Source organism: Photobacterium sp., from assembly GCF_057456235.1.
Window position 1 is genome coordinate 57,672 of record NZ_JBVCPH010000006.1, and the last position, 57,671, is coordinate 115,342.

At 46.3% G+C, this 57,671-nt stretch carries 58 protein-coding genes and 2 tRNA genes (2 of these 60 cut by a window edge); 15 read left to right on the forward strand and 45 right to left on the reverse strand.

Annotation, left to right across the window (positions count from 1 at the left end):
- The 31 genes from fliM to AC2204_RS08640 all read right to left on the reverse strand — a co-directional run.
- Positions 1-936, reverse strand: the 5' portion of a protein-coding gene (gene fliM / locus AC2204_RS08490; protein WP_318925088.1) for a flagellar motor switch protein FliM. It extends 117 nt beyond the left edge of the window; the window shows 936 of its 1,053 coding nt (coding positions 1-936); the start codon lies at positions 934-936; its stop codon lies beyond the left edge, outside the window.
- A gap of 7 nt (positions 937-943) precedes the next feature.
- Positions 944-1,429, reverse strand: a complete 486-nt coding sequence (gene fliL, locus AC2204_RS08495) for a flagellar basal body-associated protein FliL (protein WP_318925089.1) — start codon at positions 1,427-1,429, stop codon at positions 944-946.
- A 118-nt stretch (positions 1,430-1,547) separates the two neighbouring features.
- Positions 1,548-3,347: a flagellar hook-length control protein FliK gene (locus AC2204_RS08500; RefSeq protein WP_318925090.1), complete on the reverse strand. Its 1,800-nt coding sequence runs from the start codon at positions 3,345-3,347 to the stop codon at positions 1,548-1,550.
- A gap of 101 nt (positions 3,348-3,448) precedes the next feature.
- Positions 3,449-3,886: a flagellar export protein FliJ gene (fliJ, locus tag AC2204_RS08505; protein ID WP_318925091.1), complete on the reverse strand. Its 438-nt coding sequence runs from the start codon at positions 3,884-3,886 to the stop codon at positions 3,449-3,451.
- A gap of 80 nt (positions 3,887-3,966) precedes the next feature.
- A complete protein-coding gene (fliI, locus tag AC2204_RS08510) occupies positions 3,967-5,289 on the reverse strand; it encodes a flagellar protein export ATPase FliI (RefSeq protein WP_318925092.1) in 1,323 nt (440 codons plus the stop codon).
- The gene (gene fliH / locus AC2204_RS08515; RefSeq protein WP_318925093.1) at positions 5,289-6,089 is read right to left on the reverse strand and encodes a flagellar assembly protein FliH; all 801 of its coding nucleotides are present in this window, start codon (positions 6,087-6,089) and stop codon (positions 5,289-5,291) included. The genes fliI and fliH overlap by 1 nt, the downstream gene beginning before the upstream one ends.
- 30 nt (positions 6,090-6,119) lie before the next feature.
- Positions 6,120-7,163, reverse strand: a complete 1,044-nt coding sequence (gene fliG / locus AC2204_RS08520) for a flagellar motor switch protein FliG (RefSeq protein WP_318925094.1) — start codon at positions 7,161-7,163, stop codon at positions 6,120-6,122.
- Positions 7,156-8,904, reverse strand: coding sequence for a flagellar basal-body MS-ring/collar protein FliF (fliF, locus tag AC2204_RS08525; RefSeq protein ID WP_318925095.1), 1,749 nt, complete (start codon positions 8,902-8,904; stop codon positions 7,156-7,158). Before fliF ends, fliG begins: the two co-directional genes overlap by 8 nt.
- Positions 8,905-8,919: 15 nt before the next feature.
- The gene (fliE, locus tag AC2204_RS08530) at positions 8,920-9,231 is read right to left on the reverse strand and encodes a flagellar hook-basal body complex protein FliE (RefSeq protein WP_318925096.1); all 312 of its coding nucleotides are present in this window, start codon (positions 9,229-9,231) and stop codon (positions 8,920-8,922) included.
- Between the two features lie 120 nt (positions 9,232-9,351).
- Positions 9,352-10,752: a sigma-54-dependent transcriptional regulator gene (locus AC2204_RS08535; protein ID WP_318925097.1), complete on the reverse strand. Its 1,401-nt coding sequence runs from the start codon at positions 10,750-10,752 to the stop codon at positions 9,352-9,354.
- The gene (locus AC2204_RS08540; RefSeq protein ID WP_318925098.1) at positions 10,749-11,837 is read right to left on the reverse strand and encodes a sensor histidine kinase; all 1,089 of its coding nucleotides are present in this window, start codon (positions 11,835-11,837) and stop codon (positions 10,749-10,751) included. The genes AC2204_RS08535 and AC2204_RS08540 overlap by 4 nt, the downstream gene beginning before the upstream one ends.
- Before the next feature lie 142 nt (positions 11,838-11,979).
- Positions 11,980-13,437 carry a sigma-54 dependent transcriptional regulator gene (locus AC2204_RS08545; protein ID WP_318925099.1) on the reverse strand — a complete coding sequence of 486 codons (1,458 nt, stop codon included), beginning with the start codon at positions 13,435-13,437 and terminating at the stop codon, positions 11,980-11,982.
- A 251-nt stretch (positions 13,438-13,688) separates the two neighbouring features.
- Positions 13,689-14,093 carry a flagellar export chaperone FliS gene (fliS, locus tag AC2204_RS08550; RefSeq protein WP_318925251.1) on the reverse strand — a complete coding sequence of 135 codons (405 nt, stop codon included), beginning with the start codon at positions 14,091-14,093 and terminating at the stop codon, positions 13,689-13,691.
- A 15-nt stretch (positions 14,094-14,108) separates the two neighbouring features.
- The gene (locus tag AC2204_RS08555; protein ID WP_318925100.1) at positions 14,109-14,393 is read right to left on the reverse strand and encodes a flagellar rod protein FlaI; all 285 of its coding nucleotides are present in this window, start codon (positions 14,391-14,393) and stop codon (positions 14,109-14,111) included.
- Between the two features lie 18 nt (positions 14,394-14,411).
- Positions 14,412-15,785 (reverse strand): flagellar filament capping protein FliD, encoded by a 1,374-nt coding sequence (gene fliD, locus AC2204_RS08560; RefSeq protein WP_318925101.1) that lies wholly within the window; start codon positions 15,783-15,785, stop codon positions 14,412-14,414.
- A gap of 24 nt (positions 15,786-15,809) precedes the next feature.
- Positions 15,810-16,244 carry a flagellar protein FlaG gene (locus tag AC2204_RS08565; protein WP_318925102.1) on the reverse strand — a complete coding sequence of 145 codons (435 nt, stop codon included), beginning with the start codon at positions 16,242-16,244 and terminating at the stop codon, positions 15,810-15,812.
- 81 nt (positions 16,245-16,325) lie between these two features.
- Entirely contained in the window at positions 16,326-17,474 is a 1,149-nt protein-coding gene (locus tag AC2204_RS08570; RefSeq protein ID WP_318925103.1) for a flagellin, read from the reverse strand.
- A 268-nt stretch (positions 17,475-17,742) separates the two neighbouring features.
- The gene (locus tag AC2204_RS08575) at positions 17,743-18,888 is read right to left on the reverse strand and encodes a flagellin (protein ID WP_318925104.1); all 1,146 of its coding nucleotides are present in this window, start codon (positions 18,886-18,888) and stop codon (positions 17,743-17,745) included.
- A gap of 349 nt (positions 18,889-19,237) precedes the next feature.
- A complete protein-coding gene (gene flgL / locus AC2204_RS08580; protein WP_318925105.1) occupies positions 19,238-20,428 on the reverse strand; it encodes a flagellar hook-associated protein FlgL in 1,191 nt (396 codons plus the stop codon).
- A 15-nt stretch (positions 20,429-20,443) separates the two neighbouring features.
- Positions 20,444-22,327, reverse strand: coding sequence for a flagellar hook-associated protein FlgK (gene flgK / locus AC2204_RS08585; protein ID WP_318925106.1), 1,884 nt, complete (start codon positions 22,325-22,327; stop codon positions 20,444-20,446).
- Positions 22,328-22,520: 193 nt separating this feature from the next.
- Complete coding sequence (flgJ, locus tag AC2204_RS08590; protein ID WP_318925107.1) at positions 22,521-23,480, reverse strand: flagellar assembly peptidoglycan hydrolase FlgJ; 960 nt, start codon at positions 23,478-23,480, stop codon at positions 22,521-22,523.
- A gap of 48 nt (positions 23,481-23,528) precedes the next feature.
- Positions 23,529-24,599 carry a flagellar basal body P-ring protein FlgI gene (locus AC2204_RS08595; RefSeq protein WP_318925252.1) on the reverse strand — a complete coding sequence of 357 codons (1,071 nt, stop codon included), beginning with the start codon at positions 24,597-24,599 and terminating at the stop codon, positions 23,529-23,531.
- 90 nt (positions 24,600-24,689) lie between these two features.
- Entirely contained in the window at positions 24,690-25,460 is a 771-nt protein-coding gene (gene flgH, locus AC2204_RS08600; protein ID WP_318925108.1) for a flagellar basal body L-ring protein FlgH, read from the reverse strand.
- A gap of 17 nt (positions 25,461-25,477) precedes the next feature.
- Positions 25,478-26,266 (reverse strand): flagellar basal-body rod protein FlgG, encoded by a 789-nt coding sequence (gene flgG, locus AC2204_RS08605; protein WP_318925109.1) that lies wholly within the window; start codon positions 26,264-26,266, stop codon positions 25,478-25,480.
- Positions 26,267-26,286: 20 nt separating this feature from the next.
- Positions 26,287-27,036: a flagellar basal-body rod protein FlgF gene (gene flgF, locus AC2204_RS08610; RefSeq protein WP_318925110.1), complete on the reverse strand. Its 750-nt coding sequence runs from the start codon at positions 27,034-27,036 to the stop codon at positions 26,287-26,289.
- 246 nt (positions 27,037-27,282) lie between these two features.
- The gene (gene flgE, locus AC2204_RS08615) at positions 27,283-28,662 is read right to left on the reverse strand and encodes a flagellar hook protein FlgE (protein WP_318925111.1); all 1,380 of its coding nucleotides are present in this window, start codon (positions 28,660-28,662) and stop codon (positions 27,283-27,285) included.
- A 23-nt stretch (positions 28,663-28,685) separates the two neighbouring features.
- The gene (flgD, locus tag AC2204_RS08620; RefSeq protein WP_318925112.1) at positions 28,686-29,402 is read right to left on the reverse strand and encodes a flagellar hook assembly protein FlgD; all 717 of its coding nucleotides are present in this window, start codon (positions 29,400-29,402) and stop codon (positions 28,686-28,688) included.
- Between the two features lie 19 nt (positions 29,403-29,421).
- Positions 29,422-29,838 (reverse strand): flagellar basal body rod protein FlgC, encoded by a 417-nt coding sequence (gene flgC / locus AC2204_RS08625; protein ID WP_318925113.1) that lies wholly within the window; start codon positions 29,836-29,838, stop codon positions 29,422-29,424.
- A 3-nt stretch (positions 29,839-29,841) separates the two neighbouring features.
- The gene (gene flgB / locus AC2204_RS08630; RefSeq protein ID WP_318925114.1) at positions 29,842-30,237 is read right to left on the reverse strand and encodes a flagellar basal body rod protein FlgB; all 396 of its coding nucleotides are present in this window, start codon (positions 30,235-30,237) and stop codon (positions 29,842-29,844) included.
- A 226-nt stretch (positions 30,238-30,463) separates the two neighbouring features.
- A complete protein-coding gene (locus AC2204_RS08635) occupies positions 30,464-31,294 on the reverse strand; it encodes a protein-glutamate O-methyltransferase (RefSeq protein WP_318925115.1) in 831 nt (276 codons plus the stop codon).
- 23 nt (positions 31,295-31,317) lie between these two features.
- Positions 31,318-32,235 carry a chemotaxis protein CheV gene (locus AC2204_RS08640; protein ID WP_318925116.1) on the reverse strand — a complete coding sequence of 306 codons (918 nt, stop codon included), beginning with the start codon at positions 32,233-32,235 and terminating at the stop codon, positions 31,318-31,320.
- A gap of 129 nt (positions 32,236-32,364) precedes the next feature.
- Between AC2204_RS08640 and flgA the strand changes: the two genes are divergently transcribed.
- The 3 genes from flgA to AC2204_RS08655 all read left to right on the forward strand — a co-directional run bounded on the left by flgA (position 32,365) and on the right by AC2204_RS08655 (position 33,952).
- Complete coding sequence (flgA, locus tag AC2204_RS08645) at positions 32,365-33,072, forward strand: flagellar basal body P-ring formation chaperone FlgA (protein WP_318925117.1); 708 nt, start codon at positions 32,365-32,367, stop codon at positions 33,070-33,072.
- Positions 33,073-33,146: 74 nt separating this feature from the next.
- On the forward strand, positions 33,147-33,467 hold the full coding sequence (flgM, locus tag AC2204_RS08650; RefSeq protein WP_318925118.1) for a flagellar biosynthesis anti-sigma factor FlgM: 321 nt from the start codon (positions 33,147-33,149) through the stop codon (positions 33,465-33,467).
- A 56-nt stretch (positions 33,468-33,523) separates the two neighbouring features.
- Positions 33,524-33,952 carry a flagella synthesis protein FlgN gene (locus AC2204_RS08655; protein ID WP_318925119.1) on the forward strand — a complete coding sequence of 143 codons (429 nt, stop codon included), beginning with the start codon at positions 33,524-33,526 and terminating at the stop codon, positions 33,950-33,952.
- 121 nt (positions 33,953-34,073) lie between these two features.
- Here AC2204_RS08655 and AC2204_RS08660 read toward each other — a convergent pair whose 3' ends face one another.
- Positions 34,074-34,499 (reverse strand): LPP20 family lipoprotein, encoded by a 426-nt coding sequence (locus AC2204_RS08660; protein WP_318925120.1) that lies wholly within the window; start codon positions 34,497-34,499, stop codon positions 34,074-34,076.
- 8 nt (positions 34,500-34,507) lie between these two features.
- On the reverse strand, positions 34,508-35,143 hold the full coding sequence (locus AC2204_RS08665; protein WP_318925121.1) for a FlgO family outer membrane protein: 636 nt from the start codon (positions 35,141-35,143) through the stop codon (positions 34,508-34,510).
- Positions 35,144-35,408: 265 nt separating this feature from the next.
- On the opposite strand from AC2204_RS08665, the gene AC2204_RS08670 reads away from it, so the two are divergent.
- Complete coding sequence (locus AC2204_RS08670) at positions 35,409-36,545, forward strand: flagellar assembly protein FlgT (RefSeq protein WP_318925122.1); 1,137 nt, start codon at positions 35,409-35,411, stop codon at positions 36,543-36,545.
- A gap of 62 nt (positions 36,546-36,607) precedes the next feature.
- Positions 36,608-36,684: transfer RNA gene (locus AC2204_RS08675), tRNA-Arg, on the forward strand.
- 229 nt (positions 36,685-36,913) lie between these two features.
- On the opposite strand, the gene AC2204_RS08680 is transcribed toward AC2204_RS08675, so the two are convergent.
- Positions 36,914-36,989: transfer RNA gene (locus tag AC2204_RS08680), tRNA-Ala, on the reverse strand.
- 320 nt (positions 36,990-37,309) lie between these two features.
- On the opposite strand from AC2204_RS08680, the gene AC2204_RS08685 reads away from it, so the two are divergent.
- Positions 37,310-37,492 carry a hypothetical protein gene (locus AC2204_RS08685; protein ID WP_318925123.1) on the forward strand — a complete coding sequence of 61 codons (183 nt, stop codon included), beginning with the start codon at positions 37,310-37,312 and terminating at the stop codon, positions 37,490-37,492.
- Between the two features lie 56 nt (positions 37,493-37,548).
- Here the strand turns inward: AC2204_RS08685 and gltX are convergent, their stop codons facing one another.
- On the reverse strand, positions 37,549-38,973 hold the full coding sequence (gltX, locus tag AC2204_RS08690) for a glutamate--tRNA ligase (protein ID WP_318925124.1): 1,425 nt from the start codon (positions 38,971-38,973) through the stop codon (positions 37,549-37,551).
- A 536-nt stretch (positions 38,974-39,509) separates the two neighbouring features.
- Between gltX and AC2204_RS08695 the strand changes: the two genes are divergently transcribed.
- Positions 39,510-40,145: a DUF2057 domain-containing protein gene (locus tag AC2204_RS08695; protein WP_318925125.1), complete on the forward strand. Its 636-nt coding sequence runs from the start codon at positions 39,510-39,512 to the stop codon at positions 40,143-40,145.
- 229 nt (positions 40,146-40,374) lie between these two features.
- Here AC2204_RS08695 and AC2204_RS08700 read toward each other — a convergent pair whose 3' ends face one another.
- Positions 40,375-41,448: a porin gene (locus AC2204_RS08700; protein WP_318925126.1), complete on the reverse strand. Its 1,074-nt coding sequence runs from the start codon at positions 41,446-41,448 to the stop codon at positions 40,375-40,377.
- 736 nt (positions 41,449-42,184) lie between these two features.
- Here AC2204_RS08700 and AC2204_RS08705 point away from each other — a divergent pair.
- Entirely contained in the window at positions 42,185-42,856 is a 672-nt protein-coding gene (locus AC2204_RS08705; protein ID WP_318925127.1) for a YccT family protein, read from the forward strand.
- A 171-nt stretch (positions 42,857-43,027) separates the two neighbouring features.
- Here the strand turns inward: AC2204_RS08705 and AC2204_RS08710 are convergent, their stop codons facing one another.
- The 3 genes from AC2204_RS08710 to zipA form a co-directional block, all read right to left on the reverse strand.
- Complete coding sequence (locus AC2204_RS08710) at positions 43,028-44,095, reverse strand: porin (protein WP_318925128.1); 1,068 nt, start codon at positions 44,093-44,095, stop codon at positions 43,028-43,030.
- 532 nt (positions 44,096-44,627) lie between these two features.
- The gene (ligA, locus tag AC2204_RS08715) at positions 44,628-46,643 is read right to left on the reverse strand and encodes an NAD-dependent DNA ligase LigA (RefSeq protein WP_318925129.1); all 2,016 of its coding nucleotides are present in this window, start codon (positions 46,641-46,643) and stop codon (positions 44,628-44,630) included.
- A gap of 72 nt (positions 46,644-46,715) precedes the next feature.
- Positions 46,716-47,759, reverse strand: a complete 1,044-nt coding sequence (gene zipA, locus AC2204_RS08720; RefSeq protein ID WP_318925130.1) for a cell division protein ZipA — start codon at positions 47,757-47,759, stop codon at positions 46,716-46,718.
- Positions 47,760-48,122: 363 nt separating this feature from the next.
- Between zipA and cysZ the strand changes: the two genes are divergently transcribed.
- The 5 genes from cysZ to crr all read left to right on the forward strand — a co-directional run bounded on the left by cysZ (position 48,123) and on the right by crr (position 53,079).
- Positions 48,123-48,890, forward strand: coding sequence for a sulfate transporter CysZ (gene cysZ / locus AC2204_RS08725; RefSeq protein WP_318925131.1), 768 nt, complete (start codon positions 48,123-48,125; stop codon positions 48,888-48,890).
- A 312-nt stretch (positions 48,891-49,202) separates the two neighbouring features.
- The gene (gene cysK, locus AC2204_RS08730) at positions 49,203-50,171 is read left to right on the forward strand and encodes a cysteine synthase A (RefSeq protein WP_318925132.1); all 969 of its coding nucleotides are present in this window, start codon (positions 49,203-49,205) and stop codon (positions 50,169-50,171) included.
- Between the two features lie 315 nt (positions 50,172-50,486).
- Entirely contained in the window at positions 50,487-50,744 is a 258-nt protein-coding gene (locus tag AC2204_RS08735) for an HPr family phosphocarrier protein (RefSeq protein WP_107281790.1), read from the forward strand.
- A 54-nt stretch (positions 50,745-50,798) separates the two neighbouring features.
- Complete coding sequence (ptsI, locus tag AC2204_RS08740; protein ID WP_318925133.1) at positions 50,799-52,526, forward strand: phosphoenolpyruvate-protein phosphotransferase PtsI; 1,728 nt, start codon at positions 50,799-50,801, stop codon at positions 52,524-52,526.
- A 43-nt stretch (positions 52,527-52,569) separates the two neighbouring features.
- Positions 52,570-53,079, forward strand: a complete 510-nt coding sequence (crr, locus tag AC2204_RS08745) for a PTS glucose transporter subunit IIA (RefSeq protein ID WP_318925134.1) — start codon at positions 52,570-52,572, stop codon at positions 53,077-53,079.
- Between the two features lie 290 nt (positions 53,080-53,369).
- On the opposite strand, the gene AC2204_RS08750 is transcribed toward crr, so the two are convergent.
- The 3 genes from AC2204_RS08750 to AC2204_RS08760 form a co-directional block, all read right to left on the reverse strand.
- On the reverse strand, positions 53,370-54,266 hold the full coding sequence (locus AC2204_RS08750) for a Dyp-type peroxidase (protein WP_318925135.1): 897 nt from the start codon (positions 54,264-54,266) through the stop codon (positions 53,370-53,372).
- A gap of 115 nt (positions 54,267-54,381) precedes the next feature.
- A complete protein-coding gene (locus tag AC2204_RS08755) occupies positions 54,382-54,786 on the reverse strand; it encodes a hypothetical protein (protein ID WP_318925136.1) in 405 nt (134 codons plus the stop codon).
- A 5-nt stretch (positions 54,787-54,791) separates the two neighbouring features.
- The gene (locus AC2204_RS08760) at positions 54,792-55,253 is read right to left on the reverse strand and encodes a DUF2919 domain-containing protein (protein WP_318925137.1); all 462 of its coding nucleotides are present in this window, start codon (positions 55,251-55,253) and stop codon (positions 54,792-54,794) included.
- Between the two features lie 466 nt (positions 55,254-55,719).
- On the opposite strand from AC2204_RS08760, the gene AC2204_RS08765 reads away from it, so the two are divergent.
- Together AC2204_RS08765 and AC2204_RS08770 are read left to right on the forward strand one after the other, a co-directional pair.
- Positions 55,720-56,061, forward strand: a complete 342-nt coding sequence (locus AC2204_RS08765) for a DUF2956 domain-containing protein (RefSeq protein ID WP_318925138.1) — start codon at positions 55,720-55,722, stop codon at positions 56,059-56,061.
- Positions 56,062-56,113: 52 nt separating this feature from the next.
- The gene (locus AC2204_RS08770; protein ID WP_318925139.1) at positions 56,114-56,572 is read left to right on the forward strand and encodes a DUF1499 domain-containing protein; all 459 of its coding nucleotides are present in this window, start codon (positions 56,114-56,116) and stop codon (positions 56,570-56,572) included.
- Positions 56,573-56,671: 99 nt separating this feature from the next.
- Here AC2204_RS08770 and AC2204_RS08775 read toward each other — a convergent pair whose 3' ends face one another.
- The 3 genes in view from AC2204_RS08775 to AC2204_RS08785 are tightly spaced (at most 30 nt apart) and all read right to left on the reverse strand, a layout consistent with a single transcriptional unit that may run on beyond the window.
- Positions 56,672-56,806 (reverse strand): TIGR02808 family protein, encoded by a 135-nt coding sequence (locus tag AC2204_RS08775; protein WP_318925140.1) that lies wholly within the window; start codon positions 56,804-56,806, stop codon positions 56,672-56,674.
- 21 nt (positions 56,807-56,827) lie between these two features.
- The gene (locus tag AC2204_RS08780) at positions 56,828-57,400 is read right to left on the reverse strand and encodes a NapC/NirT family cytochrome c (protein ID WP_318925141.1); all 573 of its coding nucleotides are present in this window, start codon (positions 57,398-57,400) and stop codon (positions 56,828-56,830) included.
- Between the two features lie 30 nt (positions 57,401-57,430).
- Positions 57,431-57,671, reverse strand: partial view of a nitrate reductase cytochrome c-type subunit gene (locus AC2204_RS08785; protein ID WP_318925142.1) — the 3' portion only. 239 nt of this gene lie beyond the right edge of the window; 241 of the gene's 480 nt are visible here — the last part of the coding sequence; its start codon lies beyond the right edge, outside the window; it ends in the stop codon at positions 57,431-57,433.

Consider the following 57,671-nt stretch of genomic DNA (forward strand, 5'->3'; position numbering starts at 1 on the left):
CAAGGCGATGTTATCGCCAGATTTCCCCATTTTAGCACGGTAGGTTGGCAGATCTTCGACAAAAACAATCGCCGATTCCGGCAAATCAATCGGAATAATATCGCCCGCCTGCAGCTCCATCAAATCACGCAATGATAAATCAAGATCCAACAGGTTGGCGCGAATATTCACTGGCACATCCATGATTTCATCACGCAGGGCTTTGCTCCAGCGTACATCGGTATCCATCTTGTCGCTCTGCACACCGGCATCGAGCAGTTCCCGGATCGGTTCAACCATGGAGTACGGCATCACAACGTGGAAATCTCCCCCACCGCCATCCACTTCAATATGGAACGAACTGACGACAATCACTTCTGTTGGGCTAACAATGTTGGCCATGGTCGGGTTGACTTCTGAGTCAAGATATTCAAACTCAACGCCCATCACCGGCGACCAGGACTCACGGTAGTCTTCAAACACCAGTTTCAGCAGCATCTGGACTATGCGACGCTCTGTCGGGGTAAACTCTCGCCCTTCGATCTTGGCATGGAACCGGCCATCACCACCAAAGAAATTTTCCACCAGGATAAAGACCAGACGGGCTTCCATAGTAATTAATGCCGTACCTTTAAGCGGCCTGAAGCGCACCATGTTCAAACTGGTCGGAACGTACAGTGTATTCTGGTACTCACCAAATTTGATCATCTGCACGCCGTTAATTGATACTTCTGCCGTTTTACGCAGCATGTTAAACAAGCTGATACGCATATGGCGGGCAAAACGCTCGTTGATCAGTTCCAACGTTGGCATTCGGCCACGAACAATTCTGTCCTGAGATGAAAAGTCGTAATCGGCTACACGGTTGTCACCGGCAACCTCGCCCTCTTCATCTTCTACGTCATCAACACCATGTAACAGGGCATCGATTTCGTCTTGAGTTAGTAAGTCACTCACATTAAACCTATTGCATTACGAAACCAGTGAAGAGCACACGCTCGACGACTTGGTTACCGGAGACTTTCATCATCGCAGATTGTATCGCAGACAGTGCCTGCGTACGCAAGTCAATACGACCACTTGGGGTACGTAGCTGTTCTACCGTTGCCGCACCAAATGCTTGTAATAACGTACTTTCAATCAACGGGGTATGTTGCATGGCCACAGCTTCATTACTATCACCACGTACCATTAACTGTACTTTGACTTGTACCAGGCGATCGCGTTTATCGCCCGTGACATTAAAAATAAACGGTTGCGGAAGGATAACGTAATAAGCCGGCTCAACCTGAGTCGCTTGCTGTGTGGCGGCAGCGCTCTTTTCCGGCTCAGGGGACTCATCCCCCAGCAGTAACCATGCACCGACGCCGCCACCCAGTAGCACAACGACGAGTGCAATGATAATAATAAGCTTTTTTTTGCTTCCCGTATTTCCAGCGCCTTCGGCCATTCTTTCTCTTACCCTTTATTATTTATAATTTTATTTAAAATCAGAAGCTTAAATGTCAGCTTTTTATTCGACGCCTCTCAGCATCCGCATAGGGGACTAGTCTAAGTCTCGCTATTTCTTAAGCATAATAATCCACCCGATCATCAGCCTGCTTGACAAACATTTCTACCGCTTCTGAGCCTGAATGCCCCATTTCCGATTCGCCGCCTGTATGGTCGCTGCCGCCAGATTGTTGCTGGGTACCACCTTGCTGACCAGATTGGCCTAGTTGTTGACGCGATCCATCTTGTTGTACCGTGCTTTGTGCTAACTGTAATCCTTGCTGATGAAGCATCTCACGTAATCTTGGCATTGCCTGTTCAATCAGATCTCGGGTTTGCTGATTACCGACCGTAAACTGGACCGAGGCCTGATCCTGGTTGAGCGAGAGTTTAATCTGCAACTTACCTAACTCGGGTGGATCTAAACGGATATCAACATGTTTGAGGTTTTTCGACATCATCATGTTAACTCGCTCAGCCACTTGATCGCCGGCTTGTTCTTTAGACAACTGCAACGGAGTTTGTGCCTGCGCTAAGGCTTCACTTTTTGCCTGCCCGTTAATACTTTGTTGCCCGGACAATGAGCTGATCTGATGTGCAATATCAGCCGGTTTCGTCTCGGCATTGAGGTTAGCGCTCCCTTCGACCGTCGCGGCCAGAGCAGCACTGTTAACCGCCGAATCCACCAAAGCCGTATCACCTGTTGTCGGATCTGCCACTCCAGCGGTGGTCGTCACCATTGCGCCCGCCAGCACCGACGATGCCTGAGTGGTTGCCCAGGGTATCACCGTCGCGCCGTCTACCGGGGCTGCCATAACGGTACCATTGACGACGGTTGCGGGTGCAGCCGCTAACGTCGTTGCCAACGCCCCGCCAGATGTCGTCAGTGACAGCTTACTTAGGCCTCCGATATTGTCAGCTTCTACCTGCGACGGCATATCTGCCGGTAACAGTTGCGCAGACAACCTGACTTTGCCTGCGACCGCTTGCTCACCATCGGTTGTCACCGCCATCCCGGCCATCACTTGAGGATCTATCACCTGAGAAGCGATGTCTTCACGGTTCGGTAAAAGTTCACTCGCTTGGCTATCCGACCCAGCTACCTGTGCAGATGACGCGGCAAAAACATTCGCCAGTTGCTCAGGACTGAGATCCGATTTGCTCTGAACGTCCGCTTCAGAGAGAGGCAGCCCTGCAGGATCCTGCGTACCAGCCGCCATCGTAGCTGTTGCCGCCACACTGCCAGTGTCGCTCGACGCATCAGTTGTTGTGTCACCCGTTACCGAGCCCATCATTTGGCTCATCAAGGGCTTAGCCGTATCACTGGTTGCTGCATCTGGCGGCAACGTTTTGCCAGCAGCCGAATGGGACTCCGACAGTTGCTGATTGGCTGCCGACAAGCGGTTAAGTAATTCTTCAGCGTCCGCCATTATCTGATGCTTATCTTCCGGATCAAGCGCTGTTTCTTGTGAGTCGGCTTGCTTGCCCGAGATTTGTTCGCTCTCGGTAGCAGATGCGCTCAATTTGCTCACGTCGACGATCTGTTCTATCTCAGCAAGCTGAACATCATCGCTCACTACATCTGAATCAATTTCGGTACTCAGGGTTTGTGCGGAAACAAAACCAAGCACCTGATTTTCTGGGTCAATGTTATCTGAACTGACCTTTTTGGCCGCACTCGCTGGCATGTCTTGCTTATCGCTGATTACGTCGTTCAGCTCGCTGGCAAAACGGTCTGCTCCATTGCTAGCCGCAGATGGTTGCAGATCGCCCTTTACGCTTTCAGCCGTCGCTTTTCCCTCAACGGCGATTTTACCGCTCCCCGAGCGAGGTAATGATGCTGAAAAATCTGCTGACAATAGACTAGACGAATTCATTGCGACTCTTTACATTGAGAATACCGGTAAGAATTTCATGCAAAAAACGCACCAGATTATACATTTCAGAAAGCGAATAGCGCGTTTCAAACCTCTCGCCCCTAACGCCTGCGAGCAAACTGCAGGGTCGAAAATTCATCCATCATCTGTTGTTCTTGCCGATCGAGCTTTTGCTGCCGTTCCGTCTTTTTTTTGTCTAACAGCCATTCGATCGAACGACGCTTTTTTCTTACCTCGTGCCAATGTTCGCTGCACTGTTCCACCTGAAAGTCAAACTGATAGCCGGCTTCTTTTTGCTTAGCAAGCGTCTCATCAAGCTGAGTCAGGAATTTTTGTAAGTGACTATACGAACTGGCCGTTAATCCTTGCTGACCACGCACTGAAAACTGTTTACAGTAATCCAGCCGGTACTGTTCTATTTGCTGCAGCTGCTGAAGATAATTTCCCTGTTCTAACCGGGCCTGATTCAACGCAAGCGATGCCTGATGTTCTTCATCTTTGGTTTTATTTAAAATCAGTTCTAATGCACTGTCTGACATAGCCGTTCCAATTTGCTCAGGCCATTAGCCTTGGGGCGCTTGTTTATCTTTCAACATAATTGCGGTGTCTTTGTGTTTGATTAGCCACTTAAGGTTGAGCGCAACATATTGACGCACATATCGTATGGTACAGACTCTTTCATCTCCTGCTGCAGATAAGCGTCTAATTTTGGCTTGAAGATAAAGGCCTGGTCGATACTGGGATCCGTTCCGGGTTTATACGCACCGATTGAAACCAGATCCTGATTCTTGCGGCAAATGGACAATATCTGCCGCACGGCTTTTGACATCAACATGTGCTCGTCACTGACAATCGCAGGCATTACACGGCTAACCGAACGTTCAACATCGATGGCCGGATAATGTCCGGCATCGGCCATTTCTCGGGATAAGACAATGTGACCATCGAGGATCGCCCGCGAGGCATCGGCGATGGGATCTTGTAAATCATCTCCTTCGGTCAGCACAGTAAAGAAGGCTGTAATTGACCCCTGGCTCTCGCTGCCGTTCCCCGCCCGCTCTACCAGCGCCGGTAACTTGGCAAATACTGAGGGCGGATACCCTTTGGTCGCCGGAGGCTCGCCCACCGACAAGGCGATTTCACGCTGGGCCTGAGCAAATCGAGTCAGTGAATCCATCAATAACAGAACATCTTGCCCCTGATCTCGGAAATATTCCGCGATTGTCAGAGCAGTCTGACACCCTTTTAAACGCATTAAAGGTGACGCATCAGCAGGTGCCGCTATTACCACGGCACGCTGGCGTCCCTCTTCACCGAGGATCTCGTCAATAAACTCTTTTACTTCCCGGCCACGTTCGCCGATCAACCCGACTACAACAACCTGGGCTGTCGTGCCGCGGGTCATCATGCCGAGGGTCACCGACTTACCGACACCTGAGCCGGCAAACAATCCGATGCGCTGGCCTTTGCCAACCGAAAGCAAACCATTAATGGCTTTAATACCCACATCAAGCGGCTCTTTGATCGGCTTACGCGCTAATGGGTTGATCGGCGCGGCATTAAAAGGGGCGCGGGTGGCGGTAAATATCTCGCCCAGACCATCAAGTGGATTACCGACGCCGTCGATCACCCGGCCTAATAATTCCGGCCCGACAGGTAAGCCGCTGTCCTGTAATACCGGCGTCACTCGGGCGCCAGGCATCACTCCGGTCAGCTGTTCACTGGGCATCAGAAATAAGGTTTCACCCGAGAAGCCAACAACTTCAGCTTCCATCTCACCGTTTAAGGTTTCCACGCGGCACTGACTGCCAACAGGCGCACGGCAGCCAATGGCTTCTAACGTTAAACCGACAACGCGGACCAGTCGTCCGGAAGCAACAGGGCGACACGCTAAGCCTTCAGTCTGGTATTGAGAGAGTCGCATTGCCAATGACGAAGACATTACTGCCCTCCTGACGGCTGGCTGTTGGCTCCACTAAATTGTTGCAATAAATGGCGAATACGATCTTCAATAAAATAATCGACCGTGGAGTCCTGTGATTTCAACTGAAGATCACCACGACTGAGTGACGGCTCCGCCTGTAATGACCACTTTCGCTCGGTCAGATCCTCTTCGCCATATGCTTTGCGCACCACGTCAAGATCATCAGGGTGAAGACTTAACTTTGTCTGGCGCTCGGCTATCGGTAGAGTAGCAATCACTTCACGGATGGTATTGAGTATAACTTGAGGATTAGTCTGTACTTCCACCCGAATTAATTCACGGGTCAGGCTGGTTACCAGATTCAGAACCTGATTTTCCACATCGGTATCGATTTGTTGCAATGGCGTGGCAAGCTGCTCAATCAACTGCATAAGATGCGATACCTGCTCACTAATTTGGGTTTGCCCCTGCTCCAGCCCTTGTTCCAGCCCTTGCTCACGGCCTTCCACCAGCCCCGTTTCAAGTCCTTCGGCCTTGCCGGCCTCGAAACCTTCAGCGTGCCCGGCTGCTTTACCCTCAGCAACCCCTTCGTCATAGGCTGATTGACGGATATCTTCTAAGTCAGAAGCCGTTAACGGGGGAGGCCCTTGTTCTTCTTCCTCTTCAAGCTCCTCTGACTGCCAGCTCGGATCGTAGTTAAGGGCATTATCACTGGGTGCCTCTCGCTGCTGGCTGTAGTCAGGGTACGCCCAACGTTCAAGCTCCTGAGCCTGATGTTCAGATACGCGAAGAAAACCACGGCGGCGTTCATTCGTCATACTGATAACCTAGGACAAGATCTGATTAGCTTACAGGAATTCATCAGCACCACCGCCACCTCCGAGCATTAACTCACCGGCATCGGCCAGACGACGGGCGATAGAAAGAATTTCTTTCTGTGCCGCTTCCACATCGGCCACACGGATAGGACCCATTGCTTCCAGGTCGTCTTGCAGCATTTCTGCCGCACGTTTTGACATATTACGGAGAATTTTCTCACGCAGGGTATCATCAGCACCTTTAAGGGCTTTCTGCAGCAGATCTTGCGGTACGTCACGCAGTAACAACTGGATTCCGCGATCGTCCACCTCAACAAGATTTTCAAATACAAACATCAGATCTTGGATTTGTGTTGCCATATCCTCGTCATTTTCATGGATCTGATCCATCAACAAGCCTTCGACATTGTTATCGAGGTAGTTCATGATTTCAGCCGCTGCTTTCAAGCCGCCAATTTTGGCCGCCTGAGTACCAGCCTGACCGGCAAACTGTTTCTCCATGATGTCATTCAGTTCATGCAATGCTGCTGGCTGAACTTCTTCAAGATTGGCAATACGCATCATCAGATCAAGCCGGACACGCTCTGAGAACTGAGACATGATTTCGGCAGACTGCTCAGGCTCCAGGTATGACAGTACGATAGTCTGGATCTGCGGGTGCTCGTTAAGAATAATGCTGGCAACCTGCCGCGGATCCATCCACTTCAATGAATCCAGCCCGCGAGAACCACTGCCCATCAGGATCTGATCAACCAGGTTATTCGCTTTATCTTCACCTAACGCAGCAATCAGGGTATTACGGACAAAATCTTCGCTGCCCGTACCGATACTGCTGTACTTCTGAATATCTTCGAGGAAATGGCGATGTACTGCAGAGGCCTTCTCCTGACTCAAATCTGCCATACTTGCCATCGAGCTACCGACTCGCTGGACCTGTTTCGGTTCAAGATGACGAATAATACTGGCCGCGTCCTGTTCACTGAGGCTGAGCAATAAGATCGCTGCTTTCTCAGTGCCGCTTAAGGTCATGACATCAAATTTTTTATCTTCAGTGGTTGCAACTTCATTAGCCATCTTCGTTTAACCAACCTTTCACTACTTGCACTGCTAAATCTTGCTCATTTGCCACCAACGCTCTGACCGCTTTTAGCAGATCTTCATCTTTATGCAGGTTTGGCAAATCTATATTACTGCTACTCAATTCAAAACTTTCCATACCATCGAGCTCAGCACCAATCAAACCAACCCCCTCTTCGCCATTGGCAAGGATCGGTAAGCCATTTGCATCAAGCGGCGTACCATCTGAGGCCTGGTTCGGATACAACAATTTTTTCATCGCCGGACGAACCAGCACGATGATTACGACGATAATCACCAAAGCGGCAGCCAGCCAGCGTATCCAGTTATTGAAATTCGGATGCTCCCAAATAGGCAAATCAACCAATTGCATCTCTTCCGGTACCGCGAATGCAACTGAGATGACTTCCAGCAGATCACCCCGTGACTCAGCAAACCCAACCCCGCCCATTAACAACCTGCGGATTTTAACCAAATCAGCTTCACTGACCGGGACGCGGGTAATTTCACCGGTTTCAGGGTTAATCACTTGCTTGTAATTGATCGCCACAGATACGGTCTGACGACTGATCGTGCCTGATTGGGCCCGCTTATGACTAATCGTGGTATCTAGTTCGAAGTTACGGGTGGCTTCACGGTGAACAGAGCCGTTGTTTGACCCCTTGCCTGACTGCATATCAGCAATGTCTTGCGGGATAGATGAGTCTGCAGGAGGCTGATTACTTAATGCGCCGGGAATGCCTGCAACCACATTGCCGTTATTGTAATCTTCCAGCGTATATTCACTGCGGGTTGATGGCGTCGCAGGATCAAACTGTTTACGCGTTTCTTCAATCGCACTGAAATCCATCGAGATATCGACCTGAGAGGTATAATTTCCCAGCCCTAAAACAGGAATTAAAATTGCGTCAATTTTTTCACGCAAGGTTTTTTCCTGTTTACGCTCTAATTCATATTCTTTACGCTTCGCCGTCGCACTCGGATCTTCAGTGCCCGAACTCAACAGCCGACCATGTTGATCGGTCACCGTCACTCGGGTTGGTTTCAGGTTAGGAACAGCCGTTGCCACCATATCAACAATGGAGTCAACTTCTTGCTGACCCAGCATGCCATTTGATGACAAGGTCAGAAACACCGTTGCTGACGCTTCCTGATTATGACGTACAAACACGCTTTGCTTAGGCATCGCCAAAAGCACCTGGGCTTTGCGTACCTGACGGATCTGTTCAATGGCACGAGCAAGCTGACGTTCCCGACTAAGCTTTAACCGCTCACGTTCAAGACGCTGGGAAACACCAAAGCCCATGTCTTGCAGCAAAATATCATCGCCTTCGGACACCACCGAATTTAACCCCGTACGGGTTAAGTCCAGCTTAATTGCAGCAAAATCATCAGCCGGAACACGAATCGTGTTCCCTTCCAGTTTGTAGTTCACCTTCTTCTGATCAAAATGATCAAGGATCGGAATAAGTTCATCTGTGGAATAGGTGCCGAGCGGACGCATCTCGGGCTCTTTTATCCACATCACCACCATGACAATTAATGCCACACAGATAGCAACAGACAGCACAAGAATAACCTGGCGTAATAAGTCCAGGTTGCCTAACAGGCTATCAACACGAGTGGCGCTTTTTTCTTCTGCATCGGGGTTATGCAGATCGAGTTCACTGTCTGTGACAACAGGAGCCGGTGCATTTCCCGCTACAGCTAATTCGTGGTTTGGTGTTTGTTCCGACACTAACTATATCCTGGATTACACTGGCATATTCATTAATTGTTTATAAGCTTCCACCAGTTTATTGCGAACCTGTACGGTAGCTTCAAAAGCAACACTCGATTTATTTCTTGCAATCATCACATCGGATAACGATACACTGCGATCCCCTTGATCGAACCGGGTGCTGAGATCGCTCGATTGCCCCTGAAGCTGATTAACCGACTTAACCGCATCGTTAAGCAATGCACCAAAATCGGCACTGACCTGCTGTCCCGTTGCCGGGCGAGAGGTATTTTGCGCTTCCAGCTTCAGGCTTTGCATTTCTGTTTGTAGTCCATTGACGTTCATTGTCTTCCTCGCGCTGTCATTATATTGACGATGGTGTCGATTAGCACTGCTTTTGCTCATTAAATGGCAAACTTAACGCCAGTTTTATTAATAAGCCGTAATAAATCACGCTTAATCTTATCAGAGTGGGATCTCAATTCCGGCATCGCGCATTTTTGCTAACTTGTAGCGCAATGTTCGCGGGCTGATGCCCAATTGTTCAGCCACGTCTTTACGTCGGCCTTCACAGCTTTTAATGGTATCGAGAATAATGGTGAACTCCTGCTCGCGAAGTTCATTTCCTAGTCCGTCGCGTGACGCTGCAACCGAGACAGGTTCAACAGTGGGTCGTTCTGCAGGTAATTGCACTGTCGTATGCAATTGTACCGCGGATTGCAGGCTGTGCGCATCCAGCCAGTCCAGCCCTTCCAGTAAAATATGTCCGCTTTCAATACTGAGGCTGTCACATAAAATTAATGCACGCTGAATAACGTTATCAAGCTCACGTACATTGCCCGGCCACCCGTATTGCTGCAATTTCACTTGCGCACTCTGGCTCAGTACCGGTACCGGTAACCCTTGTTTCATACAATGGCGTTCAGTGAAATATTGTGCCAACGGCACGATATCACCTTTACGATCTGTCAGCGCCGGCCAGACTAACGGAAACACATTCAGACGATAATACAGATCTTCGCGGAAATGTCCTTGCGCCACATACTGTTTTAAATCGCGGTTGCTGGTTGCCAGAACACGGATATTCAGCTTGATACTTTTACGACTGCCCAAGCGTTCGACTTCACGCTCTTGCAACACCCGGAGCAATTTTGCTTGCAGGTTTAAATCCATCTCACTGATTTCATCCAGTAAAATAGTGCCGCCCTGGGCTTGCTCAAATTTTCCCGGACACGCTTGCACGGCCCCGGTAAATGCGCCTTTTTCATAGCCGAATAACGTGGCTTCCAGCATATTATCCGGGATCGCCGCACAGTTAATGGCAACAAATGGGCCTTCGCTGCGATTGGAGTGATCATGGATGTAGCGCGACATAACCTCTTTACCGCAACCGCTCGGGCCTAGCACCATTACATTGGCGTCCGTTTTCGCGACCTTATCAGCTAAAGCGAGTAGTTTGAGGCTCTTCTCATCAGCGACAATAGCATGGCTTGACTCACTCTTGACTGGCGCATAACGACTCACCATGTTGAGCAGTACTTCGGGGGCAAATGGCTTAGCCATATAATCAATCGCCCCTTCTTTCATTGCTGATACCGCATCTTCAATGTTGGCGTAAGCGGTCATTAACAAAACTGGTGTCTTCGGCCAGTGCAGTTTGATATTACGTAATAACCCCAAGCCATCCATACCGGCCATCTGCACATCAGAAACGACAATATCAACAGGTTCCGATTTCAATATCAGTAAAGCTTGTTCTGCACTGTCTGCTTCTATCCATTGGTACCCCGCCAGCGCTAATGTATCAATCAAGGCTTCACGCAAGCCTTCATCATCCTCTACGACTAATACACGGCTTTGATTCATCGAAATTCTCCTAGCGCTGCCTGCTTCAAGGCCTGTTGTTCACTGTCCGAGCAGGTATTAACCTGCAGCGGTGCCTGATTTTCCGCAAGGGGAACCTTTAAAGTAAAACACGCCCCGTGGCCTGGTTCTGACTTTAATAAAAGGTGACCTTTATGGGCATTTGCTACCATCTGTACCACCGCCAGCCCCAATCCGGTTCCTTGCTGACGAGTCGTGAAAAACGGCTCTAATATTTTCGCCTGCATATCAGCCGGGATACCCGGCCCGTTATCGGTTACCGACAGATAGACATCACTGTTATACCGGGTGCAACTTACCGCGACTTTACATTGTTTACCCGACATCTGAATCGCGTTGGTGATCACATTACTTAATGCACTGGCCAGTGCATTGGCATTGCCCAAAATCATTGCACTTTCATCATCGCAATCAATACTGAAGTCGACCTGGTTCGCCACCACCTGCGCCTCCACCATTGGTTCCAGCTCGTTAAGCAAGCTCTCGAGGTCAAAGCGGTTTACCACCTTGTTGTCTCCGCCCTTGGCAAACAGCAACATATCATTGACTTGCTTCTCCAGGTCGTGAAGGCGATCAACTAATTTCGTCTGAAAGCGCTGTCGGGTCTGGGTATTCAGGTTAGGTGCCGATAAATTAGAGGCATACAGCATCGCACTTGATAAAGGGGTACGCACTTGATGTGCCAGAGAAGCGACCATTCTCCCCAGAGATGATAGCCGTTGCATTTCACTGAAACGGGATTGCAGCAGACGAGTTTCGGTCATATCGGTGATCAGAATCAGCTGACCGGCATCAGAAGCAGAAATCGCTAATTTAACCTTACGTCCGCTACGTAAAGAGACTTCATGACCGTCATCCTCCTGAGGAGCAAAAGCACGCTGGATCACCGAGAACCAGCGCTCTCCCTCAAGCGGCTCTTCTAACAGCCGGTGAGCCTCTGGGTTTGCTTCACATACGCACCCCATCGGATCAAGTAGAATCACTCCCGCAGGCATGACATCCAGTACTTGTTTATAACGGCTGATTTGCTGAGTTAACGTTCCTAGCGGAGATTCGATTTCACCCATGCGATACCTAACAAAAGTACATAAAATGCTTAATTAAGCATTTTCCATGCCAAATTAAAACCAATAGTATCAACAGGTTGAGTAAGAGGAAAGGGCTTTGGCAGGGTCAATAAAATGACACCCGCCCTAAAAAAGTGACAATTTAACGTAATTCTTCTTTGTTTAAACCATACTTACGCATTTTCTCAACCAGAGTCGTTCGACGCATACCTAACATATCAGCGGCACGGGCAACAACCCCCGACTGAGCTTCAAGTGCCTGGCAGATCATCTCTACTTCAAGTTCAGCCAGCATCTCTTTCAGGTTTACCCCTTCCGACGGCAGATCATTTAAGCCTAAGATTTCTTCCTGTTCACTATATGAAGAGGCGAACATATCGGCTAATGCTGCACGTTCCTGATCTTCTGTCGACAGAAAATTCTCTTCTGGCTGGAAGTCAGGAATATGGCTATAGCGATATTTCACCGGCAAATGATTCACATCGACCATTTCCCCCGGATACAGGATAAGAAGGCGTTCAACCAGATTCGCCAGTTCGCGAACATTGCCTGGCCAGTCATGCTCCATCAATGAAGTAATCGCCCGCGGCGTAAAGTGGATTAACTTCGCGCCTTCCGCTTCCATTCTTGCCAGCAGTTCTTGCAGCAACAGCGGCGTATCTTCAATACGTTCACGTAACGCCGGCATTTCAATAGGGAACACATTCAAGCGATAGTATAAATCTTCACGGAAGGTATTCTCGAGGATCATTGCATCGAGATTACGGTGTGTCGCCGCAATAATGCGGACATTGGTTTTAATGGTCGCATTTCCCCCCACCCGCTCAAAACAACGCTCCTGAAGCACGCGCAGTAATTTCACCTGCATCGACATCGGCATATCACCGATCTCATCGAGAAATAACGTGCCTCCGTCAGCCAACTCAAAACGTCCCTTGCGCGAAGAAATCGCCCCGGTGAAGGCCCCTTTTTCATGGCCAAACAATTCACTTTCAAGCAGATCCGGTGGAATAGCACCGCAGTTAACTGGCACGAATGGGCCGTTGCCACGAGAAGAGTGATAATGAATATTGCGCGCAACAACTTCTTTACCGGTACCGGATTCCCCAAGGATCAAAACACTGGCATCTGTTGATGCAACTTGCTCTATAAGGTGTCGTACCTGGCTGATGCTTTCACTGCGCCCCACCATGCTGCGGAATAACACATTCTTGCGCCCGATCTGAGGCACCTGAAAAGTACGCTTACCAAGAAACTCCTGACAATGGCGTAATGCACCGGCTAACTGACCGTAATTTAGCGGTAACTCTAACTCACCCACATAGTTGGTCAGCCCTGCTAAGTCGCGGGCATGATCAGATAAGGCAATCACCGGGATATGATTATGAATGCGTAAGTAGTCCAGAATTTTCTTAAGTGATTTATTGGAACTAATTTTACCCAGTAAACAGGCACCCCATGCCCTTTCCCAAAGTGGGTTTTCTACTTCATCGGTTGATACTGCTTCATGCTGTTCACCAACAAAGTTAAGAATCACACTGAGGTCATGACGGTGCTGCAGATCGTCATCAATAACGAGGGTCTTTGCTATACCTTGCATAGGACTGATATTGCCTGCCTTTATAAGAATTTTATATTTTGTGGCGTATTCGAGAGGAACAGCAACCAAAAGTTATGGGCTGCTATTGTAATAAAAGCACAGGAGAAGGCAACCGGGGACGCATAAAAGCTGTGACCCCAGTACAAAGGAATAAATAAACTAAGACAGGTTTTGGCTAAAATTGGATCTATTCAGGGGATTTCTGTAACTATCTAGCAATCCCCATTGACTATAGACGATAAGAATAACGACTACACATCAAGCTGAGTCATGTTGTGATAATCCACCGGGATCTGTTCCCATGCTGATTTGATCTCACGTAGCATATCGATCACATCATCAATCGGCTCAGGCTTGTTTTCCTGGTTTGCCAGGTAAATTTGCTGGATCATGAAGTCGTACAATGCGTCAAGGTTGGCCGCAATCTCACCGCCGTCTTCCATCGACAGGCAGCTGCGTAAACTGATAATAATATCGAGTGCTTTACCCAAACGTTCGCCTTTGATAGCAATCGAACCTTGCTGCATCGCGGATTTACCCTGGATAAGGCGCTCTATTGCACCGCCCATTAACATCTGGATCACCCGATGAGGAGATGCCGACGTTAACTGACTGTCTACTGAGACTCGTTTGTAAGCCTGTAGCGATCCTCTCATTGCCATTTTATTACCTTACCGAAATTTATTATAAACCTGCATCGAGCGTTGCCCGTGCTGTAGTCGTTGTAGTTGGCTTGCTGACATATCTCTGTGGTGACGGATCCGCGCAAGCAAACACGTTGTCCGTTCAACCGCAGCCTGCCACTCCTCTTTATTTAAGCGTTCAGGCTCAGCCATCAACTGTTGTAAAAGAGACTCGCGTTGCTGCAATAACTGTTGCAACTCATCAGAAGCAACGTCACCTTCAACAGCTAAAATCGCCTCCAGTTCATTGTCTAACTGATTTAAACGTTGCATAAAGGCTCTCTTCAATCATTACATCTGGGGCATCATGCTCATCATAGAACCAAGCTGGCCCTGCATTTTACCCATTGCTGAATCCATCGCCGTAAACTGATCATGGGTGCGCTTTTGCACGCTGTCCATGCGACGATCTAACTTCGCCTGATCAGAATTTAAACGCGTTACCTGATCTGTTAAGCTGTTTTCCCGCCCTCTGATACTGCCAGTGATCCCGGTATGCGAGTGGATCAAATCTTCAACCCTGCGCGCAAAACCATTAGGACCACCAAAAAATTCGCCGACATCGGAAAAATTCTTATCAAGCTGTTTGTCCAGCAGATCATAATCGACCTCCAGCCGGCCGTTCATACTCGTGGTGATGCCCAGTTCCGTCAGGGTTTTAACCGACGCTGGTGCATCATCGACCGGCGTCGAAAAAGCGGCTCGCAGTTGGTTGGTGACAGCACGGATAATGGTGTCACCCATTAAAGGGCCTTTTTCCTGAGTTTGTGGATCAAACTTGCCAAGTTGCTGGCTGACATCAAAAAACTGGTTATAAGCATTCACAAACTGCTCAATGGCGCCACCGACCTGGTTACGATCATAACTCACATCCACGACAGCATGGGGCGTTTCCAGGCCATCGGTCAACTGAGCTAAGTTCAGATCAACCCCTTTAATCGCATCTTCAATCACGTTCGTACTGCTGGTGACAACCGCCAACCCATCAATCAGCACGCGGGCATCTTTCGCCGGCTGCATTTCAGTCATGGAATTAACGTCATGGTTGCTGTTGAAACCAAACTTTTGCAACGTACTGAATGAAGGCGCATCGACTTTAACCTTGATGCTATTTTCTTCACCAGGTTTATCAGACGCCAACACCAAACGCGCCCCGACATCATCTTTAATGATGGATGCCATCACTCCGGGGTTAGATGGATGTCGGTTTATCAGCCGAACAACATCGATAATTTTGCTTTCATCTTCCGGGATATCAACCGTAAACGGCGTACCTGCCAGGCCGATAGCAAGTTTTCCCGCTCCCAATTTCTCTTTTTCATCAAAAGAGCTTGAAACAATTTTGTGAGATTGGGCGAGTTGTTGAACGTTAACCGTATATTTACCGGGAATGGCTTCGGGTGAGGCTGAAGCGGTTAAAACATCAGTGTCGTTAGAACTCGCCGTTCGCGCAGATAATACATCATTGTGACGAAAATCCGCCATCAGGTTTTTCATGGTATCTAACGAACCTTTCAGCCGCCCGTAGGCACTGAGACTGACATCAACTTTATCTCGCTGCTGATTGATACGCGCTTCTTTTGGAGCCCGTTCAGATTCAACGATCTTATTAACCATGTTGTTAATATCAAGACCTGAAGCGGTGGCTGATGCGCCTATGTTCATTGACTACCTCAAATGATACCAGAGTTACACTTTTGTCGTTACCAGCCCCCCGGAATGCGATGCTAGCTGCCGGGAAAGTTCCAACATATCTTCATCAGGGATCTGCCTGACCACATCACCATTTCGTTTTTCATAGACAGTGACAACATCACGACCAGATTCTTCATCGATACGAAATGCCAGGCCTTTATTCAAGGTGCCGACAAACTCTTCGATTTTTTCAACCATTTTCTCAAGCTGTTCGCGTTGGATCTCACCATGCTTTTTCAGCTCCGTCGATTGCTCTACCCGACGGACGTCCGCTTTACCTTTATCACTGCTGTGATCAAGGTCTGCGGCATTAACGGGGTTAGATGCTGATGGCAAGCCCCGAGAATCGTCTGAAATACTAGCAACATTTGTGCCATTTCTTGATAGCGATGAGGGCTGAGATGAAGTTGACACGGGTTTTATATCCATAATCATTCACCTTCTTACTTTTCTGAAAGCTGCATATAGCAGAAAACGGCAAGGGAAGGCCCCTTGCCGTTTTTAATGGAATTAACCTAGTAGGCTAAGTGCAGCTTGTGGCGCTTGTTTTGCTTGCGCAAGAATTGACGTCGCAGCCTGAGAAAGGATCTGGTTCTTGGTCATATTCGTTGTTTCTTTCGCAAAATCAGTATCACGAATACGGCTGTTAGAAGCAGAAACGTTTTCGTTAACGTTGTCTAAGTTGTTGATGGTGTGGTTCAGACGGTTCTGAGACGCACCCAACTTCGCACGGTCAGAGTCAATTTGCTTCAGGGCGTTATCAAGAATGGCGACGGCCTGCTGTGAACCACCTACCGATTCAACGTTGATCTCCTGAACAGATGCACTGCCCGCACCGGCTGCAGCATCTGCCAGACCTAGCGCAGCCGTTGTTGCTCCGCCTTCAAATGTGATCGCGGTATCTGAATCAGAAACAACCTGTAGCGCTAACTTTTCAACATCGTTGCCATTGGCATCTTGTTCAATAATCGTTGCAACAGATGCATTCACACCATCAACACGACCATTGATCTTGGTCGCAAGCTCTTCAATGTCATCGCCTTCTTTCATCTGAACAGCTGTGCCATTGATTTTAAGATCTTCACCAGCCATCGCAGCAGACACTTGCCAGTCAGAACCAACGCCAGCCGTTCCTTTCACTGCGGTGCTACTCATCGCATCAGCACGAGTATCAGTCAGAGTAAGCTGTACCGCTTCACCTGAGTCGGCACCAACCTGAATAGAGCGACTGCCAAATGTACCGTTCATCAGCTTGGTACCACCGAAAGAGGTGGTTTCGGCGATACGGTTTATTTCATCTTTCAGTGCTGTCACTTCTTCCTGGATAGCAACACGGTCATCTTTAGAGTTAGAACCGTTAGCAGACTGTAGTGACAAGTCACGCATGCGCTGCAGAATGTTAGTCGTTTCCTGCATTGAACCTTCTGCGGTCTGTGCCATAGAGATACCGTCATTGGCGTTACGTACCGCAACATCCAGACCACGGCTCTGGGTCATCAAACGGTTAGATATTTGCAGACCTGCCGCATCATCTTTCGCACTGTTGATTTTGCTACCTGTCGCAAGACGCTCCATAGATTTGCCAGTTGCTTCAGTTGCCTGGCCTAAGTAACGCTGAGCGGTCATTGCAGAAACGTTAGTGTTTACTGTAACTGCCATAATGTATCTCCTTCAGTATTCAAAATGGCTTGACCAGCCCAGCCGGAAAAACCTTGTTATTCTTAGTACATGAGTTGTAACGGCATGCTCAGGAAAACCTTTAAGTTTTTTTTTAGAAAATTTTGAAAACCGTAAGAAGTGTGATCAAGTTAATAAAAATCAACCCGATAATGTACAAAATCGTTCTGGGGTTCGGGAGGCCAGGAACAGGCAACAAAAAACGGCAAGGGATTGCCCCTTTGCCGTTTTTTATTTCAATGCGGGAAGACTATTGCAGCAGCGTCAGTGCTGCCTGTGGTACCTGCTTGGCCTGAGCCAGAATCGAGGTGCTGGCTTGCTGCAAGATCTGATTTTTAGCCATCTGCGTCGATTCCTTGGCAAAGTCCGTATCACGAATACGACTGTTCGAGGTCGATACATTTTCGGCAGTATTGGCCAGGTTGTTGATGGTATGGCCGAGACGGTTCTGCTTCGCACCCAGATCCGCACGCTGAGTATCGATATACTTCAGTGCCGCATCAATCGTACCGACAGCCTCCTGGGCACCGCCAACCGTGCCTACATCAACTTTTTGTACCGTGATTGACTGACTTGCTGAACCACTAAACAGATCCACACTTGCGCCCGCCGCATCTTTGCCTTGCGCGAGCTTTGTTGTGCCATCAATGGTGACGGCTCCGTTTTCGGAAAAAAGCTGAAGCTCACCTTTTTCACTGACAGAGGCGACAACGGCGGTTTGTTGCCCATTGATTCGCGTCGCCACTTCTTCAATATCATCACCGGCAATCATGTTAACTGAGACAGGATCGGTAGAGCCCGCAACCTTAATGACCAGTTGATCACCTGCAGCCGCTTGCCAGTCAGCACCCGCCATCCCTTTGGCCTTGATGATATCGCCCCCCATGCGCGAGTCATCGGCACGGACGCTGGTCAGGCCCATGATGATCGCTTCACCGGAATCTGCACCAATCTGAAACGCCGCTTCGCCGAACTGACCATTCAACAGTTTACGACCACCAAACGCCGTCGTTTCCGCAATACGGTTCAGCTCGTCCTGCAACGCTGAGACTTCTTGCTGAATTGCCTCACGATCATCATCTGAGTTGGCGCCGTTGGAAGACTGGAGTGACAGATCACGCATACGCTGCAGAATACTGGTGGATTCTTGCAAGGCACCTTCTGCCGTCTGGGCAATCGAAATACCGTCATTGGCGTTGCGTATGGCAACATTCAGACCCCGAGTTTGCGCCACTAGACGATTGGAAATTTGCAGACCCGCGGCATCATCTTTTGCGCTGTTGATTTTGCTACCCGTGGATAGACGCTCCATCGATTGGCTAAGCTCACCAGATGCTTTATTCAGGTAACGCTGCGCAGTCATGGCAGACACGTTGGTGTTTACAGTTACACCCATTTTGCTCTCCTTTGACTTTCGCTTTCAAGCGAAACAGCCTACCCGCAACGAACAGTTCAAAAGACAGTGAAGCGGGGCCAGCTATAAATTAATTTTCATTGGCAATAAATTTGCCACCGACCAGAACAAAGCAAACAACGTGCCAACATTAAAATCGTTATATAACATAATGTTAATGATGGGTGGCAACGGCAATATATAAAGGCGGCAATAACGTGCCCTTTAAGTCTATCGGGTAATTCCAATCGGAATAACAGTCGAACCATGCAGCAAGAGTAGGGGGCAGAAAAAGAAAAAGCCTTTGCATCAACAAAGGCTTTTCTTTTTCCAGACAAACCATTCGAGACAATCAAATATAATTGAACAGGTTCAAGTCTTTGGTTTTAGCAAAGGCTTGCTGCGATGCCTGCAATGCCATCATATTTTCATTTAGTTCAATGACGGCACTGGCATAATCTAAATCTTCCAGTGTGCCGCGAGCCTGGCTCATTACGATTCTAAAATCCTGGTGCATATCTTCCTGACGATCTAAGGTTTGCAGGCGAGTACCCACCTCTGAGCGTGTTCGGTTTATATGCTTGAACGCTTGCGACATCTCTTCTGCGACCTGATGCAATTCTGCACTGGCTGAGGCATCAGACACATCTTTATCCGCCAGCTCAATACCCCGCTTAAAGGCATCGAAAACACTGATATGCTCCTGGCGATTTAATGTCAGACTATCACCATCTGTCACCTCGCCTTCCAGATCAATTTGCAGTGTTCCCCATTGGATTCCGGTTTGCGGATCAAAAGGAGCGCTATTAACTAACGTGCCATTTTGAAACAGTTCGTATGATGTTCCGGCTCCGGACGTTGAAAACGCCACCCGATATTCAGACTGATCAGTATCGTTAGTATTGCTGGCCTGTGATAACAGCAATAATGAACCGCTCTGCAGAGCGTAATCAGCCTGGTAGTCACCATATGGATTAGCGACTTCCATGAAGAGTTTATCACCGGCATCATTGACCGGAACATCGACCGAAGGGGCCACTTTTGCCATCCGCTGATAACTGTCACCAACATAGGTCACATGGCCACTGTTATCACGGAAAAAAGGCTGCTGGCTGTATTGGGTGCCGGCAAAAACAAAATTACCTGACTCATCTTTGCTGTTAACCAGATTCATAAATGAATCGTATAACCCCTGCATATCCTGTTTATGTGCAACACGGTCATCACCAGACAATGAACCATTCACCATCATCATGGATTTACGCTTTGCCTCATCCAACAAGTTTTCAACTTCAGCAACAGCGGTTTCTTCATTGTTCAGGCGATTTCTCGCCATGGTAATACTTTTAATCGACTGATCAATGACGGTATTCTGTTGATCGAAGTTCTGAATATAGATTGATGACACCGGGTCATCACCGGCCGTTAGCAGGCGTTTTCCCGATGCTAATTGCTGGTGATTTTCCTGAACCCTCACTTGCTGACGATTCATATCATTGGCCACTGAGCGATAATTATGGAAGCTGGCAACACGGCTGATCATGACTTATGTAACTCCTTATCGTGACGCATTGAGGAGGGTTTCAAAGGTTTCATTTGCCACCGTCATAATACGTGACGATGCCATATAGGCTTGCTGGAACTTCATCATATTGGCCGCTTCTTCATCCATGTTTACCCCTGCAATTTCTGCAACCCGGCTTTCAGCCGCATCTTTTTCAACTAATCCGACTTCCTTCAGGCGTGCCGCCGAGGCCTTTTGCACCCCTATCTCGGTATTGAGCCCTTCATACACATCAATCACCGTTGAACGGCCGTTATTCATGAGTTTTTGTGACTGTAATTCCTGCATTTTTATCAGGTTACCATTATCACCAGAAGCAGCGTTCAGGTTAACCGCAAAGAGATCGCCCCCGATTGCACCTCCGGTTAAGGTGAATCGGGTTCCTCCCACGTTTACCTCTGTGGCCGGCGGATAAGCTTGCGGGGCCTGCAGAATATTGCCTTTCATATCTAGCACCGCAAACTGGCTGGCATCCGGCGACACTGCAACCTGAAACTCATTCAGCGTGCCTGCCGCAATAATACCGAGATCAGCGTTGCCATTAATTTTCGTGGCGGAGCTTAAATAACTTTGTGCTGCAAGCTGGGCAGGATCGCCTAAAGTCACCCGTATTTCACCCGCCGCATTCCGGGTCGGCCGTAGCGCTATATGCTCGCCAGCCCCAATCGGTACATCCATCTCCACCCGGAAGCCATCCATCGAGAAAGTCGGTGGCGTACCGCTAGGGATCACGTTCTGGCGGGCACCGTCAGGAGAAATCAGCGTGTGCTGACTGCCATCAAAGGTTAAATCGTATTCACCGATTTTTAACGCATTAATATCTTCGATATAGACTTTTAAATCGGCACCAGAGCCGGTAGGTATTCTTGCTCGGGCAGCTGCCGAGCGGGGGTCATTGACATCATGAAACAGGTTGGCACCGATCTGGCCGTTGAGATCGAGACCTTGCGATTGCAGTTCATTAACGGAATCGGCAAAACCGATAGCAATGCGTCCCATCTCATCCATGCCCTGTGACAATGTTTCATCGCGATACTGAAACAGTGCCGCCAGCTTGCCACCAATGTCATCATTTCGGATGGTTTTTAAAGACTTACCCTCAACAACAGCCAACTGTGTTTGCTGTGGATCCGGCTTGCCGCTGACCATACGCAGCTCGCTGGACTCAATACCCGAAACCAGAGTATGACCGCTGCCAATCATAATATTGAAGACTTCATCGTTTTTGCGGGTCACGGTGACTTTGGTGTATTGCGACAATTCATTAACCAGGTTTTGATGGCGATCCATCAAGTCATTATCAGCGCCTGAAGCGGGTGTTTTCACTAAAGCTTTATGAATATCAACCAGTTCTTTTCCGATATCATTGACGCGATCCAGGGTACGCGCCAAGACGTCATTAGCGACTGTTTTTTGCTGTGCCAATATTGTGTGGTTATCGTTAAGCCCGGCGGCAACCAATTTCGCCTTTTCAAGCACGACTTTGCGTGAGCCCATATCATTAGGGCTGTCAGACAGGGCTTTTACCGCGTCATACCATTGATTCATATCTTCAGGGATTTTTTTTGCACTGTTTGCCAGCATATTATCTAAACGGCCTAACTGCCCTTCCCGCTCAGTGGCATAACTTAAGTTGGTGGTTGTCAGGTTAAGCTCATTGGTGGCAAATTGATCGTAACCGCGGCGAACTTCTGCCGCGTGCACCCCAGTACCGTACTGACTACCGCCCCACCATGTGGGATCATTGGTTTCCTGAACCACTGACTGACGGCTATACCCTTCGGTATTAACGTTGTTGATGTTATGGCTGGTAGTATTGAGCTGCCGCTGTGCAGTAAGCACACCTTGAGAGCCCAGACTGAGCAGATCAAAAGCCATAACGCCTCCCGTTAGTATAAGGTTTGGTAAATCAAATAATTACCTGATTGCAATGCAAAAATCATTCCAATATAGAACTTTAAAATTAAAGTATTGATTCTATTTGGTTTTAAAATAATCCATGACAGAGGGAAGCGGAAAGGGGCAAAGGATTGCCAGAGAGGGAGAAAGCATCGCTTTCTCCAAAACAGGTTTATTTCATCAATGATTTTACAGTATTCATGACACTGATAACTTTATCGGAGTAGTTGGGATCGGTCGCGTAACCGGCCTGGTGCAAGTTCCGAATAAAATGGGAGGGTTCGGCAGGTTGTTCTAACGCTTTCGAATAACGCGGGTTATCGTTCAGAAAACGAACGTAATCATTGAAACTGTCCTGATAATTATCATAGGAGCGAAACGCCGCTTTTTCTTGCACTGCAATACCTTGGTGAAACTCTAAGGTATTGGTCGCCACTTTGTTGCCAGACCAGCGTGGATCGGCTTTGATATTAAACAGGTTATTACTGGATCCTGCCGCATTTTTAATGACTTTCTTCCCCCAGCCTGTTTCAAGGGCTGCCTGAGCAATGAGCACGGAAGGATCGGTCCCTATCGCACGGGCCGCTTTTTCGGCATACGGGCGCATTTTGGTGACAAAATCTTGCGGTGTATCGAACGTTTGTTGCCTTTTGGCTGCCAACATTGGCGGTTGAGCGATGTTCATGGTGCTGGCCTGCATCGCTTTGAATACGTCATCCGCCGCTTGATCCACCATTGCCTGATCCGGTTTTTTACCCTGCCCGTCGACGGGCAGACGCAGTGGCCCATCATGCACCGCATTACGTAGCACTTTATCTGTCTGCTGAGCGTCTTCACCGCCCAGTTGCGCGACAATCATGTCGGCTAACCCCAGCGATCCCGTAGAACTTAATTCACTGGCCATCTGCTCATCATGCATCTGCTCAAAGAATTTCGTGTTCTGGCTACTCATCAGATCAGATTCAAACGCTTCGTTGGCCTGACGCATCGACTTAAATAACATCTGAGTAAAAATCGACTCAAACTGCTCGGCGGCAGCACGTAGTGAGCCTGCCTCGTCCCCGTTGATGCCTGCTCGTAACCTTTCTAAATTTGAAATGTCATGGACAAAGCCAGTGTCGATATTTTTCATTGATGTAATTTCAGTCCTGAGTATTAGGTTCTGTGGTCGGGCATGCCCTTAAATAATAATGAGTTGGCCTTCAATGGCTCCCGCCTGCTTTAATGCCTGCAAGATAGCCATTAAGTCTGAAGGGGCTGCTCCAACCTGATTCACAGCGCGCACCAGCTCGTCTAAAGTGACGCCCGGTTCAAACTTAAACATACGAGAATCTTCTTCTGTCACTTCAATATCGGAGTTAGGCACGACAACCGTTTCCCCGCCGGAAAAAGCATTGGGCTGACTAACCTGGTAGTTTTCCTTAATTGAAACGGTCATACCACCATGAGTAATCGCAGCCGGATTCAGCTTCACGTGCTGGCCTACCACAATGGTTCCGGTACGTGAATTTACTATAATTTTGGCCGCGCCGTCAGCAGGGTTGAACTCAATATTTTCAATCGTTGATAAGAATGCAACACGCTGGCTGACATCGCGAGGGGCACGAACGCGTACCGATGTGGCATCCACTGCGGCCGCCATTTGCGGGCCTAAAAACTGATTGATTGCATCAGACATGCGCTGCGCGGTTGTAAAATCCGAGTCGAACAGGTTAAAGGTAAGAAAGTCACCACGACCAAATGGGTTAGGCACTTCCTGTTCAACAATCGCACCATTCGAAATTCGTCCTACCGTCGGTATATTACCCACCACTTTCGAACCATCGGCTCCCGTTGCACTGAAGCCGCCAACCACCAAACTGCCCTGTGCCACTGCATACACTTTGCCATCCAGACCTTTTAGGAAGGTTTGCAGCAAGGTACCGCCACGCAAGCTCTTGGCGGAACCGAGTGATGACACCGTTATATCAATAGACTGGCCTTGCTTGGTAAAAGGCGGCAGTGAGGCGTTGACGGCAACCGCAGCAACATTTTTGGTCTTTGGCTTAGTACCGGCAGGTAACTGAATACCAAAATTTTGCAGCATCGCGTTAAAGCTCTGATCGGTAAAGGGGGTCGTTTCGCCTGTTCCCGGCAGACCGACAACCAGCCCATACCCCACCAATTGGTTACTACGTACCCCGGCGACTTCTGACACATCTTTAATGCGTGCAGCTTGCAGTGGCAATGCCAGCATCAGTGTCAGACTCATGCAAAAAGTACGTAATTTCACTTTGGCGCTCCGCAATTCACTATCGAATAATTTAAAATTTAAATAACCTTGCAGCGAGTGGAATTGCTGCTAGAGGCTGACGTTAAAAAAGCGCGCCAGCCATCCCTGTTCTTGGGTATCTTGCCTGTCACCGGTGCCTGAATACTGAATACGGGCATTTGAAATACGGGTTGAGGCAATGGTATTTTCCTGGCTGATATCATCCGGACGGATCGTACCACTGACTCGGATATATTCATCACCCGTATTAAGGGTTAGCCATTTCTCGCCTCGAACCATCAGGTTGCCATTCGCCAGTACGTCAATCACTTCTACCGAAATAGAGCCCTTGATACTGTTGCTTTGATCGGCAGAGGTACTGCCGGCAAACTTATTGGCGTTCGCCACTTCATAAGAGAGGTCGCGATCGCCAATTGTCAATGGCTTGCCACCTAAAACCAGAGGATCCATCGATAAATCCGTTGATTTATCAAGATCGGTACTGGCACTTTTTTTCGCCTGGGTTTTCTCTTCTAACAATACCGTGACGATATCACCAATACCGCGCGGCTTAGTGTCATCATACAGATCTTGTGCCTGTGCCAGGCTAAACAATGAACCCGTTGCCGTTGCATAGTGCTCGGGCTTAGGTTGCGGTCGAACCGTGTTCCAGGCCGGGTCGCCTGCCTGCGGATCCTCCCGACGCCGGAGCATATCAATTAAATCCGAACCTTGACCAGCCGAACCCTCGACGGCATCAACCGATGTTGTTGCTTGGGCAACATCGGACGCTTCCGGAACCTGCGGCATAATTTCACAACCGGAAAGCATGACCACCAGACATACCATTAACTTTTTCATGTTAATTTAGCTCCCCGTTACAACTGCTGGTTCACGTAGCTCAGCATCTGATCAACGGTAGAAATCACTTTCGAGTTCATTTCATAGACCCGCTGCGCTTCAATCATGTTAACCAGCTCTTCGGTTACATTCACGTTTGACGTTTCCAGCATCGACTGGCGGATAGCCCCCATTCCATCAAGACCCGGAACACCTTCCTGGGCATCACCGCTCGCCCCTGTCGGCAAAAACAGGTTCTGGCCAATAGGTTCAAGGCCACCTGGATTGATGAAATCAACCGTCGTGATTTGTCCTAATACCTGATTTTCCTGCTGGCCACGAATTCGCGCTGATACTTCACCATCATTACCAACAGTAACGCCCACCGCATCCTCTGGTACAACAATTTCAGGTTGCAGCACATAGCCGGATCCTGTGGTTACCATCTGACCTTCGCCATTGATGGTAAACTGACCATTACGGGTATAACCCATGTTGCCGTCTGGCAAGAGGATCTGAAAGAAGCCATCCCCTTCAATCATCATGTCCATGGCGTTATTGGTCGTTTGGGTATTCCCCTGGGTAAAGACCTTTTGTGTTGCCACCACTTTTGAACCCGCCCCCAGCATCAGGCCGGTAGGTAATTGGGTATCCTGCGATGATTGACCACCAGGCTGATTAATATTCTGGTAAAACAGATCTTCAAAAACCGCACGGCTTTTCTTGAAGCCCACGGTCGAGGCATTCGCCAGGTTATTTGAAATGGTCGAGATATTGGTTTGCTGGGCGTCAAGACCGGTTTTACTTACCCATAGAGCTGGATGCATATTCGTTTCCTTTTATCGGATTAGCCTAAACGCAGCAGGGAAGAAGACGCCTGGTCCATTTCTTCTGCGGTTTTCATTATCTTGACTTGCATTTCAAAATGACGCTGAAGATCGATCATACTGGTCATTTCCCCCACCGCATTAACATTGCTGCCTTCCAACGCCCCTTTCAGTAAGGTGACACCCGCATCAGCATCAAATACCTGATCCGGTGTTTTCGATTTGAACAGGCCATTGACGTCTTTATACAACTCACGATTATTCGGGCGTACTAACTTCAACCGATCGACGACTTCCATCGCTTCCGGTGGCGCACCCTGGGGTAATACCGAAATCGTACCGTCGTTACCGACTTCAATTTTGCTGATTGGGAGAGGGATAAAGATCGGGCCGCCATTTTCACCCAGCATCAGATTGCCGTTGCTGTTTTGCAGCATACCGGTTTGGTCTATTTTCAGGTGGCCTGCACGGGTATAGGCTTCCTGACCCGAGGCATCCAAAACCGCAAGCCAGCCATCACCTTCAACGGTAACATCAAGATCGCGCCCGGTTGTCATAACGGAGCCTTGCGAAAAATCTTGCCCGGGACGTTCTGTCATCGCAAAGACCCTAGATGGCAAACCTTCGCCGTATGCCTGCATACTACGCGCTTGCTCCAGATCAGCTCGAAAGCCCGTTGTTCTCACATTGGCAAGGTTGTTGGCATGTAACTGCATACCATACATATCTTGCTTGGCACCACTCATGGCTAAATACAGCGCACGATCCATTATGACTCTCCCATCTCAACTCTACAAAACAAAGCAATAAGTATGCCAATGATAATAATTGAATATTAATCAATATCTTGATGAGTTACAGGCGTGATGAATAAATCAGAAAGGGCAATTTTATGACGGATAGGAACAAACTTTGCCGCCTGATGGTCAGGCGGCAAACTGTTTTATGGTGCCAAGGCCGGTTTATCTTTCAACAGAATTGCTGCAATGTTGAAAAATAAACCGGTCCTCTGATTGTTATCGGATTTGCAGGATAGTCTGTTGTAGCTGGTTATCCACTTCCAAGGCACGGGAGTTGGCCTGGAAGTTACGCTGAGCGGTAATAAGATCAACCAGCTCCTGGGTCATATCAATATTAGACTGTTCCAGTGTGCCACTTTTCACGGCACCAAATGCGCCCTGACTGGCTTCTCCCCAGATAGCAGCGCCAGAGTCCTGGCTTGTTACCCACTGCGTGCCGCCTTTAGATACCAGCCCCTGCTCGTTAGGTACGCGTACCATACCCACTCGACCCAATGTCACGTTTTCACCATTACTGTAGGTAGCAACAATAGAGCCTTTAGAATCGATATCCACCTTCGCCAGATACCCGGTGGTAGCGCCATCTTCGCTGAAACGACGCATTTCAAACGGGGCGGCATACTGGGTTGGCTCATCAAAATTGATATTTAAGGTCTGGGTATCGTCGGCACCATTTAGCTCAAGTCCCGCCCCGCCGTCACCTTTCCCCAGACTCTGGGTCACGATTTTCTGGCCATTATTCACCGACTTGACAGACCCGTCGGTATTAAATTCAATATAGGTACCAATATGGCCACTGCTATCAGGTGCATTTGCAGCACCAGTTGCGACTTCACCATCACCTTCCGGTGCGGTATTAACACTCACTTGTTTCTCACCGGTGGCATCCGTTACGGTATAGAAAGCCGCCCAGCGGTTTGCAACACTATTCGCTGCGTCATCTGCCGCCGCAGAGCCAGCATCTTTAACGTAATAGGTCGTCATTTTATATGGCTGACCGAGTGAATCATACATGGTCACAGATGTTGATTTGTTATAGGTATCTGAATCATTAAAATCAAATTTCTGTGCATCTTTTGCTTCAGCCGCGGCAGGTAAATTAACCCCGATATCAATGTTTTTAGAAGCTCGTGGCTGACCAAACTGATCCGGTACCTTCAGCGCCTGTGATTCGTAAGACATCACCTGATCCGTTTCCTGATCAACGCCGTAACCCAGCAGGTACTGACCTTCGGAGTTAACGATCTGGTTCTCTTTGTTAAGGTGAAAAGCACCATTACGTGTCAGGCTATTATTCTGAGGTTGTAGCTTATCATCAGCCACCGCAAAGAAACCGCTACCAGAGATACGGAGATCCATCGGGTTGTTCGTGTAGATACTCGACCCTTCATGGAATTGCTGTGCGACAACAGACGTCTGCACACCACCGCCTGTCGTGGTCTTGGCATTTGAAAAGATTGAGCTGGAGTACACATCACCAAATTCAGCACGTGACTCTTTAAATCCATAGGTATTAGAGTTAGCAATGTTATTACTTGTGGTGTTCAGATCTTTCTGTGACGCACCAATACCGCTCAATGAAATATTAAATCCCATGTTCTGAATCTCCTAATACCTGTTTAGACCTTGCCGACTTCTAACACTTCAGCAAGTTTAAATGGCGAGTCAAAGCCCGCGAGGTTAAGCATGACATTGCCGTCACCATTACCAAGCAACACACTGTTGACATTCGCATAGGTAGACACATCAAATTCTTGGTTTTTACCGTTAACTAAACCAGCCACTTTCAATTTATAGCGGCCTTCCGGCAACTGATTGCCATTTTCATCGGTACCATCCCACTCAAGACGATGTTCACCAGGAGGCTTGGCACCAAGATCAAACGATTTAATCAACTGGCCCTGTGCATTTTCAACGCGGACCAGCGTGTTATTAAGCGCTTGGGGTAACTTAACCATGCCGGTAATACCACCGTCAGCTTGTTTCACGCCGGTGGTGCTTGGGATCAATACATCACGCCCGACCAATGAAGACGCTTGCAGCGCCTGATTAGACGTCATGGCGGAGTTCAAGCTGCCAAACTGTTCATTCATCTTGGTGATACCGTCTACCGTGGCAAATGATGCCATCTGGGCAATCATCTGATCATTACCCACCGGTTTAAACGGATCTTGCTGGGCAAGCTGCTTGGTCAGCAACGACAGAAAGTCTTCTTGTTTAAGCTCGTTCTGACCCGTTACTTTTGACTGCGATTCTTGCAGCTTTTTCTCTTGCATCCCCTTGAGTTGATCAAGGTAGGACAAGTTGCTTTGACCTGTGCCTGTAATACCGGTCATAACAGTGGCTCCTTAACCCTTATTTACCCATCTTCAGTGTACTCATCAGCATCTGCTTACTTGCATCTGCAACCTGAACATTGCTCTGATAAGAACGAGACGCCGAAATCATGTTAGCCATTTCTTCCATCACATTGACGTTAGGTTTGTAAATATAACCTTCAGCATTCGCCATTGGATGTTGCGGATTATATTCCGCACGAAGTGGTTTCTGGCTTTCAACAATACCTTTGACCTGTACCGGTACACTTTCCTGGCGCTGAGCACCTGCATTTTGCAGGGCGGCGGCAAAGATCGGATGACGCGCTTTATAGGTTTCTTCCGCAGAGCTACTGACACTATTAGCGTTAGCAAGGTTACTTGAAGTGGTGTTCAGACGAATTGATTCTGCGCTCATGGCAGATCCTGTCACATTAAACACATTAAACAGGCTCATCGATTACTCCCCCCTCAGTGCCTTGCTCAGATTCTGAAATTTAGAACCTAAAAAATCCAGTGATGCCTGATATTCTAGCGAATTTTGCATAAACAGATTTTGCTCTAATTGTGCATCAACCGTATTACCGTCACCTGTATCAGGTTGGGTCGGAACACGGTACATCTGCTCACCCATAATTTTTGTAGAGGCAGAGATATGCCGCCCATCGGTTCGGCTCAGGCCAATGTTTGCCCCTGATGTTGCCGCTTTTAATGCACGCTCAAAGTTCATATCTTTGGCTTTATACCCCGGGGTATTAGCATTCGCTATGTTGCTCGCCAAGGTTTCAGCACGCTTACCGCGTACGCCAACCGTATGCTGGTGAACACCTAGCGCTTTATCAAAAGAAATGGACATACTCGCCTCCAAAGTAACTTGATATATGTAAAGCAATTACAGTGCCAAGTTTTACTTCAAGAAAGGGTGAACAGAGTTCGGGGAGAGGTAGAGAGTAGAGAGTAGAGAGTAGAGAGTAGAGAGTAGAGAGTAGAGAGTAGAGAGTAGAGAGTAGAGAGTAGAGAGTAGAGAGTTTCGAGACGCTAGTGGGCTCTTTCCAGAACCTAGCACCTCGAAACTCGAATTTTTACTTCAACTTGTAGATAATCCCTGGATTACAACGGATCATCTCAAACTTATCGGTTAGCCCCGTCAGCGATTCAGATGCCCCTAAGAACAAATACCCTCCTGGGTTTAAACTGGCGGCCATTTGGTTAAGCACCTTAGCCTTCATATCAGGAGAGAAATAAATCAATACGTTACGGCAGAAGATAACATCAAACTTACCGAGTAACGCATAGCTATCCTTTAAATTTTGCGGACGGAAGCTAACCATCCGTTTCACTTTGTCATTTACCCGCATACGGCCATCGCCATTATCTTCAAAGAAAATACGACGACGCTCTGGTGACAGACCGCGACTCAGGGCCAGGTTGTCATATGCTCCAGCACGACAGGTATCTAACATGGTTTGAGAAATATCCGTCGCAGTGATCTGCACCCCTGTCGGCAACATTCCCGGACGACGGTTCTGAAGTTCCAGTGTTGTCATCGCAATGGAATAGGCTTCCTGGCCTGAAGAGCTCGCCGATGACCAAATCTTAATCGGACGCTTGTTAGCGGCTAACTCCGGCAGAATTTTGTCGCCCAGGACAGCGTATGGGTAGGAATCCCTAAACCATAACGTTTCATTGGTTGTCATGGCATCAACAGCGGCGATACGCAACTCTCGATTTCGACCACTTATCACTACTTGCAGTAATTCAGATAGAGATGATAGCGAAAATCGGCTGACTAATGGACTCAGGCGGCTACGCACTAAGTACTGTTTACTATCGCCAAGTACAATACCGCATTGAGCTTCCAGAAAACGGCAGAAGTCTCGGTATTCTTGGTCCTTTATTGTTATAGCTGTCATCTACTACTCTTTGCTTTGTAAGATTATTCCGGCATCGCAGCTTTAACCGCAGCCCCCAGCTCATCTGGGTTAAATTTAGGAATAAATGCGTTTGCACCGACACGCTCAACCATTGCCTGGTTAAATACTCCACTCAAGGAAGTGTGCAGGATAACATGTAAATCTTTTAAGTTGGCATCATTACGTATTTCAGCCGTCAGTGTATAGCCGTCCATTTCCGGCATTTCTATATCTGAAATCACCAGCGCAAGCTGCTCATAGATACTGCCTTCCTTTGCCATCTCCCTCAGTTTATTGATCGCTTCTTTACCATCTTTCACTAAGACACATTCACAGCCAATCGCTTCAATCGCTCGCTGCACCTGCTTACGCGCCACACTGGAATCGTCGGCAACCAAGACTCGGCGGATCTCAGGCGAATCACTGATTAACTCTTCAAGCACCGTACCGGTAATGTCAGTATTGACTGGCGAAATCTCATCAAGGATTTTTTCAACATCGAGAATTTCAACCAGTTCATTGTCGATTTCGGTTACCGCCGTCAGGTAGTTTGCTTTACCTGTTCCTTTTGGTGGCGGCAAAATTGCCTCCCAGTTCATGTTGACAATCCGCTCAACAGAAGTGACTAAGAAGCCCTGAATAGAGCGGTTAAACTCAGAGATGATCACAAAACAGTTATCAAGATCATCGATCGGACGACCACCTGTCGCCAGGCTCATATCTATCACAGAGATCGTCTGGCCGCGAATATGCGCAATCCCTTTCACCAATGGGTGTAAATTTGGTATGGATGTTAATTTCGGGCACGGGAGTACCTCTTTCACCTTGAATACGTTTATTCCGTAGCGCTGACGTCTGTTAAGCTTGAATGTCAGAAGCTCCAAACGATTTTGACCAACGAGTTGGGTGCGCTGATTAACCGAATCAAGTATCCCCGTCATAAGGTGACTCCATGTTATGTATTTTTATATTTAGGAAAGTGAAGACGAGAAATCTTATCTGTAATCACATACTATGAGCATTAAGACTACCCATAGTAGCCCCATAGACTGTTAATAAAGAGTAAAGTCGTGAGCCAAAGAACACATTTAAAACTCTTCAAATTGATCTTCGGCCTGTTACCGATTTTCTTTAGCACTATTCTTTTCGCAGCACCGCAAACTGTACTTGAGACGGTACGCAGTGCTGCAGAAGATCATGTCTCACAAATCATTCCAATACCAGCTAATGGACAACTCAAAATTACCGCTTCGCCATTAGACTCCCGGCTAAGACTATCACAATGCTCAGCCTTACTGGAAAGCTCTATTCCCGGTAAACAGTCACTCTCTGGCAATATCACGGTATTAGTCCGTTGCTCGCCGGAAAACTGGCAAGTTTATGTTCCTGTTAATGTACAACTATTACTGCCACGAGTGGTTGCCGCCAAACCTCTGCCACGCGGCTCTTTACTCACCGCATCACATTTGAACGTTATGTTGGTAGAAAGCCGTTTTCAGCGAGGAATCGTCTTTGAGCATCCTTATCAAATTATTGGTTCAACCGTAAAACGTGCCGTTAACATGGGCGAAGCTGTGCAAGGTGGGGATATCTGTCTGGTTTGTCGAAACGACACCGTGATGATAAAAGCAAATGGCGGGGGCTTAAATATTGTGACTAAGGGTAACGCTTTAACGGATGGCTCGCTGGGTGAACAAGTCCGGGTACAAAATAGTCAGTCGAAACGTATCATTGATGGTATTATTACCGGAGTTGGTGAAGTAACCGTAAATTTTTAAAAAAAGACTAAAGTTATTATACCCGCCAGCCGATATCATGGTTGTCTCTAGTTTATTGTTCAAAGGCTAAATTTATGGCAAGTATTGATCAACTACGTTCCGGTCAACCAATGACAACGGCACGCAGTCATCAGAACAATGTGTCAAATTCATCATCAGCGCCATCAGGGGCTAAGCCACCTGTAGCACCGAGAGGGCAACATGACGCCGTGTCATTAAGTTCTCAAGGTAAAGCGGTTGGGCAAATTCACCAGCAACTTGCTGCTGAACCAAGCTTTGACAGTGCAAAAGTCTCAGCAATAAAAAAAGCTATCGCTAGCGGTGCTTATGTTGTTGATGCTGACAAGCTGGCATCTAACATGATGAAATTTGAAGATGAGCTGCGTGGGCTGTAAATCCGCCCATTGCTCTCTTTTTCATTCGTTTGCCGACTGCAACCAGTGAGAACCGAATGTCCCAGAGCATAGAGCAATTACTAGAACTTCAGAACGCGACGCTAATCTCGCTCTCACGCCTGCTTGAACAAGAGAAAGGTGCCATTGTTAACCGCCAGTCAGTCGAGATTGATCGTCTGGCGAAAGACAAACTCGCACTGATTAATCAGATCCAACAGCAAGATCACCTCATTGCCAGCCATACCCATCGCCAACAATTAGTTGATAATCCAGAACTTGTGCAAAAAGTCGAACAGATAAAAGTGATTGTGGCACGCTGTAAAGAATACAATGCCGTTAATGGTGAAGCGCTGCAGCGCGCACAGCTCAGTTTCCACAAACTCAATAACTTATTTCAGCAAAGCCGTGGCAAGCAGCAGATGACCTACAACAGTGAAGGGGTTGCACAGAATATCCGCTCTTTAGGGACGAATATAAAGGCCTAGCCTAGGTGCTAAGTACTAGATATTCGATACTACAAGAAGACATCACTTCTTAATCAAAATAATGCCTTTTCTTTTCCTAGCCCTCTTAGACTCGATTCTCGGTCTTTCTCTACTCTGTAACTTAAAACATCGTCTCTTGATTGGACGGCAAATGGAATACTTCGCCATGCTGCTTCAGCTTCTCCATTTTACGTAAATCTAATTGCATTTCAGTTACATAGCTATCCCCTACCGGATAACTGCTAATGACCTCTGCGCCTCGAATAATACCATCAACGGCACCATCCGTACTTTCAAGACCCAACTGTTGATCATCCATTTCCGCACGCGCACTAATTCGCATGCCATAGACCTGTTCAGTCAGTTCACGGTAGGCATCAATTTTAGACGCACGCATCGCACGCATACGCTTTTCTTCATGAGTACGGCCTCGCTGCTCACTGATCGTTGCATATCCAACAGCGGTTATTTTTTCATCACTGCGCATTTCGGTTAAAGGCTGACAACCCGCTAACAGTAGAAAAATCACCATCATCCAGCAACGCATAACAACTCCTAAGGCTTCAGAACTATAGTATTACGATCAAATTGTGTGGTTTCAGAACGGATAATAACACCATTTTGGATTCGCATTTTATTCAAAGAGTCGAGATCACGTCCAATACGATCTGCAGGCAAAAAACCCTGGGCAGAAGCAATCACGACACGAGAACGCATACCTATAATACGGGCATTGACCAGGACACCTGCGCCCTGACGCAACATGGTACCGGTTAAGACATAGTCAACAGGCTGCTGAGCGGCAAGCTCTTTCCAGTTCCGACTAATAGAAAAATCACCATCAGGGGTCACTTTTATCGCTCCGGTCGCTTTATAATCAACAACGGTGTATCCCCGTTGCTGCATCTGAAACATAAAGCTTTCCGTCACCGAATTACCCAGCCAGTTTGTTTCCGTCATTTCTTGCAGATCAACAAATGAAGTCACGGCCAGCGGCGTTTTGGCGGTCAGGTACTGGTTCGAATTGATCAGCTGTTCGGTTAACCCTTCAACAAAAAAGTCCATCGTATGGCGAGGGGTTTCCGTTAACATAAAAGCACTCCCCGTATACGGTTCTTTGCCATTGTAAATCGGAGAGTAGGTACATGATACCGTCAGTAGTGACAGCAGCAAGACTATCCATTTTTTCATTCTAACCAGCTCCGGATGAAAAAAGACTTGTAGCCTGTTATCGCCCATTGAAAGAAAAACTTTATCCATAATTTCACTATTACCATAGAAAATGTTTTTAGGAACACTCTTTGCATACGCTCTTGCGTACTCGCAGTGTTGTCATGTTCAACGATTCACTTAAAATAGCCAGGCAAGCATGAACACTAACTTGAGATAGGAAACGGCAAGTTTTATCTTCTGCTAATCGACATACAAGCAAATTCCATACCTAAGTTGAGAAAATATGAAAAGAAACATAATAAGATGCTTAAGTAGTCTGTGTTTAATTGCTTCATTCTGCGTGAATGCTGCTTGGCTTGAGGTCACCGGTCAAGCGGCTATGCTTGAAAGTGAGAGTACGGCCCGAAGCAACGCCCTTGAAGATGCCATCTATCAGGCCATGCTATATTCCGGCGCTGATATATCAAGTTTCTCTCATATCAAGCCATATCTAGTATCAGAGCGTGAAGAATATCAGTTCAGCGGCAATGAAGTTCGCCATGTCATGGTGTTAAAAACCCAGAAAAAAAGCGGCAATCTTTATGTGACCGCGCGCATTGATATCTACCCATCGGCAAATACTTGCCACAAAATCCAATACAAAAAAGGAGTACTGCTCGGCCAGTTCGACATTGTCTCGCCTCAACATGCCGCTATGGGTGGGATTTATCAGCTGGGTGATGACTTCACCGCGATGCTTCAACGTCAGATTGAAAGAAAATCGCAGAGCTTTGTTGTCTCTGGGATCACTCGAGTACCAATTCGACCTGAACAGCCTGACGCAATGACCATGCTGGCGGAAGACAATGATGCCCAGTACATTATCAATGGCCAAATAACCGATCTCACCTCAACATTAGATCAAAAGCTCATAAGAAGTGATCAGGTAAACCGACAGTTTGCCGCAACAGTACAAGTGATGGACGGCAAAACCGGTGAACAACTCTTTCAGAATAATTATCGGGAGGTTGCCGAATGGCCTTTTTCACGAGTCAGTCAGGTTGATACTAAAAGTGCACGATTCTGGCAATCCAGTTACGGCCAGGCGGTACAACGAATTAGCCGTAACGTAATGCTCGATTTGGAATCTTCCCTGTCTTGCCGTACCAGCTTACCGGAAGTTGTGAATGTTAATGGTAATACCGTACAAGTTAATGTGGGCCGTATTCATGGGGTAACCCGAGGAGATCAGTTACAACTCTGGCATAGCGCCGGCTTTATTGATCAAATGGGGATCCCGCGTAACCGTATGGTTCAGACAGACATCACCCTAACCGTCGAACGTGTCTACGAGAAGTCAACCGAGTTGTCAGTTAACCAGACCGATCTGGCCGGCAGCATTCAAGCTGGTGATTTACTGACCAGGCAAATACTCCGATAGCAGTAATTACTTAAAATCAGAGAGAATTTAGGTATAATGGCCTTCAAGCACTTAGCTTGAAGGCTCCCTTAGCTCAGCTGGATAGAGCGTCCCCCTCCTAAGGGGAAGGCCGCAAGTTCGAATCTTGCAGGGAGCGCCATTTCAACGTAGCTAATCTCCAATTATCTTAACTACCCTCTACCTGCTTTCCTTCATTTATTGATAATGCCATCCAGTGCCAACTTGCCATGCACAAAAATCATAAAATAAAAACCAGGCAGAAATCGAACATAATGAACTGACAGACATAAAAAAACCTCACCGAGGTGAGGTTTATCATTCTGGCAATTATCGCTTTCTCATAATTAAGACAAAACGATAAAAAAATTTGGTGGAGCTAAGCGGGATCGAACCGCTGACCTCTTGCATGCCATGCAAGCGCTCTCCCAGCTGAGCTATAGCCCCAAATAACAAACCAATATTAAAAACATAATGAATTCATGTCAATACCTTCAATATTCACATCCTCACATATTCCACAATTCTGCCAACTTGATCAAATTTGTGCTGTTTTTGAAATTTTGGAAATTTTATAAGGTCTCTTTTTAAGCATAAGGAAGCCACTGCTTATTAAGATTTGAAAAATATGATCCTGTTCTATGCTCTCAAATGAATGGGATGTAAACATTCATTTTTATGCGATAAATGTAGGATTTTGTAGGTTCAATTATAACACCTGCAAATAACAATGAATTGAAACTTCAACGGTACATGGGAGATTGCGTATGAAAAAGTTAACGATTTTTGTTACAGCAGCATTACTATCAATGAGTTTTAACTCAATGGCATTTACTCTTGCTGGCACTCCACTGGTTATAGACCAAGATGCTTTCAGATACTGCGCTGGTGCAACCAACTTCAATGTTTGTATAGAACGTTATGAGTTAATACATAAATCGAAGAAATAATTTAAGTCTTTATCTAGCGATAACAAGCGGAATGAACAATCATTCCGCTTATTCGTTTATGCGTTAGCTTCACGCTCGGCAATATAAGCCAAGGCCATGTTAATTCGAGCAATCACGCGCTCTTTACCCACCATCATCATCACCGCATCAACAGATGGTGATTGCCCCTGGCCAGTAACAGCAACACGCAGTGGCATACCCACCTTGCCCATGCCGACTTCAAGCTCTTCGCAGGTTTCAGCAATCACTTTATGCAAATTTTCAGTTGTCCACTCAGCTAATGTTTCTACTTTGGCCAGTGCCAATGCCAATGCATCTTTTGCGACAGGTCGCAGGTGTTTCTTCGCTGCCCCTGCTTCAAACTCGCTGAAGTCTTGGTAGAAATAGCGAGATTGCTCCGCCAGTTCAATCAGCGTATTACAACGCTCGCCAACCAGTTTAATGACATCCGTAATCGCAGGACCATTCGCGGTATCAATTCCTTTTTGATCTAAATGCCATTGCAGGTATTTAGCCACGTACTCAGGCTCTGCTGTTTTAATGTAGTGATTGTTCAACCACAGTAACTTGTCGGTATTAAATGCAGATGGAGACTTACTGATTGAACCGAGGCTAAACAGCTTAATCATCTCTTCCATTGAGAAGATTTCCTGATCACCGTGTGACCAGCCCAGGCGTACCAGGTAATTCAATAGCGCTTGCGGCAGATAACCTTCATCACGATACTGCATAACACTTACTGCACCATGACGCTTAGAGAGTTTAGTGCCGTCATCACCTAAGATCATTGCACAGTGTGCGAACTCAGGTACCGGTGCACCCAAGGCTTCATAAATGTTGATCTGGCGGGGGGTGTTGTTAATGTGGTCTTCACCACGCACAACTTGGGTAATACCCATATCCCAGTCATCGACAACGACACAGAAATTGTACGTCGGGCTACCGTCGGTACGACGAATGATCAGATCATCGAGTTCACTGTTAGCAATTTCGATATGACCACGAACTTTGTCATCAAAAACCACCGTCCCTTCTTTCGGGTTACGGAAGCGAATAACAAAAGGAGAATCTTCCGTTGCGGCAGCATTGGCGGCAACAACCTTCGGGTGACTTGCATCGTAACGCGGCTTAAGGCCGGCTGCCATTTGTTCTTCACGAAGTTCTTCAAGCAGCAGTTTCGGGCAGTAACACTTATAAGCTTTATCTTCAGCCAGTAGCTGATCGATTAGCTGGTTATAACGATCAAAACGTTTAGTCTGATAGTAAGGACCTTCATCCCAATCCAGCCCCAGCCACTCCATACCTTCAAGAATGGCATCGATCGCTTCTTGTGTAGAGCGCTCAAGATCAGTATCTTCGATTCGAAGAACAAATTCGCCATCCATATGCTTAGCAAATAACCAAGAATAAAGTGCGGTACGGGCACCACCGACATGGAGAAAGCCTGTTGGACTTGGAGCGAAGCGAGTTTTAACCGTCATGAAAGAACCTTAAGTAAAAATGATGAGCCAAATAGTAGTGCAACCGCACCACCTTCATCGATATTGACGCATTTTACCACCAGCCCAGCAATCCACAATACAGTTATATGGCCAAACTACCTCAAAATGCGAGATTCATAGCGACTTCCGCTAACTCAATTCAAGCGATATGTGTGGGAATACCATTCACTTTAAACACATTTGTGAAGAGAAGGCTGAGTATACAGTGGGCTGTGTCACTAAAAAGTATGCGTCTTATTATATTTCAGCAATCAGAGTATCAGCTGAAATCCAAGAATTTAAAATGTTTAATATTTTCCATATCACTACCATCACAAAGAAGAACAAAATAACACCCTCTAAATTTCACGTCACGATGCTTAATAAAGTTAACTGACGACTTTTACTAAAAAATCATGTGAGCCAACTCTATTATGTTTGATAATTAATTAAAAACCAATCACAAACGTTTATCCTTACGTTATCATCTCTAATTAAACACACACCGATGACTATTTAAAAAAAGGTCTATTTCAATGAAAATTAAAAATATTGTTACTTGTAGTATGATTAGTCTATTTTCATTACCAATTGTAGCTGACGTTACATTAGCACTTCCAAAAGAAGTGACTGTTTTATCGGTCAATGGAAAAGAAGGGAAAAGTGGATTGCTTGAGTTTATTAACTCTTCTCCTGATCACATTAATCTACCTAATGGTAGCAATCAGATCGTTTATGATGTCAGAAAAGTTTACAACAAAGGGTCGAGTCAAGGTGAGAAATATCAATCCCCACTTATGGTATTGAGTTTCAACAGTATTGACTCTGCTGTATTAATGAGATTACCACAATTAAATACATTAGAATCTGCCCGTAAATTTGATAGGAACTTAACTATCAGCTTAACAGATGAGTCCGGGGACTTCATTGATCACAGGAACACTCAACTACCTTTAGATGGATTATCGATTAATAAAAATTATAGTCAGCTATTAGCAAGCTATAATAAAACTCAGACTCCAAAAGTTAAAAACGTGGCTAATATTGATAATAAAAAAATAAATAGAGAAAAATCATCATCTGAAATAACCATACTTCAAGATATTTTCACAAAAATGGGTCAAGAAGAAAAGCGAGATTTTCTTACTTGGGCCATCAAAAATATCGATTAACTCAGTAATCAGCCATAAAAACCAGGTCATTTAATGACCTGATAACAATTCTTCAAGAAATACACTTTGGTTTTAAATGTTATTATCTGAACCATACTTTTTTCTATCGTTTTAATTCTTACTACTTGATTGTATATCATAAATATCCATTTCATCTAAACAATTACAAATAGAAAGGCTTCGGTAAAAACGAAGCCTTTTAAACACATTGACACTTAAATCCAAAAAATTAGAAGTACCATTCAGTACCAATACGTACCATGGTATCACCTTCGCCATCGTTACTATGCTCTGCAACGCGTAGGAAAGTGTATACAGAGTTAAAGCTATAGCCAAATTCTGCCGTTAGTGTTTCACGATCTAAATATGCATCTGTTTTAGAGTCAGTCTCACCCGTTTGATTTGCATAACCCAGACGGAAATTTGCACTACCCATATAGTAGTTAGCTTGAAGTGAGTAAGCTTCGATTTCACGTTTGTCGTATGCAAAGCCACCCTTGTCTTTCGCATCATATTCACCCGTTTTATACGCACCGGCAATCATTACGCTGTCCATTGGACGTAACTCGAAACCAGCAAAGAAAGAGTCCGTATCGCCGACTGAATTAGCTTTAGCGGGCTTAGCACTTCCATCTGGTAATAATGATACATCTGAACCAGAGTCAAAGATGGTATCAGTTGCTGTTTCAAATGCGGCGTGAAGGGTTAGCATCTCAACCGGGGTAATAGAAACTTTAGCCCCGTAGAATGTAGAATCATCGGTCTTAGAGCTACCATTACCTACCGACACACTAAAGTTAACCATATCTGCATAGTTAATTGAGTCAAAACGTACTTGCTGACTCTTACGATCAAATAAGAAACGCTCACCGCTACGCCATCCGCGGTCAAACGTTGTACCCATGTTAGATGCACTGTAAGGCCAGTCAACCAGTTCATACATTGGTGTTAGCATGCGACCAAAGCGTACCGAACCCCAGTCATCACCACGCATACCGACGTAGGTATCACGGTTACCTAACTTGGCACCATCATCTAAAACCCAACCGGATTCAATCTGGACAAAAGCTTCTACACTGTCTGTCATCGCCTGTGAAGCACGAAAGCCAACACGGCTCTCGTTCTCTAATTCAAAAGTACCACCTTTCGCACCGTAATCTACCGCCGAAATAGAAACGATACCATAAACCTCAACCTTAGAATCATTCGACTCACCGATGGTATATGCATTGGCAGAAACTGAAGCCATCGCAGCTGATGCGATTGCCGCACCCAGCAATGTACGCTTGAATGTCTTATTCATGGAAAACTCCTAATAATCGAATAAATAGCTGTTTTATGTGGACTAACCTCAGTTGGCCGCCGAAGATCAGCACACATAATTATGTTTAAGTGTTTTGAACAAGGGCAAGACTACAAGCTTTTTTCGATACGTGAAGATAGTGAAAAACAAACTATGACGACCTTCAAACCAGTGAAACCTAAAAAAAAATAAAACAATTAAAAACAACAAGATAACAACAAAACATAAGAAAACACAAAACACAGAGTACATGCATTAATGTGCGCTCAATCGCAAGATTGCGTACGGTACGGATAAAATTAGGCTTCCAATGAGAGTTTATGAGAGGGCTATAGATTGATTCATGTTTATTTTGACCAGAATCGTGATCTTCATCCCGTTTACTTAACGGGCCAATGAGCTTACTTCCGATTATCCACTTGTTTTTACATCACAATAAATCATGTTGAGCCAATATTGCTTAATCACTTACTCCTAACTAAAAATTCGAAAACACAACTGATGAAAACCAAAACTTGCAGATAAATATATAAAAAACATATGAATTTAATTAAATAGCCAGAGGGTATATATAGTCTGGCAATTAATTTCATGGTTGTGACTGATCTCTGATTACGACCATAGAGAGAGTAAATAAGCTTTTTCACACCAGAGCAGCAAAGTAAAATCGTAATGTAAAATAACTTTCCACAGGACAGCCGCTAACAGGTTAAGCTGCCCCTTAAAGGAGTCTTTAATGAAGGTAAAACAACTTGCTCTAGTAACGATGTTACTACCGTTGGCATCAACAGCTGGGGCGCAGGTTACGCTGGAAATACCGAAGGGAATTCAACCTTTGGTAATTAACGGCCAAGATGCCGGTTATTCCATATTTGGCTTTGATCATAAGCCGGAAATTGAATTGCCAGATGGTACCAATCAGGTGGTTTTCCGTATTGCTAAAGTTGTCAGAGAAGCAGGCAGCTTAAAAACAAAATATAAATCCACCCCTGTCATTATTCGTTTTGATGGAAATAATACCCAGCTAAAACTCGAGATTCCGAACATCAAGACAATCGATGAAGGCCGCGACTTTGACAACACGCCTTCGTTTACGGTTACAGAATCTGGAAGTGATTACCCATTCGTATTCGACACAATGCCCATTGGCTTTGATCTTGCCCCTGATTTTACTCGTGAAGTTGAAAAGTATAATAAGAGTGGAGCAATCGCCAGTCTCATCGCTTCCGTTGCTCTGCCCGAGAAAGTGGCATCTAAAGCCGTTGTTGAATTGTCAACCGACACCGTAATACCAACCCAGCTCACAGAATCCAATAAGGCTGAAATGATGCTGCAGCACTGGTTCCACCAGGCCGATGATAAAACAAAGAAGAAATTTTTAAGCTGGGCTGTCACCAATATCAATTAACTCTTTAATCCCAATAGGGATAACAGCAAAAAGGCTCATTCATAATGAGCCTTTTTTAATGGATTTGGTTTTATACCAATTGTCACTTTTTATAAAAAAGTAAAAAGCCGACTGATAAACAGTCGGCTTTAACGTCATATTATGCCATGTTTCTGTTAGACAAAATGCCTATTAGAAGTAGTATTCTACACCGACACCAGCACCAAATTGGCTTTCACCATCGCGAGTGATCTGGTATGGACGTGCATACACAATAGCTGATGGGTCTAGGAAGTACGTCGCATCAAAAGAGACGATATCTTCAGCACCAGCAGTCGTTTTAACATTGCCTGTTTCTAAATCTTGCTGAGCGGCATAACCTAAGCGGAATAGCCAGTCTTCCATAGAATAAGAAACACCGACTGAGTAAGCAGTCTGATCCTGGTCGGCTGAATTGTCATCATATTCAGCACCCATAATTTTATAAGCGCCGTGAACGCCAAATGAACCGAATGTTGCCTCAAAACCTGCAATGATCAGCTGAGTATCAGAACCAACGCGAGCCACAGTCTCATCATTCGGTGTATCTTTGTCATCTTTTACAGCTTTAGTCACTTCGCGGTCAGTACCGAGTTCATAACCAAGATGGAATACCGCTGGACCGGCTTTAATATGTGCAGCCGCACCATAGAAATTATTTCCATCTTCAGTAACGTTACCTTTACCAGCCGCTAATGAGAAATTCACCGCACCAAACTGAGCAGAATCAAAGCGGATGCTGTCACCATGACGATCGTAGTTTACACCGCCCTTGACATCAGTTACCCAGTCAAAGACTTTACCACGTGCTTGACCTGAGTATGGCCAGTCAACAATCTCATATGCTGGTGTTAATACACGACCGACGCGTACTTTACCGGCATCAAATTCAAAGCCGATATAGGTATCACGGAAACCAAAGTTAGCTGTATCTACTGAATCATCCTTAATCTTGGCATCGCCATCACCTACGTTACCGCCTTCCATCTGCCAGAAGAGCTTAGGACCTTTTTCCAGATCTATACTACCACGTAAACCAAAACGTGATTCATTCACAACATTTAAAGTATCACCTTCAGCCTCGCCGCCCCATACTGAGACAGCAATCTGACCATACAGATCCACAGTATCGGTTGCAGGTTTTGCTTGAACCGCGACTGAAGCCATTGCTGCAGCTGCAACAGCCACACCTAAAACTGAACGCTTAAACATGTTTTTCATGGAATAACTCCTAAAAAATACTAGCTGTTTACTTGTGTCTTATTGGTTGGCCGCCGAAGACACCAAGTAACTCTCCCGATATGCCAGCCGAAATCTAAATTCGACTAAATCATATTTTTTTAGTTCTTTATGAACCGCTGTGAAACTTCAGGTACAAGACTACTTTCGCAGCGCAAAACATCAACCATAACTTAATTAATTCTTTAAAAAATATGACTCAGTGCAAATTTAACGCGCTACAGTGATCAAGATCAAATCTCACTCAAAGAACTTGTAAACAAACCTAAAAGTTGATTAAAAACAACAATATAAATAAAAACAAAAAACATAAAATGAGAAGTGTCACTAAAAAATAGCCCGCCATTTTTATATTTACAGCTTGAAGGCTGTCAAATTTCTAAAAATTTAATTGAACTATTTTAGCCACGTAAAATATCTAAGGGGAATAATTTGAAATGAGAAATAAAGGCAAGGGGAATAAGTGGGTATGTTCATTAATATGGAAATAAGAACATACCCGGGGAGAAGGCGGTTAACGATTCATGAAATCAACAAGCGTTTGTTCATCCCAAATTTCAATGTCAAGCTCTTGTGCTTTGGCTAACTTAGAGCCCGCCGCTTCACCGGCAACCAGTAAATCGGTCTTCTTGGAGACACTGCCCGTCACTTTAGCCCCCAAGCTCTGTAACGCCGCCTTGGCATCAGATCGGGTCAGTTGCGATAGGGTACCAGTTAAAACAACAACTTTTCCTTCGAGAGGCAACTCCATGTCTGTATCCGGCTTTTCTATCGCAGGCCAGTGAATACCGACAGCCAGTAAGTCAGCGATCACTTCCATGTTATGCGGTTCACGGAAGAAGTTGAACAGGTGCTCAGCAACAATATTGCCGACGTCCGGAACCGTAATTAACTGTTCTTTCGTTGCCTTAGCAACGGCCTCTAAAGTTTCAAAATGGTTAGCCAGATTTGCAGCAGTGGCTTCCCCCACCTCTCGAATACCGAGTGAATACAAGAAACGTGGTAGCGTGGTCAACTTTGATTTATTAAGGGAGTCAATCAGTTTTTGGGCAGATTTAGGCCCCATACGCTCAAGCACTGTCACCATACCAGCCGACAATTTAAACAGATCCGCAGGGGTCGATACCATTTCCCGATCGACCAGTTGCTCGATGACTTTTTCGCCACAACCATCAACATCCAGCGCTTTACGGGAAACGAAATGTTTAAGGGCTTCTTTACGTTGCGCCTGACAGAACAAGCCGCCAGAGCAACGCGCCACCACTTCGCCGTCAACACGTTCTATTTTCGATTGACACACCGGGCATTCTGTTGGGAAAACAATCGGCTCGGCCCCCTCTGGCCGACGTGACTCAACCACAGAAACGACTTGAGGGATCACGTCCCCCGCCCGGCGAATAATCACCGTATCGCCAACCATCACGCCTAAGCGGGCGATTTCATCGGCATTATGCAGTGACGCGTTACTGACAGTGACACCACCGACAAAAACGGGTTTTAACTTCGCCACCGGGGTTATCGCCCCTGTTCGCCCGACCTGAAACTCAACATTGTTAAGTACCGTCATCTCTTCTTGGGCCGGGAATTTATAGGCAATCGCCCAGCGAGGGGCTCGTGCTACGAACCCAAGTTGCTTTTGTGTCTCAACATCATCAACTTTAATTACGACACCGTCGATTTCGTAAGCCAGATCCTGGCGACGCAGGCCAATATCCTGATAGTAGGCAATCACATCATTCAGAGTCTCAAGCTGCCTGATTTCAGGGCACATCGGTATCCCCCAGCCTTTCAATTGTACCAGGCGATCATACTGGCTTGGAGCCAATTCAATACCATTGACAATGCCGACAGAATAGGCATAGAAACTTAACGGGCGGGTTGCGGTAACCTTCGAGTCTAGCTGGCGAAGGCTGCCTGCCGCTGCATTACGCGGATTAACAAAAGGTTTTTCACCTTTTTTTAGGGCACGTGCATTCAGCGCATCAAAGCCTTTCTTAGGCATGAATACTTCGCCGCGAACTTCCAGCCGAGCCGGCCAGCCTCCACCTTGCAACTTCAGGGGAATGGAACGAATGGTACGTACGTTGGCGGTTATGTTTTCCCCCGTACTGCCATCACCCCGCGTTGCCGCCTGAACCAGCACACCGTTTTCGTACATCAGACTTACCGCCAAGCCGTCCAGCTTTGGCTCACAGCAGTAACTCAATTTCCCCGCAGAGATCCGGCGATCCAGCATCCGTTTTTCGAAAGCCCGCAGATCTTCGTCATTAAACGCATTATCAAGCGATAACATAGGTAGTTCATGCTTTACCTGGGTAAAAACGTCAAGTGGAGTACCGCCAACTCGCTGGCTAGGAGAATCAACCGTCACCAATTCCGGATATTCGGCCTCTAGATCCAGTAACTGTTGCATCATCCGATCATATTCAGCATCAGGGATTTCTGGGTTATCTTCTACATAATAACGGTGACCGTGATATGCGAGTTGTTCACGCAACGCGGCAATTTGTTGCTGAATGTCGGTACTCATTACTCTTCCTACCTAAAAAATAAGGCTCCTCTGCAGGAGCCTAATAGAAACTATCTATCTTAACTATGGAGCTTAAATCTGGGTGTACAGCTTAGCTTTTTCACGATATTCATCGATTCGGTTCGGGGTGATCATCGTTCGCTCATGATCAAGCACATCGGCATTTAATTCATCGGCAATCTGCTGAACCGTTTGTAGCATCAAATTGAAATTCTGATCAGCACGACCATAACAAGGCAGCATCAGATAAAAAGAGACGCCCGGTGTTTCAAAGTCGTCTGCGCCTCCTTCAGGGAAGTTGCCCGGATGGACCATATTAGCGACAGAAAACAGTACCGGTTCAATACCAGCCAGATCGGCATGACGGTGATAAACCGCATTATCGCCAAAAATCAGATTGTGTTGCTCAAGGCAACCAAATAACCTTGCCCCTTGCAGCATCTCGCCATTACGGGCATGGACACTCAGGGCCAGATAGCTCGGTTCAAGTTCCGGCTCTGGTTCTTCAGGTTCAATAAGCTCTGCAACCTCTTCCGAGATATCGGCCACAACCGGTTGGGCTTCTACACTGCTGTTGGGTTCAGCGTCAGGTCTTGTAGACAGCGCTGTATCCGCTGTTGCTGGCTCAGCGTTGACGACTTGAACAGGCTCAGCCTGCCCTTGCGGTTCAACAGACATTCTCTCCGCTGATGGTTCAGCAACCGGCACCGCCTCAGGCTTTGATTGGTCTGTATCGATACTCGCTGGCGGTTCAATTTTTTCCGCGGTTACTGATATTGTGGGCACATCAGCCCCATCATCGACAAAAGGTGCATTATAGGCAGCATCAAGCAGCGGATCAGCTTGCAACTTTTCGCCAAAATGTAATTCAGGCTCGGTACGTTTATGGGCTTTTTTCTCAGCTTCTTCTGGTGCATTATTGACCACCCGAACGAAACCAACGCCATCTTGATCAAAACCATCGGTATCTACATTGTTAGTATCCCCTAACTTACCTAACGGTTTCTCACCAAATTTCGCGGGCTTTTCTTTTCTGCTGGTCCAAAGACCGTGTAAAAGAAGCGCAGAGATAGCCAGCGCACCAACAATAATAAGAACCAGACGCAATTCCTGCATTATGAATACTCTGAATTAACTCGTTATCCCTTACGGGGTAAATGATAGTAAAAATGTCACAGGTCTTACAAAAGCACCTGAGCTGATTAAAAGCTAACAGGTTTAAAGCCTACTATTAACTTAATGTACCAAAACTCAATTAATAATGAGAAGATGAATATCGGTATTCGTGCAAGATAGTGCTACCGAGCACAAATTTGCACAAATTTCAGACAAAATAACCACCAAACTTCCCTCTTATAGCTATGACAACAAATTGGGGATTTGATTCTATACCGTTCTCCCCGTTAACATGCCCGGTATCCCATAGAAGAAGATCAACGTCCGCCTCTCTGGATGAGAACTTTGTGTAAGGAGTATTTAATGTCAAAACCGCAAATCATCCAAGCCCCAATCAGTGGCGCAGGATACTTTTTCAAAGGCATGTCTTTAGCCATGCAACCGGGAACCCGGCGATTTGTCATTCTGCCTCTCTTAATTAATGTGCTGTTGTTTGGCAGTGCATTTGGTTTTGTCTTAAGTCAACTCAGTGATTGGATTAACAGCTGGTTAGCATCATTACCGTCATGGTTAGATTGGCTGTCTTATGTGCTATGGCCACTGCTTGCGATAGCAACGCTGGTCATATTTTCATATCTCTTCAGTACCATCGCCAATTGGATTGCTGCGCCGTTTAATGGCTTACTGGCAGAGCACCTCGAAGCAAAACTGACCAATAAGCCTGCACCAGATGCGGGGCTAAAAGAGATAATGAAAGATCTGCCGCGGATCATGAGCCGAGAATGGACAAAAATTAAGTACTATCTGCCAAAAGCTATTGGCTTGCTCATCCTGCTTTGGATTCCGGCTATCGGCCAAACCGTTGGGCCGGTATTGTGGTTCTTATTCAGCGCATGGATGATGACCATTCAATATGTCGATTACCCGTTCGATAACCATAAAATTCCTTTTGGATCGATGCGTGATGCCTTGAAACTCAAACGCGGTAAATCACTCAGCTTTGGCAGTTTAGTCATGCTCTTTACCATGACACCCATACTGAACTTATTTGTTATGCCAATCGCCGTATGCGGCGCAACGGCGATGTGGGTCGATCATTACCGAGAGCAGATGATAGGTACTAAACACTAAGCAAAAAGGAGAGGAAACTCTCCTCTTATTTACAATGCGGTGGGCAAGATCAGGCTTGCTAAGCCAATTAATGTTTCAAAAACAATCGACTTACTTATCCTACCGCATATAAAGCCCAAGAACCGTTTTCACCGGTTATATACCCAAGTGGCACTCTTTCCGTAACCGCACTTCTCTCTCGATCCTCAAAGCTAGAATTTAGGGTCTTCTTTTATAACAATAAGATATAACAATAAATTACTTTCCAAATACTAATGACGGTTTATGCTTACTCTATCTGAAATTAGAACGTGTCATGAAGGAACGACAAGCATGAGCAAGATTTACGAAGATAACTCCTTAACGATTGGTAATACTCCGCTAGTACGTCTGAACCGCGTAAGTAAAGGTAACGTTCTGGCGAAAGTCGAAGCCCGTAATCCGAGCTTCAGCGTTAAATGCCGAATTGGCGCTAATATGATTTGGGATGCCGAGAAAAAAGGCCTCTTAAAAGACGGCGTTGAACTGGTTGAACCGACTAGTGGTAACACCGGTATTGCCCTGGCTTTCGTTGCTGCAGCACGCGGTTATAAGCTAACCCTGACCATGCCTGAAAGTATGAGCCTCGAACGCCGTAAGCTGCTTAAGGCTTTGGGGGCGAATTTGGTGCTGACCGAAGCACCAAAAGGTATGAAAGGTGCGATAGATAAAGCAGAAGAGATTGTAGCATCAGACCCGGATAAGTATCTGCTACTGCAGCAATTTAACAACCCTGCCAACCCTGAAATTCACGAAAAGACAACAGGTCCGGAAATTTGGGATGCGACAGATGGTGACGTTGATGTCTTCGTCTCTGGTGTCGGAACCGGCGGTACGCTGACAGGCGTTAGCCGTTTCATCAAGCTGCATAAAGGCAAAGCCATTACCACAGTTGCCGTCGAACCTTCCGAGTCTCCGGTTATTACCCAGACCCTGAACGGTGAAGAAGTAAAACCGGCACCTCACAAAATTCAAGGGATCGGCGCAGGCTTCATTCCAGGCAACCTTGATCTGTCTCTGATTGATGAAGTTGAACGCGTCAGCTCTGAAGACTCTATTGCGATGGCGCGCCGCCTAATGGAAGAAGAAGGTATTCTGGCTGGTATCTCTTCCGGTGCCGCCGTGGTGGCTGCAAACCGGATTGCTGAACGCCCAGAGTTTGCCGGTAAAAATATTGTTGTTGTGCTGCCAAGTTCAAGTGAGCGTTACCTGTCCACGGCTCTGTTTGCAGGTATTTTCACCGACAAAGAAACCCAACAGTGATCACACTTTTAAGTAATCCATAACTAATTCTTGCCTTATAAAGCTCCTGCGGGGGCTTTTTTGTTGCATTTTCCCTTTACGTTTAATATAAACTTGCAACGCTTTAATTTAAGCATCGAATTAAAAGGTTAAATTTTGACCTTAAAGATGCAACCAAGACAAACAATCTCACGAAAACTTGACTTGGGTTAAGCTAAAACGACGAACTGTTGGGTAGTTTATACTAAGTATTGGCAAGCTAAGACTACACACGTTAAGCTTTCTTTCAGTTACATAAATATTAAATAAATATTATATCGATAATCGGGGTGAAAAATGTATCAGAAGCAAGTTGAAATTACTGCAGAAAACGGTCTACACACTCGTCCAGCGGCTCAGTTCGTTAAAGAAGCTAAAGGATTCGACGCCGACATTACTGTTACTTCTAACGGTAAGAGCGCAAGTGCAAAAAGTCTGTTCAAACTACAAACACTAGGTTTAGTTAAAGGTACTCACGTAACTATCTCTGCTGAAGGTGCTCAGGCACAAGCTGCAGTAGACCACCTGGTTGCTCTAATGGACACGCTGCACTAATCCGCCGTCTGTTTGTTACGTTCCCTAGTTTTTTAGTTAATTTAAGGTAAGGCTATGATTTCAGGTATCCTGGCATCTCCTGGTATTGCTTTTGGTAAAGCACTGCTACTACAAGAAGACGAGATTGTTATTAGCAAAACTCCAATCTCTGCAGACCAGATCGATAACGAAATTCAATGTTTCTTCGACGCTCGAAAAAAATCTTCTGAGCAACTAGAAGTAATCAAAGAAAAAGCACGTGTCACCTTCGGTGAAGAGAAGGAAGCGATCTTTGAAGGTCACATCATGTTGCTGGAAGATGAGGAGCTTGAAGAAGAAATCATAGCCTTCATTAAAGACAACAAAGCATCTGCAGCCCTGGCTATTCACTCTATTATCGAAGAGCAGGCAACAACGCTAGAATCTTTAGATGACGAATACCTGAAAGAACGTGCAACGGATATCCGCGATATCGGTAGCCGTTTCGTTAAAAACGCATTAGGTATCAGCATCGTTAACCTAAGTGCCATTAACGAAGAAGTGATTCTGGTTGCAAACGACCTGACGCCTTCTGAGACAGCACAAATCAATCTGGATTACGTACTGGGCTTCATTACTGATATCGGTGGCCGTACTTCGCACACCTCTATCATGGCACGTTCTCTTGAGCTACCTGCAATCGTGGGTACCAACGATATTACAACTCGTGTTCAAAATGGTGACATGCTGATTCTTGATGCAATCAATAATCAAATCGTGATCAACCCAACACAAGCCGAGTTAACCAAATTCAAAACGATCCGTGACGAGTATCAGGCTGAGAAAGATGAGCTTGCAAAACTGAAGGACCTACCTGCTATTACCCTTGACGGTCAGCAAGTAGAAGTTTGCGGTAACATCGGTACCGTTAAAGACTGTGACGGTATTAACCGTAACGGCGGTGAAGGTGTTGGCCTGTACCGTACCGAGTTCCTGTTCATGGACCGTGACTCTCTTCCAACCGAAGATGAGCAGTATCAGGCATATAAAGACGTTGCTGAAGCAATGCACGGCGAATCAGTAATTATCCGTACCATGGATATCGGTGGTGACAAGGATCTCCCGTATCTGGATCTGCCTAAAGAAATGAACCCGTTCCTGGGCTGGCGTGCAATTCGCATCAGCCTGGATCGTCGTGAAATTCTGCGTGACCAGTTGCGTGCAATTCTACGTGCATCGGCACACGGTAAGATCCGCATCATGTTCCCGATGATTATTTCTGTAGAAGAAATCCGTGAACTGAAAGCAGCTATTGAAGAATACAAAGCTGAACTGCGTACTGAAGGCCTTGCTTTTGACGAGGAAATCGAAATCGGCGTAATGGTGGAAACACCTGCAGCAGCCGCTATCGCACACCACCTTGCTAAAGAAGTATCCTTCTTTAGCATTGGTACAAACGACTTAACCCAGTATACTCTTGCAGTTGACCGCGGAAATGAGCTTATTTCTCATCTATATAACCCGCTATCACCTGCCGTACTGACTGTGATCAAGCAAGTTATCGATGCTTCTCATAAAGAAGGTAAGTGGACTGGCATGTGTGGCGAGCTAGCTGGTGACGAACGTGCTACCCTATTGCTATTAGGCATGGGTCTGGACGAGTTCAGCATGAGCGGGATTTCAATTCCACGCATTAAGAAAGTTATCCGTAACACTAACTTTGCTGATGTTAAAGCCATGGCAGAGCAAGCACTTGCTCTACCTACGGCGGCTGAAATCGAAGCACACGTAGAAAAATTCATCGCAGAAAAGACCATCTGCTAATAATATAGCTGCAGATAGAATAACAACGCTTAGGAGCAACGATATGGGTCTGTTTGACAAATTGAAGAAGCTGGTTTCTGACGACAGCAACGAAGCTGGTGCCATTGAAATTATCGCACCACTTTCTGGCGAAATCGTAAACATCGAAGATGTGCCAGATGTTGTTTTTGCAGAGAAGATCGTTGGTGACGGCATCGCTATCAAGCCTACTGGAAACAAGATGGTTGCACCAGTAAACGGTACAATCGGCAAGATCTTCGAAACCAACCACGCCTTCTCTATTGAGTCTGACGATGGTATTGAGCTTTTCGTTCACTTCGGTATTGATACTGTTGAGCTGAAAGGTGAAGGCTTCACTCGCATTGCAGAGGAAGGCCAAACTGTTAAAATCGGTGACACTGTTATCGAATTCGATCTTGCGCTACTGGAAGAGAAAGCAAAGTCAACTTTGACTCCTGTTGTTATCTCTAACATGGACGAGATCAAAGAACTGAACAAACTTTCTGGCGCGGTGACTGTGGGTGAAACTCCAGTTCTACGCATCAAGAAGTAAGATTGTCTCAGTCTTAACAAAAACGCCACCTTCGGGTGGCGTTTTTGTTTATGGGTGCAAAAAATAGAGACGAGTATCTAGTGTCGAGATATTAGAATCTATAGTCGTGTAAGCACGATTTCAAAAACCTAAATGAAGTGTCAAGTTCTTGATCTTCCCAGAGCCTGTTTTTCCTAGGCGCTTAAAGCGTCTTATCCTCGCCACTCTAAAATCGCACCTAGTTTACTCGAAACAGTTTATCTGCCGCTCCTCAGGGCCATAGAACCGCTTTAAACCGCGCTTACCGTTTATTACAAACTTTCCAACATCTCAACCGGCGGTGCAAAGAAGTATGCGCCAGTGACAGCCTTCGTAAAACGTAGCATCTGATCCGATTGACCATCGCTATCGCCGTACATACTCTTTAACATCGCATTGAAATTATGCTGAGTATGGCAATAGGCAATGAACAGCAAGCCATGATCGCCGGTTACCGTGCCGTACGGCAGGCTGTGGCGCACAATCTTAAGGCCTTTGCCTTCTTCTTTAAGATCAACACGGCCAACGTGAGAAGCTGCGGGAACATCTTCCAACTCAACCGAGCCCTGTTTAGTCCGACCAATTACTTTTTCTTGTGCCTGAATATTCAGACGATTCCAAGCAGGCAGATTATGCACAAATCGCTGAACCATCACGAAACTACCACCTGCGAACTCACCACCTTTGATCAAAGCAACATCACTACGGGCTTCTGTCGTTTTCGGATTTTCCGTGCCATCAATGAAATCAATCATGTCTCGAGAGTCTAGGTACTTAAAACCATAAGTCTCGTCTAACACTTCAATGTCTTTTGCAACAGGTTCAAGAAAGCAACGTAAGGTGTAGAAGTTCAAATCATGACGGCTTGAGTTTATATGAAGCAGAATATCACCTCCCGTTACAGGTGCCGTGATATCACCGCTACCAAGCGGAGTAAAATCTTCAAATTCTGCTGGACAGCCTTTATCTAAAGACAGCCAGAATGCTTTGCCAAAGGCCAGGCTGGCACGAAGATTGCCATCAGGCTGCTGCTCGTTCAGTGTTGCTAATGTATGATGCAGCGATTTACACTGAGCAATAACCGCGTCCTTGCCTCCGATAACCTTCATTACAACATAAAGGGCAAAAGGGCCGGCTTCTGGCAAAATTGCGGGTTGTGCGATAGCCATATGATTCTCCTGAATATTCTTCAACGTCAATCTAGAGAAATGATTATAACGTTTCCGGCCATAAAAAACGCTCCCGACAGGAGCGTTATATTATTCAATCTTAAGCCGGTGAACGTTATACCGAAGTCACTTCGACATGAAGTTTTACCTGTTCATGGGAACGGTCATCAACCGTTTCAAATGATGTAGGCGAATTCAAACCCGTTGAAAGTGTAGGTGAAATAATGGTACGCCACTCACCATCATCCAGACGCTCTTGTACCTTAAAGGCTATTATCACTTCTTCCGCTGATACTTGCAGCAACTCTGCACTGCCAACCAGCTCACGGGCACTGCTCCCCTCTTCTGATGTGCCGAAAAAAACCGTTTCTTCACCAGGTAGCAGAGACAGTGATGTATTTACCGTCTGCTTGGTATCTAAACCGGTCAGTTCAAAGTTAACGTCTAATAACCAGTCAGCCATGGCTAAAGGGCTTAACAGTGCACTAAAGAGCACTAAACCTTTACTCCATTCATTCATTTGCTTTACCTCTCTATAGGCCTATCTGCAAATGTATTCCTGACTCGGGTGCTTCTCATCAAATACAAACTGAACCACAGGGTAAGCAACATCGTCGTTGCGCGAGTCCAGCTGAATGCACCATGAGTGAGCGACAGGTGATACAGTTGCAGTAAACAATCGGTGATATAGGCAGCAAGTAATAATTTTTTGCCGTGCTGCCATAAAAAATTCATTAAGTTGTAGTTTTTATATCGCAGGCCGGATAACCACATCAATAGTAGTGCGGGTAACCCTATTGCCATTCCGACATACAAGCTTTCTCGTAATGGATAGAAAATTGTCAGTATTTGCGACCCCTGATCGCGGCTGGCTCCAGCCATTACAAAGACAATCCACGCTTTAGCGCTGAACGCCAAAACTAACCACAACATCATCGAAGGCTTTAGCAAGCCATGCTTGTCATAAGCATCCATTGGATAAAACAAAGTGTTTCCTCACACATTCTCTCTCTATGAGCAATGGTGGCAAACCATACCAAATTCAACCAGTTGAATATAATGTACATTGTATTTATTGTTTTAATAAGATAATTCATCTCGATGAAACAGTAACCTCGCCGTGGTTAATTCTGTGGTACACCGCACTTTTCAATTATTCATCTTGTAGCCAAGATCACGCTTTATCTTCAAATAACCACACAAATTCTGTTTTATTACGAAAGCCTCGGTGTCAGAACAATTTAGGAAATGTTATAAAAAACAACCATATCTGACAAACATCAACGACTTAAACACTTGCCAGCAGTAGGCGAACCGAGAAAATTTTATTCATTAGTTGAAATATTCCTACACATCTCACCATTATACTCTCTGGAACAGACTCCCCCCCAAGTTAGGGACAAGGTATAATCACAAAAGCACCTCTATGATCAGACCATTGAGCGGAGTTAAAATGACCACCCAGAAAAACCCCAATCCCCCCTCACCAGAAACGCAAGCTGAAGCACTACGCATTGCGAAAGCGACGCAAAAGCCAGGCCAGACCAAAGATCAGACTAAACTGGTTGCGGTCGGCATTCAAAAAGGCATCGAACTCTATAAGAAACAGCAAAAAGTCAAAGCGCGTGAACGTGACAAGCTGCGTAAGAAACACGTCAGTAACCAACAGGAGCAGCCAAAAGAAGAGGCTCCAGCGACTCCTGAACACGTTGTCATTCACAAACAACATTGGTTGCCATGGGTGCTACTCGTGGCATCATGGGTAGGGTTTGCCGTTTTTCTAATGCAATCGTGACACAACCATAAATCTACTCGTATCAGATCACACAAAAAACAGGATGGCAAAAATGAAGCTTCAATTAATAAAGCCACTATTTCTGCTAGCAAGCACCGGAATTTTGTTCGGTTGTTCGAATGCCGACACTGATAATGTGTCATTTCCTGACAGATCAATGCAGCCATGCCGAGAGAGGCCAAATTGTGTCTCAACCGCTGATAAAAGGGAGGAATATCATTTAGCGGACTTTGTTCTGAGCGAAGCTGGCCTCAACAACTGGAAGCGTATTACTGAGCTGGCTCTTTCACTGCCTGGCGCCAGCTTAGGTTCTCAGAGCGAGGCGTATATTCGGGTAGAGTGCAGAAGTAGCCTGTTTAAGTTTGTTGATGATTTTGAAGTACGCCGACAAGACAAGCAGCTGATGGTACGTTCAGAATCGCGAGTGGGTTATTCCGATTTTGGCGTTAATCGAAAACGAGCAGAACTGTTCCGCAGTATGCTCTCTGAAGCCGGTTATATAGAACCTTAATATATAAACAAATTGTACGCAGAAAAAAGCCACGTCTCTCAGACATGGCTTTTTATTTCTTTTTTACACGGTAGTCACTAATGACAGCCAGGGGGGGCATCAGATATTTTTATCTTTACCCAACGCCAGTACGCCTACCGATATTGCAGCGACAACAGCAAACCCCGTTAAAATGATAACAGGCATTGCGGCATAACCTAGCGTGTGCCAAATAATCGACTCTAATGTGCTCATCGTCTTCTCACCTTGTTGTTATTACCAGCCTTCAACACCTTTCATATCAGGTAATTTATGTGCAATACCTTTATGGCAATCCACACATGTTTTCTCACCCGATGCCAATGCCGTTGAGTGCTGTTTAACACTACGTGGACCTTGTTCTGAAAAGTCCATGTATTCAAAGTTATGGCAATTACGACATTCCTGCGAATCATTTTCTTTCATCCGATGCCACTCACGGTTAGCAAGGTATGCACGGCGCTCTTTGAATTTTTCTTCTGTACCGATAGTCCCCATCGCGAAAGCCACCAGCTCTTTTGATGCCTGTACTTTACGAACGATCTTATCTGTCCAGTTATGCGGTACGTGACAGTCAGAGCAAATCGCACGCACACCCGAACGGTTCGAGAAGTGAACCGTCTCACGGATCTCTTTCACAATCGGCGCATGACAGCCTGAGCAAAACTCTTCCGTATTGGTTGCTTCCATTCCGGTGTTAAACGCCCCCCAGAATAACAAGCCGCCCATAAATCCCATAAACAAGACGACACCAACGGCCACTTTACTTGGCGATGTCAGTCTTCTCCAAAATGCCTTTAAAATGTTCATATATAGCCTCTCTTTTTATTGTGGCTATAATTAGCGCAGAGCATCAACACGTTGGAAACTGTTCTCAACCAATGGCTTTGCATCAGCCTGAGGAACGTGACACTGCTGACAGAAATAGCGACGTGGTGAAACATCTGACAATACCTGACCTTCACGGGTCTGGTAGTGGGTTACACTGATTTTCGTAGCGCCCATTTCTTTCGCATTTTTCCAACTGTGGCAAGCCAGACATTTATTCGCATTTAATGACACTTCGTAGTTACGAATGGTG

Coding starts and splice junctions, on each gene's coding strand:
- AC2204_RS08570 (WP_318925103.1), bottom strand. CDS start 17,474: ATGGCAGTTACAGTAAACACTAACGTTTCTGCAATGACCGCTCAGCGT.
- AC2204_RS08555 (WP_318925100.1), bottom strand. CDS start 14,393: ATGCAACGTTTAAATCAGTTAGACAATGAACTGGAGGCGATTTTAGCT.
- AC2204_RS08660 (WP_318925120.1), bottom strand. CDS start 34,499: ATGCGTTGCTGGATGATGGTGATTTTTCTACTGTTAGCGGGTTGTCAG.
- flgJ (WP_318925107.1), bottom strand. CDS start 23,480: ATGAAAAATATCGACACTGGCTTTGTCCATGACATTTCAAATTTAGAA.
- AC2204_RS08640 (WP_318925116.1), bottom strand. CDS start 32,235: ATGACGGGGATACTTGATTCGGTTAATCAGCGCACCCAACTCGTTGGT.
- fliH (WP_318925093.1), bottom strand. CDS start 6,089: ATGACGAATGAACGCCGCCGTGGTTTTCTTCGCGTATCTGAACATCAG.
- fliJ (WP_318925091.1), bottom strand. CDS start 3,886: ATGTCAGACAGTGCATTAGAACTGATTTTAAATAAAACCAAAGATGAA.
- AC2204_RS08545 (WP_318925099.1), bottom strand. CDS start 13,437: ATGCAAGGTATAGCAAAGACCCTCGTTATTGATGACGATCTGCAGCAC.
- AC2204_RS08595 (WP_318925252.1), bottom strand. CDS start 24,599: ATGAGTCTGACACTGATGCTGGCATTGCCACTGCAAGCTGCACGCATT.
- ptsI (WP_318925133.1), top strand. CDS start 50,799: ATGATTTCAGGTATCCTGGCATCTCCTGGTATTGCTTTTGGTAAAGCA.
- flgM (WP_318925118.1), top strand. CDS start 33,147: ATGGCAAGTATTGATCAACTACGTTCCGGTCAACCAATGACAACGGCA.
- AC2204_RS08635 (WP_318925115.1), bottom strand. CDS start 31,294: ATGACAGCTATAACAATAAAGGACCAAGAATACCGAGACTTCTGCCGT.
- flgC (WP_318925113.1), bottom strand. CDS start 29,838: ATGAGCCTGTTTAATGTGTTTAATGTGACAGGATCTGCCATGAGCGCA.
- ligA (WP_318925129.1), bottom strand. CDS start 46,643: ATGAGTACCGACATTCAGCAACAAATTGCCGCGTTGCGTGAACAACTC.
- AC2204_RS08705 (WP_318925127.1), top strand. CDS start 42,185: ATGAAGGTAAAACAACTTGCTCTAGTAACGATGTTACTACCGTTGGCA.
- AC2204_RS08685 (WP_318925123.1), top strand. CDS start 37,310: ATGAAAAAGTTAACGATTTTTGTTACAGCAGCATTACTATCAATGAGT.
- AC2204_RS08765 (WP_318925138.1), top strand. CDS start 55,720: ATGACCACCCAGAAAAACCCCAATCCCCCCTCACCAGAAACGCAAGCT.
- flgL (WP_318925105.1), bottom strand. CDS start 20,428: ATGATCAGCCGTGTTGCCAGCTTCCATAATTATCGCTCAGTGGCCAAT.
- zipA (WP_318925130.1), bottom strand. CDS start 47,759: ATGCAGGAATTGCGTCTGGTTCTTATTATTGTTGGTGCGCTGGCTATC.
- fliL (WP_318925089.1), bottom strand. CDS start 1,429: ATGGCCGAAGGCGCTGGAAATACGGGAAGCAAAAAAAAGCTTATTATT.
- AC2204_RS08770 (WP_318925139.1), top strand. CDS start 56,114: ATGAAGCTTCAATTAATAAAGCCACTATTTCTGCTAGCAAGCACCGGA.
- flgE (WP_318925111.1), bottom strand. CDS start 28,662: ATGGGATTTAATATTTCATTGAGCGGTATTGGTGCGTCACAGAAAGAT.
- fliG (WP_318925094.1), bottom strand. CDS start 7,163: ATGGCTAATGAAGTTGCAACCACTGAAGATAAAAAATTTGATGTCATG.
- AC2204_RS08535 (WP_318925097.1), bottom strand. CDS start 10,752: ATGAATCAAAGCCGTGTATTAGTCGTAGAGGATGATGAAGGCTTGCGT.
- AC2204_RS08655 (WP_318925119.1), top strand. CDS start 33,524: ATGTCCCAGAGCATAGAGCAATTACTAGAACTTCAGAACGCGACGCTA.
- fliS (WP_318925251.1), bottom strand. CDS start 14,093: ATGAGAGGATCGCTACAGGCTTACAAACGAGTCTCAGTAGACAGTCAG.
- flgD (WP_318925112.1), bottom strand. CDS start 29,402: ATGACCGGTATTACAGGCACAGGTCAAAGCAACTTGTCCTACCTTGAT.
- AC2204_RS08775 (WP_318925140.1), bottom strand. CDS start 56,806: ATGAGCACATTAGAGTCGATTATTTGGCACACGCTAGGTTATGCCGCA.
- cysK (WP_318925132.1), top strand. CDS start 49,203: ATGAGCAAGATTTACGAAGATAACTCCTTAACGATTGGTAATACTCCG.
- AC2204_RS08755 (WP_318925136.1), bottom strand. CDS start 54,786: ATGAATGAATGGAGTAAAGGTTTAGTGCTCTTTAGTGCACTGTTAAGC.
- flgB (WP_318925114.1), bottom strand. CDS start 30,237: ATGTCCATTTCTTTTGATAAAGCGCTAGGTGTTCACCAGCATACGGTT.
- AC2204_RS08540 (WP_318925098.1), bottom strand. CDS start 11,837: ATGGGTGAAATCGAATCTCCGCTAGGAACGTTAACTCAGCAAATCAGC.
- flgF (WP_318925110.1), bottom strand. CDS start 27,036: ATGGATCGTGCGCTGTATTTAGCCATGAGTGGTGCCAAGCAAGATATG.
- gltX (WP_318925124.1), bottom strand. CDS start 38,973: ATGACGGTTAAAACTCGCTTCGCTCCAAGTCCAACAGGCTTTCTCCAT.
- AC2204_RS08735 (WP_107281790.1), top strand. CDS start 50,487: ATGTATCAGAAGCAAGTTGAAATTACTGCAGAAAACGGTCTACACACT.
- fliD (WP_318925101.1), bottom strand. CDS start 15,785: ATGAACATAGGCGCATCAGCCACCGCTTCAGGTCTTGATATTAACAAC.
- AC2204_RS08750 (WP_318925135.1), bottom strand. CDS start 54,266: ATGGCTATCGCACAACCCGCAATTTTGCCAGAAGCCGGCCCTTTTGCC.
- AC2204_RS08665 (WP_318925121.1), bottom strand. CDS start 35,143: ATGAAAAAATGGATAGTCTTGCTGCTGTCACTACTGACGGTATCATGT.
- AC2204_RS08670 (WP_318925122.1), top strand. CDS start 35,409: ATGAAAAGAAACATAATAAGATGCTTAAGTAGTCTGTGTTTAATTGCT.
- flgK (WP_318925106.1), bottom strand. CDS start 22,327: ATGGCTTTTGATCTGCTCAGTCTGGGCTCTCAAGGTGTGCTTACTGCA.
- AC2204_RS08565 (WP_318925102.1), bottom strand. CDS start 16,244: ATGGATATAAAACCCGTGTCAACTTCATCTCAGCCCTCATCGCTATCA.
- AC2204_RS08780 (WP_318925141.1), bottom strand. CDS start 57,400: ATGAACATTTTAAAGGCATTTTGGAGAAGACTGACATCGCCAAGTAAA.
- AC2204_RS08710 (WP_318925128.1), bottom strand. CDS start 44,095: ATGAAAAACATGTTTAAGCGTTCAGTTTTAGGTGTGGCTGTTGCAGCT.
- fliE (WP_318925096.1), bottom strand. CDS start 9,231: ATGAACGTCAATGGACTACAAACAGAAATGCAAAGCCTGAAGCTGGAA.
- flgG (WP_318925109.1), bottom strand. CDS start 26,266: ATGCATCCAGCTCTATGGGTAAGTAAAACCGGTCTTGACGCCCAGCAA.
- crr (WP_318925134.1), top strand. CDS start 52,570: ATGGGTCTGTTTGACAAATTGAAGAAGCTGGTTTCTGACGACAGCAAC.
- AC2204_RS08695 (WP_318925125.1), top strand. CDS start 39,510: ATGAAAATTAAAAATATTGTTACTTGTAGTATGATTAGTCTATTTTCA.
- AC2204_RS08500 (WP_318925090.1), bottom strand. CDS start 3,347: ATGAATTCGTCTAGTCTATTGTCAGCAGATTTTTCAGCATCATTACCT.
- fliI (WP_318925092.1), bottom strand. CDS start 5,289: ATGTCTTCGTCATTGGCAATGCGACTCTCTCAATACCAGACTGAAGGC.
- cysZ (WP_318925131.1), top strand. CDS start 48,123: ATGTCAAAACCGCAAATCATCCAAGCCCCAATCAGTGGCGCAGGATAC.
- flgH (WP_318925108.1), bottom strand. CDS start 25,460: ATGAAAAAGTTAATGGTATGTCTGGTGGTCATGCTTTCCGGTTGTGAA.
- AC2204_RS08575 (WP_318925104.1), bottom strand. CDS start 18,888: ATGGGTGTAACTGTAAACACCAACGTGTCTGCCATGACTGCGCAGCGT.
- AC2204_RS08700 (WP_318925126.1), bottom strand. CDS start 41,448: ATGAATAAGACATTCAAGCGTACATTGCTGGGTGCGGCAATCGCATCA.